Origin of the sequence: Microvirga lotononidis (genome assembly GCF_034627025.1) — a bacterium.
GTDB classification, from domain to species: domain Bacteria; phylum Pseudomonadota; class Alphaproteobacteria; order Rhizobiales; family Beijerinckiaceae; genus Microvirga; species Microvirga lotononidis.
Genome location: NZ_CP141048.1, coordinates 4,685,576 through 4,743,246, shown reverse-complemented (window position 1 = coordinate 4,743,246; position 57,671 = coordinate 4,685,576). Strand labels below are relative to the sequence as shown.

At 65.5% G+C, this 57,671-nt stretch carries 50 protein-coding genes and 3 pseudogenes (2 of these 53 running past the window's edge); 31 read left to right on the top strand and 22 right to left on the bottom strand.

Features of this window, described 5'->3' with window-relative positions:
• Positions 1–33: the end of a hypothetical protein gene (locus U0023_RS22325; protein ID WP_009493786.1), read on the top strand. 561 nt of this gene lie to the left of the window's left edge; the window shows 33 of its 594 coding nt (coding positions 562–594); its start codon lies off the left edge, out of view; the stop codon is at positions 31–33.
• A 145-nt stretch (positions 34–178) separates the two neighbouring features.
• Complete coding sequence (locus U0023_RS22320) at positions 179–499, top strand: DUF3302 domain-containing protein (protein ID WP_009493788.1); 321 nt, start codon at positions 179–181, stop codon at positions 497–499.
• Between the two features lie 229 nt (positions 500–728).
• Here U0023_RS22320 and U0023_RS22315 read toward each other — a convergent pair whose 3' ends face one another.
• The gene (locus U0023_RS22315; RefSeq protein WP_009493793.1) at positions 729–905 is read right to left on the bottom strand and encodes a hypothetical protein; all 177 of its coding nucleotides are present in this window, start codon (positions 903–905) and stop codon (positions 729–731) included.
• Between the two features lie 169 nt (positions 906–1,074).
• Between U0023_RS22315 and U0023_RS22310 the strand changes: the two genes are divergently transcribed.
• The 14 genes and pseudogenes from U0023_RS22310 (at position 1,075) to U0023_RS22245 (ending at position 17,896) form a co-directional block, all read left to right on the top strand.
• Entirely contained in the window at positions 1,075–3,540 is a 2,466-nt protein-coding gene (locus tag U0023_RS22310; RefSeq protein ID WP_085985178.1) for a PAS domain-containing sensor histidine kinase, read from the top strand.
• A 126-nt stretch (positions 3,541–3,666) separates the two neighbouring features.
• Positions 3,667–4,299: a response regulator gene (locus tag U0023_RS22305; RefSeq protein WP_009493798.1), complete on the top strand. Its 633-nt coding sequence runs from the start codon at positions 3,667–3,669 to the stop codon at positions 4,297–4,299.
• Positions 4,300–4,418: 119 nt separating this feature from the next.
• Entirely contained in the window at positions 4,419–4,838 is a 420-nt protein-coding gene (locus tag U0023_RS22300; RefSeq protein WP_009493800.1) for a hypothetical protein, read from the top strand.
• 22 nt (positions 4,839–4,860) lie between these two features.
• Entirely contained in the window at positions 4,861–5,649 is a 789-nt protein-coding gene (locus tag U0023_RS22295) for a hypothetical protein (RefSeq protein WP_009493802.1), read from the top strand.
• Between the two features lie 18 nt (positions 5,650–5,667).
• Positions 5,668–5,796 (top strand): hypothetical protein, encoded by a 129-nt coding sequence (locus U0023_RS22290; protein ID WP_280943228.1) that lies wholly within the window; start codon positions 5,668–5,670, stop codon positions 5,794–5,796.
• 110 nt (positions 5,797–5,906) lie between these two features.
• A complete protein-coding gene (locus U0023_RS22285; protein WP_009493805.1) occupies positions 5,907–7,550 on the top strand; it encodes an arylsulfatase in 1,644 nt (547 codons plus the stop codon).
• A gap of 63 nt (positions 7,551–7,613) precedes the next feature.
• A complete protein-coding gene (locus U0023_RS22280; protein ID WP_210161049.1) occupies positions 7,614–10,154 on the top strand; it encodes a fused MFS/spermidine synthase in 2,541 nt (846 codons plus the stop codon).
• A 56-nt stretch (positions 10,155–10,210) separates the two neighbouring features.
• Entirely contained in the window at positions 10,211–11,482 is a 1,272-nt protein-coding gene (locus tag U0023_RS22275; RefSeq protein ID WP_009493807.1) for a BatD family protein, read from the top strand.
• 1 nt (position 11,483) lies between these two features.
• Entirely contained in the window at positions 11,484–12,497 is a 1,014-nt protein-coding gene (locus U0023_RS22270; protein WP_009493808.1) for an HAD family hydrolase, read from the top strand.
• A 51-nt stretch (positions 12,498–12,548) separates the two neighbouring features.
• Positions 12,549–14,210: an arylsulfatase gene (locus tag U0023_RS22265; protein ID WP_009493809.1), complete on the top strand. Its 1,662-nt coding sequence runs from the start codon at positions 12,549–12,551 to the stop codon at positions 14,208–14,210.
• A gap of 140 nt (positions 14,211–14,350) precedes the next feature.
• Entirely contained in the window at positions 14,351–15,355 is a 1,005-nt protein-coding gene (locus U0023_RS22260; RefSeq protein ID WP_245273092.1) for a SphA family protein, read from the top strand.
• A gap of 94 nt (positions 15,356–15,449) precedes the next feature.
• Positions 15,450–15,689, top strand: coding sequence for a DUF3302 domain-containing protein (locus U0023_RS22255; RefSeq protein WP_009493812.1), 240 nt, complete (start codon positions 15,450–15,452; stop codon positions 15,687–15,689).
• The gene (locus U0023_RS22250) at positions 15,686–16,621 is read left to right on the top strand and encodes an HlyD family secretion protein (RefSeq protein ID WP_009493813.1); all 936 of its coding nucleotides are present in this window, start codon (positions 15,686–15,688) and stop codon (positions 16,619–16,621) included. Before U0023_RS22255 ends, U0023_RS22250 begins: the two co-directional genes overlap by 4 nt.
• A 210-nt stretch (positions 16,622–16,831) precedes the next feature.
• Positions 16,832–17,896, top strand: a pseudogene (locus tag U0023_RS22245) (zinc-binding dehydrogenase).
• A gap of 24 nt (positions 17,897–17,920) precedes the next feature.
• Here the strand turns inward: U0023_RS22245 and U0023_RS22240 are convergent.
• The 9 genes from U0023_RS22240 to U0023_RS22200 form a co-directional block, all read right to left on the bottom strand.
• Positions 17,921–18,880 (bottom strand): formylglycine-generating enzyme family protein, encoded by a 960-nt coding sequence (locus tag U0023_RS22240; protein ID WP_052600681.1) that lies wholly within the window; start codon positions 18,878–18,880, stop codon positions 17,921–17,923.
• On the bottom strand, positions 18,877–19,566 hold the full coding sequence (locus U0023_RS22235) for a tetratricopeptide repeat protein (protein ID WP_009493821.1): 690 nt from the start codon (positions 19,564–19,566) through the stop codon (positions 18,877–18,879). Before U0023_RS22235 ends, U0023_RS22240 begins: the two co-directional genes overlap by 4 nt.
• Positions 19,567–19,570: 4 nt before the next feature.
• Positions 19,571–20,509: a VWA domain-containing protein gene (locus U0023_RS22230; RefSeq protein WP_009493822.1), complete on the bottom strand. Its 939-nt coding sequence runs from the start codon at positions 20,507–20,509 to the stop codon at positions 19,571–19,573.
• Positions 20,506–21,513 (bottom strand): VWA domain-containing protein, encoded by a 1,008-nt coding sequence (locus tag U0023_RS22225; RefSeq protein ID WP_009493823.1) that lies wholly within the window; start codon positions 21,511–21,513, stop codon positions 20,506–20,508. Before U0023_RS22225 ends, U0023_RS22230 begins: the two co-directional genes overlap by 4 nt.
• A 1-nt stretch (position 21,514) precedes the next feature.
• Positions 21,515–21,979: a DUF4381 domain-containing protein gene (locus tag U0023_RS22220; RefSeq protein ID WP_009493824.1), complete on the bottom strand. Its 465-nt coding sequence runs from the start codon at positions 21,977–21,979 to the stop codon at positions 21,515–21,517.
• Entirely contained in the window at positions 21,976–22,971 is a 996-nt protein-coding gene (locus U0023_RS22215; protein ID WP_009493825.1) for a DUF58 domain-containing protein, read from the bottom strand. The genes U0023_RS22220 and U0023_RS22215 overlap by 4 nt, the downstream gene beginning before the upstream one ends.
• Before the next feature lie 18 nt (positions 22,972–22,989).
• On the bottom strand, positions 22,990–23,964 hold the full coding sequence (locus U0023_RS22210) for an AAA family ATPase (RefSeq protein ID WP_040639563.1): 975 nt from the start codon (positions 23,962–23,964) through the stop codon (positions 22,990–22,992).
• A 96-nt stretch (positions 23,965–24,060) separates the two neighbouring features.
• A complete protein-coding gene (gene aqpZ / locus U0023_RS22205; protein ID WP_009493827.1) occupies positions 24,061–24,813 on the bottom strand; it encodes an aquaporin Z in 753 nt (250 codons plus the stop codon).
• A gap of 201 nt (positions 24,814–25,014) precedes the next feature.
• Positions 25,015–25,245 carry a hypothetical protein gene (locus U0023_RS22200; RefSeq protein WP_009493828.1) on the bottom strand — a complete coding sequence of 77 codons (231 nt, stop codon included), beginning with the start codon at positions 25,243–25,245 and terminating at the stop codon, positions 25,015–25,017.
• Positions 25,246–25,523: 278 nt separating this feature from the next.
• Between U0023_RS22200 and U0023_RS22195 the strand changes: the two genes are divergently transcribed.
• Together U0023_RS22195 and U0023_RS22190 are read left to right on the top strand one after the other, a co-directional pair.
• On the top strand, positions 25,524–26,741 hold the full coding sequence (locus U0023_RS22195; RefSeq protein ID WP_245273094.1) for a CaiB/BaiF CoA transferase family protein: 1,218 nt from the start codon (positions 25,524–25,526) through the stop codon (positions 26,739–26,741).
• Positions 26,738–27,580 carry a citryl-CoA lyase gene (locus U0023_RS22190; protein WP_009493830.1) on the top strand — a complete coding sequence of 281 codons (843 nt, stop codon included), beginning with the start codon at positions 26,738–26,740 and terminating at the stop codon, positions 27,578–27,580. Before U0023_RS22195 ends, U0023_RS22190 begins: the two co-directional genes overlap by 4 nt.
• Positions 27,581–27,989: 409 nt before the next feature.
• On the opposite strand, the gene dctA is transcribed toward U0023_RS22190, so the two are convergent.
• From dctA to U0023_RS22145, 9 genes and pseudogenes are all read right to left on the bottom strand, one after another.
• Complete coding sequence (dctA, locus tag U0023_RS22185; protein WP_009493837.1) at positions 27,990–29,369, bottom strand: C4-dicarboxylate transporter DctA; 1,380 nt, start codon at positions 29,367–29,369, stop codon at positions 27,990–27,992.
• A 180-nt stretch (positions 29,370–29,549) separates the two neighbouring features.
• Positions 29,550–29,750, bottom strand: a pseudogene (locus tag U0023_RS22180) (acyl-CoA thioesterase); the annotation flags it as partial.
• 10 nt (positions 29,751–29,760) lie between these two features.
• The gene (locus U0023_RS22175; protein ID WP_154661269.1) at positions 29,761–29,913 is read right to left on the bottom strand and encodes a hypothetical protein; all 153 of its coding nucleotides are present in this window, start codon (positions 29,911–29,913) and stop codon (positions 29,761–29,763) included.
• A 78-nt stretch (positions 29,914–29,991) separates the two neighbouring features.
• Positions 29,992–32,694, bottom strand: coding sequence for a CoA-binding protein (locus tag U0023_RS22170; protein ID WP_009493845.1), 2,703 nt, complete (start codon positions 32,692–32,694; stop codon positions 29,992–29,994).
• A gap of 39 nt (positions 32,695–32,733) precedes the next feature.
• Positions 32,734–34,020 (bottom strand): ATP citrate lyase citrate-binding domain-containing protein, encoded by a 1,287-nt coding sequence (locus tag U0023_RS22165; protein WP_009493846.1) that lies wholly within the window; start codon positions 34,018–34,020, stop codon positions 32,734–32,736.
• A 56-nt stretch (positions 34,021–34,076) separates the two neighbouring features.
• Entirely contained in the window at positions 34,077–35,582 is a 1,506-nt protein-coding gene (locus tag U0023_RS22160) for a tripartite tricarboxylate transporter permease (RefSeq protein WP_009493847.1), read from the bottom strand.
• Complete coding sequence (locus tag U0023_RS22155) at positions 35,582–36,250, bottom strand: tripartite tricarboxylate transporter TctB family protein (RefSeq protein WP_009493848.1); 669 nt, start codon at positions 36,248–36,250, stop codon at positions 35,582–35,584. Before U0023_RS22155 ends, U0023_RS22160 begins: the two co-directional genes overlap by 1 nt.
• 502 nt (positions 36,251–36,752) lie before the next feature.
• Entirely contained in the window at positions 36,753–37,691 is a 939-nt protein-coding gene (locus U0023_RS22150; RefSeq protein WP_009493849.1) for a Bug family tripartite tricarboxylate transporter substrate binding protein, read from the bottom strand.
• Positions 37,672–38,871: a 4-oxalomesaconate tautomerase gene (locus tag U0023_RS22145; RefSeq protein WP_009493850.1), complete on the bottom strand. Its 1,200-nt coding sequence runs from the start codon at positions 38,869–38,871 to the stop codon at positions 37,672–37,674. The genes U0023_RS22150 and U0023_RS22145 overlap by 20 nt, the downstream gene beginning before the upstream one ends.
• 98 nt (positions 38,872–38,969) lie before the next feature.
• Here U0023_RS22145 and U0023_RS22140 point away from each other — a divergent pair, with 98 nt between their 5' ends.
• From U0023_RS22140 to U0023_RS22110, 7 genes and pseudogenes are all read left to right on the top strand, one after another.
• A complete protein-coding gene (locus U0023_RS22140) occupies positions 38,970–39,914 on the top strand; it encodes a LysR family transcriptional regulator (protein ID WP_009493851.1) in 945 nt (314 codons plus the stop codon).
• 129 nt (positions 39,915–40,043) lie between these two features.
• Positions 40,044–41,177 carry a serine hydrolase domain-containing protein gene (locus U0023_RS22135; RefSeq protein WP_009493852.1) on the top strand — a complete coding sequence of 378 codons (1,134 nt, stop codon included), beginning with the start codon at positions 40,044–40,046 and terminating at the stop codon, positions 41,175–41,177.
• A 169-nt stretch (positions 41,178–41,346) separates the two neighbouring features.
• A complete protein-coding gene (locus U0023_RS22130; RefSeq protein WP_245273096.1) occupies positions 41,347–42,882 on the top strand; it encodes a tannase/feruloyl esterase family alpha/beta hydrolase in 1,536 nt (511 codons plus the stop codon).
• 275 nt (positions 42,883–43,157) lie between these two features.
• Positions 43,158–43,391: pseudogene (locus U0023_RS22125) on the top strand (transposase); the annotation flags it as partial.
• Between the two features lie 313 nt (positions 43,392–43,704).
• Entirely contained in the window at positions 43,705–44,331 is a 627-nt protein-coding gene (gene nthA / locus U0023_RS22120) for a nitrile hydratase subunit alpha (RefSeq protein WP_009493854.1), read from the top strand.
• Positions 44,328–44,987 carry a nitrile hydratase subunit beta gene (nthB, locus tag U0023_RS22115; RefSeq protein ID WP_009493855.1) on the top strand — a complete coding sequence of 220 codons (660 nt, stop codon included), beginning with the start codon at positions 44,328–44,330 and terminating at the stop codon, positions 44,985–44,987. The genes nthA and nthB overlap by 4 nt, the downstream gene beginning before the upstream one ends.
• The gene (locus U0023_RS22110) at positions 44,974–45,357 is read left to right on the top strand and encodes a nitrile hydratase accessory protein (protein ID WP_009493856.1); all 384 of its coding nucleotides are present in this window, start codon (positions 44,974–44,976) and stop codon (positions 45,355–45,357) included. The genes nthB and U0023_RS22110 overlap by 14 nt, the downstream gene beginning before the upstream one ends.
• Before the next feature lie 235 nt (positions 45,358–45,592).
• Here U0023_RS22110 and U0023_RS22105 read toward each other — a convergent pair whose 3' ends face one another.
• Together U0023_RS22105 and U0023_RS22100 are read right to left on the bottom strand one after the other, a co-directional pair.
• Positions 45,593–46,267, bottom strand: coding sequence for an RraA family protein (locus U0023_RS22105; protein WP_009493857.1), 675 nt, complete (start codon positions 46,265–46,267; stop codon positions 45,593–45,595).
• Positions 46,268–46,352: 85 nt separating this feature from the next.
• Entirely contained in the window at positions 46,353–47,327 is a 975-nt protein-coding gene (locus U0023_RS22100) for a hydroxyacid dehydrogenase (RefSeq protein ID WP_009493858.1), read from the bottom strand.
• Between the two features lie 247 nt (positions 47,328–47,574).
• On the opposite strand from U0023_RS22100, the gene U0023_RS22095 reads away from it, so the two are divergent.
• The 6 genes from U0023_RS22095 (at position 47,575) to U0023_RS22070 (ending at position 54,101) form a co-directional block, all read left to right on the top strand.
• Positions 47,575–48,336 carry an IclR family transcriptional regulator gene (locus tag U0023_RS22095; RefSeq protein WP_009493859.1) on the top strand — a complete coding sequence of 254 codons (762 nt, stop codon included), beginning with the start codon at positions 47,575–47,577 and terminating at the stop codon, positions 48,334–48,336.
• A gap of 46 nt (positions 48,337–48,382) precedes the next feature.
• Positions 48,383–49,342 carry a tripartite tricarboxylate transporter substrate binding protein gene (locus U0023_RS22090; RefSeq protein WP_009493860.1) on the top strand — a complete coding sequence of 320 codons (960 nt, stop codon included), beginning with the start codon at positions 48,383–48,385 and terminating at the stop codon, positions 49,340–49,342.
• Entirely contained in the window at positions 49,342–49,806 is a 465-nt protein-coding gene (locus U0023_RS22085) for a tripartite tricarboxylate transporter TctB family protein (protein ID WP_009493861.1), read from the top strand. Before U0023_RS22090 ends, U0023_RS22085 begins: the two co-directional genes overlap by 1 nt.
• Entirely contained in the window at positions 49,806–51,314 is a 1,509-nt protein-coding gene (locus tag U0023_RS22080) for a tripartite tricarboxylate transporter permease (RefSeq protein WP_009493862.1), read from the top strand. The genes U0023_RS22085 and U0023_RS22080 overlap by 1 nt, the downstream gene beginning before the upstream one ends.
• 186 nt (positions 51,315–51,500) lie before the next feature.
• Complete coding sequence (locus U0023_RS22075; protein ID WP_009493863.1) at positions 51,501–52,727, top strand: MFS transporter; 1,227 nt, start codon at positions 51,501–51,503, stop codon at positions 52,725–52,727.
• Positions 52,728–52,823: 96 nt separating this feature from the next.
• Entirely contained in the window at positions 52,824–54,101 is a 1,278-nt protein-coding gene (locus tag U0023_RS22070) for an alpha-hydroxy acid oxidase (protein ID WP_009493864.1), read from the top strand.
• Positions 54,102–54,847: 746 nt separating this feature from the next.
• Here the strand turns inward: U0023_RS22070 and U0023_RS22065 are convergent.
• Positions 54,848–57,671: the 3' portion of a PAS domain-containing protein gene (locus U0023_RS22065; protein ID WP_009493866.1), read on the bottom strand. It continues 620 nt past the right edge of the window; 2,824 of the gene's 3,444 nt are visible here — the last part of the coding sequence; the start codon falls outside the window, past its right edge; its stop codon occupies positions 54,848–54,850.

Sequence of the window (57,671 nt, the reverse complement as noted above, 5' to 3'; positions counted from 1 at the left end):
GGCCGGGGGCGCGGCGGCGTCGTCGGTCCGTAGCCGCACCTTGCACGGATCGGCCTTTCCCGAACGCGACGGCACTTTCCGCCGGGGATCTGCGGGTTTCACCTGATTGGCAGCACCTCCACGGACGGGCGAGGATGCTGCCGGATGGCGACGGGCAAGCCCAACGGGAAAGCGGAGAATGGTCCTGGACTACGTGGCGCTCGGCATCCTGGTCTTCGTCGTCCTCACCCTGTTCTACGCGATCATCGCGATCCACGACATCCCGTACCAGATCGCGAAACGGCGCGATCACCCGCACCAGGACGCGATCAACGCGGCCGGTTGGGTCAGCCTGTTGACCCTGCACGCGCTCTGGCCGTTCCTGTGGATCTGGGCGATGGCCTACAGGCCCGAGCGCGGCTGGGGCTTCGGCGGATCGGTCGCTCGGCAGGAGATCGATGACATCAGGCAGCGCATCGACCGTATCGAGGCGTTGACCCGCGACAAGGGCTCTGCCTGATGGAGACCCTGCTCGTCCTGACCTATGCCGCAATCTGCTACGCGGCCTTCCGCATCTTCAGGGTCCCGGCCAACAAGTGGACGGTGCCCACTGCCTTCATCGGCGGCGTCATCCTCGTCGGGCTCATCCTGCTGGGGATGAATTACAATGTTGCGGATGCGGAGTTGGCAGAACTACGTGTTCCTGTAGGCCATGAGCCGTCTGCCGATGGGACGGGCGACAGCCTGACTTACTGCGGCTCTCCGACCCGCGGCGGGAGTGCAGCGCCGGGTAAGGTATCGTTGCCCTGGACGGGGGCGTCATAGACCTGTGACGCCACGTAATTCGGCTCGCGGACAATCGGATCGGCACCCGACATGCAGCCGGCGGCAGCCAGCGTCGCGACAAGGAGAACAAGCACTTTCATCGAAACCTCGCGGAGAACGACACGACTGCACCTTCCCACGCGGGCCGCCCCTCGGCCATCCGATGAAACCCCGAGCCGAAGCCGGGCAATTCCGGAGGCGTTCGGCCGGTATCATCCACGCCAGACGCTTCCGCTGCGTAACCTTGGGAGTTCATTCAAGGTTTAACCCATGTTAACCTCCCAGCCGAATGCGGCGCCGGATGGGGCGGAGCGTCCCATCGCCGCTTCGGCCGGGAGGCGTGTCATGCATGGCGTGAACCCCATCGGACGGCATGCCCAGGCCGAGCCCCGTCCACGGGGCCTTGCACGCTGGGTGGTCGGCGCGGTCGCGGGCACGGCGGTGCTGTCGTTCCTGGTTGCCGCCGCCGCCCTGTCCTGGCAGGCCCTGCACGAGCGGCACGACCTGCTCCACCGGGGACTGACGGCCTCGGCCATGGCCGTCGCGCTTATCGAGCGCGAGACGCAGGCCCTCGGCAACACCCTGCGGGGCCTGTCGCGGTCACCCCTGCTCGAGGCGGACGATCTCGCGGCCTTCCAGCGCCAGCTCATGGCGACGCCGCGCCCGGACGGCTCCCGCTTCATCCTCTGGACCTCCGGGGGACAGCTCCTCAACACCGGCGTTCCGTTCGGCGGGGCGCTGCCCCCGCTGCCGGCTGCGCCGGACCCGGCGGAACGCCTGGCGAAGTTCCCGCCTGCGGACGCGATCCTGTCGGAACGGCTCCGAAGCGCGTTCGACGGCCGGAATGTCGTAGCCGTGAGCCTGCGGCTCGACACCCAGGCGGGCCACGCCGAGCGGGCCCTCACAGTGGTTGTGCCCGAGGAGCATCTCGTCAGAGCCGCGCGGGATCCCGACCTGCCGGATGGTTGGACGACAGTGATCCTCGACCGCAGGCTCCAGCCGCTGGAGGGGCTCCTCCCGTCCCCCCAGCCCGCCCTTCGAACCGTGCCGCGGGACGTCATGGCCCGGCTGTCGGGGCCGGATCGCAATGGGCATCTCGTCGCTGACGGCCCGGATGGGCCCGTGCTTGCCGCGTTCAGCCGGGCCGATGCCTCCGGTTACGCCGCGGTCTCGCTCGCCCCGGTCGCCCTCGTGGGCGGTCCGATGCGGACAGCCCTTTTCCGGATCGCGCTGGCCGGGGCCGTGCTGCTCCTCGTCGGGGTCGCATCGGCCGCCGTGCTGATGCGGCGCGGCGGTCCGGTCGACGCCCTCAGGCTCGATGCGGAGACCAGCCGCGGCGAGCTCGTTGCCGCCAATGCCCGCCTGAACGCGATCCTCGGGAGCGTGAGCGACTGCTACTTCACCCTCGACCGGACATACCGGATCGGGGAAATCAATGCGGCGGCGATGCGCTGGTTCGACCTGCCGCGGATGGAGGTGATCGGCCGCTCCTACTTCGACCTCGTCGGGCACCATCCGGACTTCGACGGGGCCCTGGAGCAGGCCATCGTGCACCGGCGGGAGTTCCGGGCCGAACTGCGGTCGACCTACCATCCCGGCCGCTTCGTCGACTACCGCGTCTATCCGTCGGCGGAGGGCGCCAGTGTCTTCTTCGGCGACGTGACGGAGCGCCACGCCGCACACTTGGCGATCCGCGAGGAGCGCGAGCTCCTGCAATCCTCACTCGACGCGCTGGCCGCGCACGTCGCCTTCCTCGACGAGCGCGGCACGATCATCGCGGTCAACGCGGCCTGGCGGCGGTTCGCCCGGGACAACGGGTTCGCCGATCCGGCGCACGGGATCGGGTCGAGTTACCTCGCCGCCTGTGCCGCCGAGGAGCCGATCGTCCGGGGCATGGAAGCCCTCGTCGCCGGCACCGAGACGCAGTTCCGCACCGTCTACCGGTGCGATGCCCCGGATCGCCATCGCTGGTTCCAGCTCCGGGCAAACCGCTTCCTCGCGGGCGGCAAGGTCCGCATCATCGTGGCGCACGAGGACATCACCGACGTGATCGATGCGCGGGTGGCGATGGGTGAGATGTCGGAGCGGCTGATCACCCTCCAGGAGGAGGAGCGCCAGCGCATCGCGGCGGAGCTGCACGATTCCACGGCGCAGCACCTCGTGGCGGCGGGCCTTCACCTCATGCACGTCGACCGCTTCGTCGAGCGCTCGGCCGGCAAGCGGATCATCGACGAGATCGACCGTTCCCTGGAGACAGCCCTAAAGGAGCTTCGGGTTTTCACCTACCTGCTGCACCCGCGCGAGCTCGAGGCCGAGGGTCTCGCAGGCGCCGTGCGCTCGTTCGCGGCCGGCTTCTCCGACCGGACATCGCTCCCCGTCGCGGTGCGGGTCGCCGAGCGGACCGACGGACTTCCGCTCGATCTTCAGCGGACGCTGCTGCGCATCGCGCAGGAGGCCCTGACCAACGCGCACCGTCACGCCGGAGCCAGCCGGGTCGTCATCGCCCTGCGCAGGACATTCCGGGGCGTGATCCTGAGCATCGGCGACGACGGACGCGGCATGCGGCGGCCATCGCCCTCCGGCCATCAGACCCTCGGCGTCGGCATTCCCGGCATGCGCATCCGGCTGCACCAGTTCGGCGGCAGCCTGCGCATCCGGAGCGGTCGGCACGGTACGGTCGTGCGGGCCTTCATCCCGCATAACGGCCGGGGCACGGGCATGTGGGGCGGAACCTGAGCACTGGCCCGACATTCGGGACCTACGGGCCCTCCCGTGTTTTCCGGTCGCGTTTCAGGGTTTACCCCAAGTGCCAAGGCGGCCGTTTCGCGCTATTGAGACAGGCTTCAGGGAGGCAACGGGGCCATGGTGCGCATCCTGATCGCCGATGACCACGACGTGGTCCGTTCCGGGCTCCAGGCCATCCTGGGCAGCCAGCCGGGCTGGGAGGTCGTCGCCGAGGCCGAGAACGGACGCCAGGCCGTCGACCTCGCCGGGCAGACCCAGCCGGACGTGGCCATCCTCGACTACCAGCTTCCCCTGCTCAATGGCGTCGACGCCACCCGAGAGATCCGTGCCTTCCAGCCGCAGACCGAGGTGCTGATCTTCACCATGCACGAGAGCGAGCCCCTCGTGCGCGAACTGCTCGAGGCGGGCGCGCGCGGCTACCTGCTCAAGTCGGATGCGCGCAGGTTCCTCATCGCGGCCGTGGAATCGCTGTCGCACCACAAGCCGTTCTTCACGGGAAAGATCTCCGAGACCCTCCTGAATGCCTATCTCGCCCATGGCCATGCGAGTGACGGCACCCTGACGACACGGGAGCGGGGCGTGGTCCAGCTCATCGCCGAGGGCCACAGCAACAAGGAGGTTGCCCAGATTCTCGGCGTCAACCTGAAGACCGTGGAGAGCCACCGCGCCTCGGCCATGCGCAAGGTCAACGTCAACTCGACGGCCACCCTGGTGCGCTACGCGGTCCGCAACAAGCTCGTCGAGCCGTAATCAGCATTCCGAGGCGATCCTAGGGTTTCTTCCCAGGGAATTCAGGGTTTTCCCCAATTGCGGAAGCGCACCTGAGAAAAGAAGCTCAGGAAGTGCCAACAGCGATGGGAGACGGTCCGATGACGGCATCCACCAGGACGATGGGCTCCCTCCTGCTGGCGGCAGTGCTGCTCGGCGGCACGGGTAGCCCGGCCGGAGCCGCCTCGCTGTCCGAGCTCCAGGGCGCATGGGTCATCAACTCGGCGCAGTGCTCCGACGTGTTCACGAAGAGGAGCGGTCGTTTCGCATTCCGACCCGGCAAGAGGAATGCCGACACCAGCTTCATCATCAACGGCAGCCGCATCCAGGGGGCGCGGGCGACGTGCACGCTGGCCTCCGAGAAGCAGACGGCGGATGGATTGAAGGCCGTCCTCGACTGCTCGAGCCGGATGATGGTCGGCGCGCTCCCGGTCACGTTCCGCACTCCCGGCCCGAACACGATCGTCAAGTTCGATCCGGACTTCCCGGACCTGACCGCGACCTTCACCCGCTGCAACTGACAGGGTGAGGAAATCGGCCATCATGCGGCACCCGATGACCGCGGCACCAGCCCTAGCACTCGTGTCCTGCCTGTGCACGGCATCGGCAGGCGCGCAGGAGGGCAATGGCCAGAACGAGGCCAACAACCCGCTCACGCCGAAGACCACCATCAATCTCCAGGACTACTTCATCCCCTCGTTCAAGGGACTGCCCGGGCGCGATGCCAACCAGTTCCTGCTGCGCGGCCTGATCCCGCACAAGCTGTTCGGCGCGCCGCAACTCTTCCGGTTCACCCTGCCGATCGCCAACGCACCGACATTCCCGACAGGCAGCGACACCGGGCTCGGCGACCTGACGCTGATGGACCTGTTCGTGATCCCCGGCAAGGGCATCGAGTTCGGCATCGGGCCGATGCTGGTCGCGCCGACGGCCAGCTCCGATGCGCTCGGCGCCGGCAAGTGGCAGGCCGGTGCCGCCGGCATCGCGATCGCGCCGCAGCACTGGGGACTGATCGGCGGCCTCGCCACCTACCAGCAGTCGTTCGCGGGCGACGACGACCGCGAGGACGTCAAGCTCCTCACGTTCCAACCGCTCCTGCTCTACAACCTGCCCGAGGGCTTCTACCTGCGCTCGACGGCGACCTGGAGCTTCTCGTTCGAGAACCACGTCCACTACATCCCGGTCGGCTTCGGCGCCGGCAAGGTCTGGCAGCTCGGCAAGACCACGGTCAACGCCTTCCTTGAGCCGCAATACACCGTCTGGCGCCACGGCGATGGCGTGCCGCGGTGGCAGCTCTTCGGCGGGGGCAACCTCCAGTTCGCGCTCAACTGACAGCACCAGGGGGAGCAATTGCCGAAGCACTCATCGAAGCTTGGACAGGATGAAGACAAGGCCGAGGCCGATCGTGTGCTGGACGAGCAGCTCGACGACACGTTTCCGGCCAGCGATCCGCCCAAGGTCACGCATCCCGCGCCGTGACCGCATCACGGGGGACGAGGGAAGAAGAGGAGGACAAGCAAGGCCGTTGAGGCGGCCCGTTCACGTGCAACCGAGACAAGACCCAACGTTCAAGTCCAGGAGACCAGTGAATGTCCATATTGACCAGGTTCATGACCACGGCCGCGGCCGCCGTCGTGGGACTTGCCGTCGGGGGCGCCTTGCCCGCGGCGGCCCAAACTCCTACGCCGTCGCCGCAGACGTCGGCGCCCGCCCCGACGGGCGGTACGCAAGCGCGGCCCAACATCCTCGTCATCTTCGGCGACGATGTCGGCCAATCCAACATCAGCGCCTATACGCGCGGCCTGATGGGCTACAGGACACCGAACATCGACCGCATTGCCAACGAGGGCATGATCTTCACCGACTACTACGCCGAGAACAGTTGCACGGCGGGGCGGTCGACTTTCATCACGGGGCAGGCCTGCCTGCGGAGCGGGCTCTGCAAGGTCGGGATTCCGGGCGCTCCCGTCGGGATGCAGAAGACCGACATCACGATGGCCGAGGCCCTCAAGCCGCTCGGCTATGCCACGGGCCAGTTCGGCAAGAATCACCTCGGCGACCGCGACGAGTACCTGCCGACCGCGCACGGCTTCGACGAGTTCTTCGGCAACCTCTATCACCTCAATGCCGAAGAGGAGCCCGAGCGTCCATACTGGCCGAAGGATGATCCCGCCTTCCTCAAGGCCTACGCTCCCCGTGGCGTCCTCAAGACGTCGGTGGACGGCAAGATCGAGGACACCGGCCCGCTCACGAGGAAGCGGATGGAGACGATCGACGACGAGACGACCGGCGCGGCGATCGACTTCATGCAGCGCCAGACGAGGGCCAACAAGCCGTTCTACACATGGATGAACTTCACCCGCATGCACATCTTCACCCATGTGCGGCCGGAGTTCCGCGGCAAGAGCGGCATGCCCGGCAATGAATATGGCGATGGCATGTGGGAGATGGACCAGAACGTCGGCAAGCTGCTCAAGGCGCTCGACGACATGGGTGTCACCAATAACACCATCGTGGTCTTCACGACGGATAACGGCCCCAACGCGTTCACCTGGCCCGATGCGGCCACGACGCCGTTCCGCTCGGAGAAGGACACGAACTGGGAAGGCGCGTTCCGCGTACCCGCCATGGTCCGCTGGCCCGGCAGGATCAAGGCGGGCGAGGTCGCGAACGGGATCGTCTCCGGTCTCGACTGGTTCCCGACGCTGCTGGCGGCGGCCGGCGACCCGGACGTGAAGGAGAGGCTGCTCAAGGGCTGGCAGCCTGCGGGCAACCCGACGACGTTCCGCAATCACCTCGACGGTTACAACCAGCTCGACTACCTGACGGGCAGGACCGACAGGAGCGCGCGGAACGAGTACTTCTACTTCAACGACGACGGTGATCTCGTCGCGATGCGCATCGGCGACTGGAAGCACGTCTTCGAGAAGCAGGAGCAGCCCGGTCAATTCGATGTCTGGGCTCACCCCTTCACGCCATTGCGTGTGCCCAAGCTCTTCAACCTGCGCATGGACCCGTACGAGCACGCCGAGATCTCGGGCAGCATGTACGATCAGTGGCGGGTCGAGAACGCCTACCTTCTCGCCCAGGCGCAGATCAAGGCGGCCGAGTTCCTCGAGACCTTCGTGGAATATCCGCCCAGCCAGCGCATCGCGAGCTTCAGCATCGACCAGATCCGCCGGGGCGTGGACCGGAAGATCGACGAGTCGTTCAAGAAGCGCGGCCTCGAATGATCGTACCGCCGGCTGCCCCGCGGCAGCCGGCCCATGCCGCGACACGAGAGGGAAGACCGAACAGTGACCCAGGCACGCGCCAAGCCTGTCCCGCACCGCGCCAGCGGGCGTCAACGCCCCCGTCCGATCGGAGGATCGCAGGAGCGCGGGAGCCACTTGGTGCCCGCGCTCCTGCTCGTGTTCTCGGGCGCAGTCGCCCTCATCTTCCAGATCGTCTGGATCAAGCAGCTCACGCTGGTGATCGGCGTGGAGGTGCATGCCATTGCCATCGGGGTCGGCGCCTTCTTCGCGGGCCTCGGGCTCGGCAGTCTCGTCTGGGGCAGGATCGCCGACCGGACGCACCGTCCCTTGCGTCTCTACGGGTTGCTGGAATTCGGCGTATCGCTCTTCGGCACCGCCACGACCCTGCTTCTGTCCAACGCCGCGTCGACCTTCGCGCGTCTGGAGGACGTCAGCCTCCCCTTGGCGTGGGCGCTGCCGATCGCCGCAGTCGCGGTGCCTGCCGTCCTCATGGGTGGGACGTTGCCCGTCCTGATCCGATCCATTGTCCATGGCGGTGCCGATGCCGGGGGACGGCTGTATGCCGCCAATACCTGCGGGGCCGTCATCGGGGCACTCCTTCCTCCCTTTCTCCTCATTCCGATGCTCGGCGTTCGCGGTTCCGCCCTCGCGGCGGCGGCTGTCGGCGTTGCCGTGGGAGCCGTCGCGTTGTGGGTCGATCGGACGAGCCCTCGGACAGTCCCGGCAAGGGATGTGGCCCCGCCACCCGATGCCCGACGTGGCGCTGCCACCGCCCTTGCGCTCTACGGCATCGCGGGCGCGGTTGCCCTCGGATACGAGATCGCGTGGTCGCAGGCCATCGTTCCGTTCACGAGCACGCGAGCCTTTGCGTTTTCCGTCGTGCTCGCCACCTACCTACTCGGGATCGCGCTTGGGGCGGGCCTGTTCGCCAGGTTCGCCGCGCGGGCCGGAGACCCCTGGGGAATGTTCGGCCTCCTGATCGCGGCGGCGGGCGCGGCGGCCCTGCTCGGCATCGTGACGCCAGGGCCGTGGCTCGTCGTGGCCCAGACCGCCGCCGAGGCTGCCGTGCTGTCGGTGACAAACAACGACCTCGCGGGCATGTCCGCCCGCTTTGCGGTAGCGGCCATCGCCGTTGTCCTTCCGGCGACAATCCTGCTGGGTGCCGCCTTCCCGGCCGCCCTGCGCCTCGTCATGGAGGATCGACCCACCGGGAGGGGGATGGGGGCGGCGCTCGCCGTCAATACCATTGGTGGCATCGCGGGCACGGCCCTGACGGGGTTCGTTCTGGTGCCCGCCCTCGGCGTGGTGCGCACGCTTGGCCTGCTCGCGGCCGGCGCCGCTGCCATAGGCCTTGCCACGATCGCGGCGGGCGGCACCAGCCGACGGCTTAAGGGAGCGATCGTCGGCGTCGCCCTCGTTTCCGTGGCCGTTGTGGTCCTGGCCCCGGCTGACGGGCTGGCGAGGGTCTTCCCGGGACTGCGCGGAGGCTCGCTCGCCTTCTACGAGGAAGGACGGGGCGGGACCGTTGCCGTCGTCGAGCGTGGGACCGGCGCGAACCGCTTCCGGCGCCTCTACATCCAGGGTGTCTCGAACTCCGGCGACGCGATGCCGTCGCTGCGCTACATGCGGCTCCAAGCCCTGCTGCCGCTCATCGTCCACAACGGCGAACCGCGGTCGGCGCTCGTGATCGGCTACGGCACCGGGATCACGGCGGGAGCGATGCTGCGCCATCCCGGCCTCGAGCGCCGCGTAGTGGCGGAGTTGCTGCCGGCAGTCCTGAAGGCTGCTCCCCTATTCAAGGGTACCTTCGGTGCGTCATCCGATCCGCGGCTGGACATCCGCCTGAGGGACGGCCGGCGCGAGTTGCAGCGCTCCGATGAGACCTACGACCTCATCACGCTCGAGCCACCGCCGCCATCCGCTGCGGGCGTGGTCAACCTCTACTCGAGCGATTTCTACCGTCTCGCCGCATCGCGCCTGCGTCCGCAAGGCATCGTCGCGCAATGGCTGCCGTTGCCGACGCAGAACGAGGACGACACGCGCTCGCTCGTCCGAAGCTTCGTGGACGTGTTCCCGCATGCCATGCTGTGGACCACGGAGCTGCACGAGATGCTGCTGGTCGGTTCGATGGATCCGATGACGCTCGATCTCGGACGTATCCGGCAACGCATGGCCCTGCCTGACGTCGCCCCCGCCCTGGCCGAAGTGGGCGTGCGTTCGCCGGAAGTCCTGCTGGCGACCTATGTCATGGGGCGGGACGGCCTTGTCCGCTTTGCCAGGAACGCGCCCGCGGTCACCGACGACCGCCCGGGCATCGAGTATGCCACCTGGGTCCGCCGCGGCGATTTCGGGCTGGTCCTGCCCGAGCTGCTGAACCTGCGCGACGACGTTCCCGTCGGCGGGGCCGACGAGGCGGCGCTCGCGGCGGTCGCCTCCCGCCGGGAGGAACTGCTCACCTTCTACCGCGCGGGCACGAGCGCCCTCGCGGGCGACCGGATCGGATGGGCCCGCGACATGCGCAGCGTGCTGGCAGCCGATCCGGACAACCCCTACTACCGCTGGTTCGTGCGGGGCGAGCCATGATGCGGGCTTGCCGGACGCTGCCACGAGCACGGGGCCTAGGCGGAGGATCAGGGTCGATGCCGGCCCTGGCCCTCGGCCTGATCGTCGCCGCATCGCCGGCCTTGTCCCAGCCGTCAGGCGTCGCCGTGAGGACAGCGCTCGATCCTGCCGGCAGCGCCGTCGTCGGCCAACCCATCAGCCTCTACGTCGACGTCCTGTTCCCCGACGTCATGCCGCGGCCGCCGCGGGTCAGCGTCGCGGACGCACCGGGCACCCAGGTGATGCGGTTCGAGAGCCAGGGCCTGACCATCCGCGAGACCATCGGCCAGCAGTCCTACGTCGGCCAGCGCTTCACCTTCGCCGTCTTCCCGCGCCGCGGCGGCAGGCTCACGGTTCCGGCCCCGCAAGTCACCCTGCTCGACCCTGGCGGGGATGTCGCCGGAACGACCGCGGGCAGCCCGGTGGGTCTGGACGTCACCGTCCCGCCCGGCATCGATGCCTCGGGCCCCGTGATCGCCTCGAGCCGGGTGTCGGCGCGCCAGACGTGGTCCCCGGACGAGGCAACCCGCTTCGAGACCGGCGGCGCCCTTGTCCGGGCGATCACGCGGGAAGCCGCGGACGTGCCTGCGCTCGGCATGCCGGAGCTCTCGTTTGCTGTACCCGATGGCATCCGAATCTACCCTGATCCGCCCGTGAGCGAGGATCGCGTGGATCGAGGCTCGGTGACCGGACACCGCACCGACAAGGTGACGTATGTGTTCGAGCGGGCGGGCACGTTCGTGCTCCCGGCTCTCGTATTGCCGTGGTGGGATCTCCGGACGAAGTCGGCACAGGCCGCGAACCTCGAAGGCAGAAGCGTTACCGTCACGACCCCGGCCACGCCGGCTGCATCCCGCGCTGGCTTTCGGATCAGGTCCCGCACTTGGCTGCTGGCATCCGCAGGCCTTGCCGCCATCCTGGCAACCGTCGTCATCGCCGCCTGGTACGGTGCGCCGGGAGCGCGGCAAGCTTGGCTCGCGTGGCGGCAGCGGCGGGCCGCGTCGGAGAAATCCGCGCGGCGGACTCTGCGTCGGGTCGCTAGGGGCGGGGACGCCGCCGCGACCTATCGCGCGTTCGCGGAATGGAAGACGAGGCTGTCGCCATCCCAGATCGAGTGGGTCTCGCGGAATGAGGCATTGGGCACCGCCGCGGCGCAACTCGAACGCTCCCTGTTCGGCCCTGGCGGAGAGCCGTGGACCCCGGAACGGGGATGGCGACTCGCCGAGGCGGCCTGGTCCGTCCCGAATGCCCACGCCCGTGTCCGGCGACCATGCGCATTGCCACCGCTCAATCCCGTCGGGAGGTCATGAGATGCCCATCCCCAGCACCTTCTTGCCCACACGCCGTGCATTTCTCGCGCTCGCGGTGGTTGCCATGCTCACGCTCACGGCGCCGGACACGCGGGCCCAGACCGATCCCCTGCCGTCCTGGAACGACGGCGCGGCCAAGAGCAGGATCATCGACTTCGTGCAGCGGGTGACGCGTCAGGGTGGCCCCGACTTCGTGCCGGTCGAGGAGCGCATCGCCACCTTCGACAATGACGGCACGCTCTGGACCGAGCAGCCCATGTACGTGCAGGCCGCCTTCGTGGAGGAGCGCGCCAAGGAACTTGCCCGGACCAACCCGGAGCTGGCGAACAGACAGCCCTTCAAGGCGCTCCTTAACGGCGACAAGGCTGCATTGGCCGCGCTTGGAGAGCAGGGCATCGCGGACCTCATGATCGCCACCCACAGCGGGATTACGACGGCGGAGTTCGAGGCGACGGTCACGGACTGGCTTGCCAAGGCGCGACACCCGCGCTTCGACAGACCCTACACGTCGCTGACCTACCAGCCGATGGTCGAACTGCTCGCGTACCTGCGAGCGAACGGCTTCAAGACCTTCATTGTCTCGGGCGGCGGTGTCGAGTTCATGCGGCCCTGGACGGAAAAGGCCTACGGCATCCCGCCCGAGCAGGTCGTGGGGTCGAGCGGCAAGACCGCATACCGCCTCGAGGGGGATAGGCCCGTGATCGAGAAGCTGCCGACGGTGGAGTTCGTCGACGATGGGCCCGGCAAGCCGCTGGGGATCAACCGCTTCATCGGCCGCCGCCCCGTCTTCGCGGCCGGAAACTCGGACGGCGACCTCCAGATGCTGCAATGGACCACGCTGAACACGGGTCCGCGCTTCGCCCTGATCGTCCATCACACCGATGCGGAGCGCGAATACGCCTACGATCGCCAGTCGCACGTCGGCCGGCTCGACAAGGCCCTGGACGAGGCACCGACGCGAGGGTGGCTCGTGGTCGACATGAGGAGCGATTGGAGGACGATCTACAAGCCATAGCCTCGGAAGCGCTTTCGGCACGCCTTTTGGACCGATCCAGAGGAGTTGGACATGAGCGAGAAGAACCTGAGCAGGGAGCAACAAGACACGGGGGAGGAGCGGAGCGTCAACCGACGTGACATCCTCCTGTCGGGGACCGCAATGGCCCTGACATCGATGGCGGGTACCGGAGCATCGGCACAAGCCCAGCAGCCCCAGACCGCGCCAAGCGTGTCGCCCGCTTCCGGACAACGACCCAACATCCTCGTCATCTTCGGTGACGATATCGGGCAGACCAACATCAGCGCCTATTCCTTCGGGGTGATGGGCTACCTCACGCCCAACATCGACCGCATCGCCCGGGAAGGCATGATGTTCACCGACTACTATGCCGAGCAGAGCTGCACGGCGGGGCGCTCGACCTTCATCACGGGCCAGTGCACCCTGCGCACCGGCCTGTCGAAGGTCGGCATGCCAGGGGCGACAGTCGGGTTGCAAGCGAGGGATGCGACGCTCGCCGAACTGCTCAAGCCACTCGGCTACGCGACCGGCCAGTTCGGCAAGAACCACCTCGGCGACCGCGACGAATACCTGCCGACCGCGCATGGCTTCGACGAGTTCTTCGGCAACCTCTATCACCTCAATGCCGAAGAGGATCCGGAGAACCACTTCTACCCACAGGACCCCGAGTTCCGGAAGCGGTTCGGGCCGCGGGGCGTGCTGAAGACCTCCGTCGACGGCAGGATCGAGGATACCGGGCCGCTGACGAAGAAGCGCATGGAGACCATCGACGACGAGACCTCGGCGGCGGCCATCGACTTCATGCAGCGTCAGGCACGCGCGAACAAGCCGTTCTTCTGCTGGTTCAACTCGACCCGCATGCACTTCCGTACCCATGTGCGGCCGGAGCATCGCGACAAGCCTGGGCTGACGTCCCGGACCGAATATGCCGACGGCATGATCGAGCACGATGCGCATATCGGTCAGCTTCTCAAGGCCGTGGACGATCTCGGCATCGCCGGCAACACCATCGTGCTCTACACCACCGACAACGGACCGCACCAGAATTCCTGGCCGGATGCGGGCACGACGCCGTTCCGCAGCGAGAAGAACACCAACTGGGAAGGCGCCTTCCGCGTGCCTTGCATGATCCGCTGGCCGGGACGGATCAGACCGGGCTCCGTGTCGACCGAATTGATCAGCGGTCTCGACTGGGTGCCCACCCTGATGGCGGCTGCGGGCGATCCCGACATCAAGGACAAGCTGCTGAGAGGTCACCAGGCCGGAACGAAGACCTTCAAGGTCCATCTCGACGGCTACAACCAGCTTCCGTACCTGACAGGCCAGCAGGACAGGAGCGCGCGCAAGGAATTCGTCTATTTCGACGACGACGGCGATCTCGTCGCCCTGCGCTACGAGAACTGGAAGATCGTCTTCGACGAGCAGCGCGCCCAGGGGACGATGCGGATCTGGGCCGAGCCGTTCACGCGTCTACGGGTGCCGAAGGTCTTCAACCTGCGCTCGGATCCTTACGAGCGGGCGGACATCACCTCGAACACGTATTACGACTGGTTCATGTCGGACGCCGCGGGCGTGTTCCTGGCCGCGCCAACCGTCGTGGGTCAGTTCCTGGCCACCTTCAAGGAATACCCGCCTAGCCAACGCGCAGCGAGTTTCAGCATCGATCAACTCGTGGAGAAGATGCAGCGGAGCTTCGACGCGCCTGCGCAATGACGCGCGCATAGGCCGGCAGACGGCTCGACTGTAACCTTCTGCCGGCCCAATCAGGAAAGAGGGTTGTCATGAGTACTCAGGTATCGAACCGCAGGCGGAGGAGGGCGCGCGAACTCGGCCGGGTCCCGGGAAGATGCCGCGTGGGGCAGCGCCTTTCTGCAATGATCCTCGCGCTCGGATCATTCAGCAGCCTCCTGGCGGGCACCGCAGACGCCACGGAAGGTGGGGCCAGCCTGTACCTCCCGGGCTTCCACGGCCCAGGCGCTGCCCTCGTCCCGCCGCCCGGCGTCTACCTCGAGAACGACTTCTACATGTATTCCGGTGAGTTGAAGGGCGGGCGCCGCATCCAGATCGGTGGGGCCGTCTTGGCGGATGTGGAGGTCGAGGCCCGGGCCGACTTCCTGACGGCAACCTGGATCACGCCCCTGCAAATCCTCGGCGGGCAGGTGGGCTTCGGCGTCAGCGTGCCGTTCGGCGTGCCGCGGGTCAGCTCCGGCATCCTGATTGAGGCGCCGCCGCTCGGGCGCCCCTTCGCCTTCAGCCAGCGGGATGCCTCGTTCGTCCTCGGCGATCCCATCACGACAGCCCTGGTCGGCTGGCATGCGGGCAACTTCCACTGGTCGATCAGCGGCTCGGTCAACGTTCCGGCCGGCGGTTACCAGGAGGGGGAGCTGTCGAACCTGGCTTTCAACCGCTGGATCGGCGACGTCTCCGCCGCACTCACCTGGCTCGATCCGGAGCTCGGCCTCGACATCTCGGGTACGGTCGGCTTCGAGATCAACGGCGAGAACCCCGCGACCGATTATGCCAGCGGCAACGCCTTCCACGCCGATCTGGCCATCACCAAGAACATCACCAAGGAGTTCTCCGTCGGTCTTCAGGCCGGTTATTACGACCAGGTATCCGAGGACGGCGGCCGGGGCAACCGGATCGGGCCGTTCAAGGGACGGGTGGCGGCGGTCGGCGCCACGGCAGGCTACACGTTCACCGTCGCCGGCACGCCCGTGACGACCCGCATCAAGGTACTGCGCGAGGTCGACGTCGAGAACCGTCCGCAGGGCACCATCGGCCTGTTCACCGTGGCGTTCCCGCTCGGCGGACATGCGCATCCAACGCCACCCGCGGCCATCATGGCGAAATACTGAGTTCGCACGATGTCCTTCATCGCCGAACCTGGTCTCGCGCCTGGTGGTCCTGAGGCGGTGCCTTGAACCGAAGGCGGCACTTACGGAGAGATCAATGTCAGGCCTCGACATCTTCGCCTGGATCGTCCTCATCGTCCTCGTCGCGACGCTCATCGCGGTGTTCGTGGCGCTCGGGATGATGCCCGGGCACATCGCGCGCAAGCGCGGTCATCCCTGGCCGGAGGCAGTCACGGTCGGGAGCTGGGCCACCCTGATCTGCGGCTTCGTGTTCTGGCCGCTGGTGCTGATCTGGGCCTATGTCGATGTGCCGAAACGGCGGGAGGAGCCGAAATGATCGTCGTCCTGCTCAACTCCTACATTGCGCTGCTGGCTCTGTTCGTCTGGCTGCGGTTCATCCCGTTCAACCTGTTCTGGAAGCTGTCGCCTGTCCTCGTGCTGCTGCTCCTTCTGGTCGGCCTGTTCATCCCGATGGGATGGGGCGCGCCGTCCGGTCCGACAGCGGTGATCCGCAACTCCGTCCAGATCGTGCCCGAGGTCGCGGGAGAGGTCATCGACGTCCCCGTTGCCGCCAACACGCCGATCAAGGCAGGCGACGTCCTGTTCCGCATCGATCCGACCACGTACCAGGCACAGGTCCAGACCCTTGAAGCCCAACTCAGGTTCGCCGAGCTGCGCCTGGGCCAGTTCTCCGAGCTCCAGAGAAACGACGCAGGGCGCGCGTTCGACGTGCAGCAACGTGAGGCGGATGTGGAACAGTTGCGGGCCCAGCTCGAGGGCGCCAGGTGGAGCCTGGATAAGGCGACCGTGCGGGCGCCGGCCGATGGCTACGTGACCAACTTGGCGCTGCGCAAGGGAACACGGGTGACCGCACAGTCCCCCGTGATGGCGTTCATCGACACCTCAGAAACGATCCTCGGGGTCGAGGTCCCGCAGATCTACTCACGCTACGTCGAGGTCGGCCAGCCCGTGGAGGTCACGTTCAAGCGTTTCCCAGGGGAAGTATTTCCCGGACGTGTCGAAGCCGTGTTGCAGGCCATCGCGACGGGGCAGGCACAGGTGGGCGGCCTTGCGGTGGCGCCATCGGAACTCCAGGCGGCACCGTTCGTGGTCCGGATCTCGCTCGATGATCGGGCCGTTGCCGGACGGCTGCCGGCCGGGAGCACGGGGGTGGCGGCGATCTACACGGAGCGCGTGCAGGCGGCCCACGTCATCCGCAAGGTCGTGCTGCGGCAGACCGCGATCCTGAACTACGTCAATCCATTCTGAGGGGATGCTCCCACAATGCAGCGTTGTCGTGTCGGCACAACACACCGGACGGGAATGGCGTCCATCCCGGAAAGACCATCCCCCTCGGCCTTGATGGGGACCGCATCCTATGCCCCAATGCCAGCCCCTTCGCCGCTGACGAGGTTCCTAATGTCCAAGGCCGGGTTCCTGACTCGGCCGCTCGCGCTCGCATGAGAGAGGGAGGAAGGAATGGCAGCAACGATGAAGGCAGCGGTATTCGTCGAACCGGGGCGCATCCTCCTCGACGAGAAGCCGATCCCGGACGTGGGGCCGCTCGACGCCCTGATCCGCATCACGACCACAACCATCTGCGGCACCGACATCCATATCCTCAAGGGCGAGTATCCGGTGGCCCGCGGTCTCACCATCGGCCATGAGCCGGTCGGGATCATCGAGAGGCTGGGGTCGGCGGTGCAGGGATACGGGGAGGGGCAGCGCGTCATCGCCCGCGCGATCACGCCCAGCGGCCACAGCTCGGCCTGCCTGTGCGGATGCTGGTCCCAGGACGAGGCACGGCTTCAAGGCCTCCGGAGGCTGGCGGTTCGGGAACACCATCGATGGAGTGCAAACGGAACACCTCCTCGTCCCCGACGCCATGACGAACCTCGCTCCCGTTCCCGAGGGTCTGAGCGACGAGCAGGTGCACATGTGCCCCGATATCATGTCCACGGGCTTCTCCGGCGCGGAGCGGGGCGGCGTGAGGATCGGTGACACTGTAGCGGTCTTTGCCCAAGGACCCATCGGACTCTGCGCCACGGCGGGAGCCCGGCTCATGGGAGCGACGACCGTGATCGTGGTCGACGGCCTGCCGGAGCGGCTGGAGATGGCCGGCAGGATGGGGGCCGACCGCTGCATCGACATCCGCGAGTCAGATCCCGTGGCGGAGATCATGAGGGTCACGGACGGACGCGGCGTCGACGTGGCAATCGAGGCCTTGGGAGGCAAGGCATGTTCTCGAGCGCCTTGCGGGTCCTACGGCCGGGCCGGACACTGTCGTCGCTCGGCGTCTACGCCGCCGACCTCTGCATCCCGCTCGATGCCTTCGCGGCCGGACTTGGAGACCTGTCCATCGTTTCGACCCTGTGCCCGGGCGGCAAGGAGCGCATGCGGCGGCTCATGGATGTGATCGCGTCCGGGCGGGTCGATGCCACCGCGCTCGTGACCCACCGGTTCCCGCTCGACAGGATCGAGGAGGCCTACGATCTCTTCGCGCACCAGCGGGACGGTGTTCTCAAGGTAGCCATCACCCCTTGAGCCGATGGATGCCCGTCGACCGCATCATTCCCGGCGCACGCAGCGGAAGCCGATGTGGCTCGTGGAGGTGTCGACCGGATGCGGGTGCCGCGCTGCCGGACGATAGCGGCGGCAGTAGTTCGGCGCGCACAGGTGCGAGCCGCCCTTCACGACCTTGCGCGGAATCCTGATCTCCGGTTGCCTGGGATCGTAGCTCGAATCCTCGTGGCCGCCGCGCGGGTTCTCCGGGATGCAGCAGGCCTTCGGCGCGTCGTCGGGGTGCTTCGGCGTGTACCAGTCGTTCGTCCATTCCCAGACATTTCCGATCATGTCGACGAGGCCGTAGCCGTTGGCCGGATACGAGCCGACCGGGGAGGTGCGCTCGTAGCCATCGAGCATGGTGTTCTGGAATGGGAACTGTCCCTGCCAGGTATTCGCCATCTGCCGACCGTCGGGCGTGAGTTCGTCGCCCCAGGCGAATTCGGCGCCGTCGAGCCCGCCGCGGGCCGCGAACTCCCATTCCGCCTCGGTCGGCAGGTCCTTGCCGGCCCAGCGGGCATAGGCGAGGGCGTCCGTGTGGCTGACATGGACGACCGGGTGGTCCTCCAGCCCCTTGAGGTTGCTGTTGGGACCGTTCGGCCGTTTCCAGTTCACGCCGAAGGCGAAGGTCCACCATTGGCTCCAGTCGCGCAGGTCCACCGGATGGGACGGTGGCGTGAACAGCAGGGAGCCTGCCTTCAGCATCTCGCGTCGGGCTCCCGGATAATCCTTCGCATCAGGTATCGTCTCGGCGGTCGTGACATGGCCGGTAGCCTGGATGAAGGACTTGAACTGGCGGTTGGTGACCGGAGCCGCGTCCATCCAGAAGCCGTCGACGGTCACTCGGTGGACGGGGGCCTCCTCCGGATAGTGGTCGTTCGATCCCATGGCGAACGTGCCGCCGGGAATCCGGACCATGCCGTCTCCGGTTGTGGAGAGCTTCGAAGAGATCGGTGAGTGCTTCATGGGGCGCTTCCCGGGTTTGGAGGCGTGGATTGGGACTGGAGCTGATAGGCGAACTTCGCCCGCAGGAAGTCGGCGGGCTTGGTCTGGACGCCACGCAGCCACAGCGCTCGCACCGCCTCGTCTGACATGGGAGTGCCGCCCGCGACCTGATCGTCCTTGCCTTCGCTGCCCTTGGGCTTGTTCGGATCGAAGACGACCTCGTCGGGTCGGGAATCCGTATCGCCCATGTCGCCGCCCGTCGTCTTCAGGCGATCGGCCCGCAGCCGGGCCAGCGTCCGGTTGGCTTCGGCCTCCGCCCAGCCGGGCCGGAGCTGGAGGGCGCGGTCGTAGCGACCGACGGCGTTGTCGTACTGTCCGAGCATCACGAGGGCATTGCCCTGGTCGTAGGCGGCCTCGGCCGTGTCGAGGCCGGACAGGGCCTGGGCGGCTTCCTTGAACGCGCCCGCCCGGAACAGGGCCACGCCGCGTCGCATGGGGTCGACGAACGCATCGGCAGCCTCCTGGTAGCGGCCTTCGTGCATCGCCCAGGCGCCGCGCTGGTCGGGCGTGAGCAGGAGGTCGCGCCACCCTGAGGCCGCGCCGAGGATCCCCAAGCCGATCACGACTGCGCCGGCGATGCCCGCGTACGCATGCCGCGCCAGGAACGAGGACAGCCATTCTACCGTATCGCGGATCCTGTGCGCCATCGCCTCAGCTCCCCAGGACCCAGCCGCGCCGGAACCAGGCGAGGGCAAGCAACGCGAGCAGAGGCGTCAGCCAGTAGCCCGCCTCCTGCCATCGCTCGCCCTCGCCGGTGACGTCGCCGACGGCGGTGGCCCGGTCGAGCCGAGTGGCAATGGCGTCGACGTCGGAACGGTCGGGTGTCATGGCCTGGAGCGAGGCATCCAGCGCCGAAGCGCCAGTGTTCAGGTCCTGCGCGGCGTCAAGGTGCGACGGCGGAAGCGCGGCCCACAGGGTAGTCTCGAATGTCGGACCCGAACCGCCTTGGTTCTCCAGGAGGGACACTTGGTCCGGGGCAATCGTATCGGCCATGACGAGAACCGATCCTCCCTTGCCGCCGTCCCGCAGCACGGTGGAGGCCAGACGGACCGCCTCGGCCAGGCTGTCGCCCTCCTGGGGCATGATCTCGGGTGACAGGGCCTGCGCCATGGCGCCCATCACGTCCTTGTCCGGTGTCGGCGGCAGGACAAGGTGGACCGATCCAGCGTACGCGACAAGCCCCGTCGAAGCGCCCTCGCGCGCCGTCACGAGGTCCGAGAGCTTCTGGACGGCGCGGACAAGACGGTTCGGCGCCAGGTCCTCGGCCTTCATGGACGGCGTGACCTTCAGGACGACCATGACGGGTGGCCGGGCATCGGCGAACGGCGAGGGCTCGCGCCTCCAGGTCGGTCCCGCAACGGCCACGATGCCGACGATCCAGATGGCTACCAGGAGATCATCGGGCAGGAGACGGGATCGCCCTTTCACGCCAATGGCCAGCGCGCTCAGGATCGCCGGATCGATCACCGCCGCCCAGCGTGCGATCGCATCGTGCCCCGTGCGCAGGCGCCACCAGATCAACAAGGCGGGCACAAGCAACAGCAGCCACCATGGCCGCAGCAGATGAAGCGAGGCCAGCACCGCACTCATGCCGAAGCCTCCTCCCCCGTCGTCCCTTGAAGTTGACGTCGGCCCTTAATGGCGATCAGGGCGGCGGCTCCCATGCCCGTCAGCAGGGCCGCCGCCAGGGGAATCCAATAGAGATCGGTCTTCGGCCGGAAGGAGACGGTCTCGATGCGCCGGGTCTCGACCTCGTCCAGCCTGCGGTAGATCCCGGCGAGCTGCTCCCGGTCGAGTGCCCGGTAGAAGCCGCCACCCGTCCGCGCCGCCACGGCCTTGAGCGCGGTCTCGTCGAGCTTGTCCTCGCCTGCGGCGGTCGGATCGCCGATGGCGACGGTGTGGATGACGATGCTCCGATCCTTGGCGACGCCGGCCGCCTCGCCAGGCGGCATCTTGCTGGCCGTATCGTTGCCGTCGGTCAGGGCGATCATGGTCTTCGTCTTCACGGTCGACTTGTCGAACAGCGAGATGCCGAGACCGATAGCGTCGCCGAAGGCCGTCCGGGGTCCGGCCATGCCCACGGCGGTCTCCTGCACGAGCTGGCGGGCGAGCTTCAGGTCGGTCGTGAAGGGCACCAGCGCAAAGGGTGAATCGCCGAAGACCACCACGCCGACGCGATCGCCGTGGCGACGCGCGACGAACTCGTCGAGCACCTGCTTGAGCGCGGTCAGCCGATCGACCGTCCGCCCCTGCGCGTCTCTGAAGTCGTTCGTGTCCATCGAGGCGGAAAGGTCGACCAGCAGGAGCATGTCTCGGGTCGGGACATCGCGATGGAGGGGTGGCTCGATCCACTGGGGCCGCATGAGCGCGGCGAGCGCCAGGAGCCAGCAGAGGATGAGGACGGCCGTACGTCCGGCGCCGCGCCGCGCCATGACGGTGCCGCTGCCCGGCACCTGTCCGGTAAGGGCCACGAGGGTCCGGAAGAACGGCACCCTCACGCCGGCCCGATGCTCTGCACGCGGCGGCACCAACCAGGACACGAGCAGGGGCAGGGGAAGCAGGACGGCGAGCCAGGGATAGGCAAAGGTCAGCATGCTATCGTCCCCGCACCCGATGGGTTCGCAGCCAGCGCCTGGCATCGGCAACGGCCGTCGCGAATTCGTCCGGCGTCGGAGGCGGCCCGTGCTTGAAGGCGAGCCCGGGAAGGAGGCGGGCAGGCCCCGACGTGAAGTCGATCGTGCCACCGGTCCGGTCGAGGAAAGCGAGAAAGCCCGAGCCGCTCAGGGACGCAACCCGCTCGCGCCCGTAGGCGGCCATGGCGGCCCGCTTGAGGATCGGCATGACGGCGGTCACGTCCGACGTAGCATCGAGCTCGCGAAGGGCCTCGCGGCGGTAGGCGTTCGCCTGGTACCGTTTCCATCCCCGGATCGATGCGACGAGAGCGGCCGCGAACAGACCTGCGCTGATCACCCACCACCCATGGGCCGGGGGCCACCAGGGCGAAGCGGCAGGCAGGACGATGTCACGCAGGTTGGCGAGGTCGGCCGGATCGCTCGTCATGACCGGACCGCCTCCGGTGCCCGCCCGCGGATGGAATGCGTCACCCGGCGTCCCAGCAGGTCGCGGAGCTGGTCGATCGGGTCGAAATCCGCCCGGATCGGCAGCACCGGGATCGAGCGTTTGCGGGAGAACCGCTCGATCTGCCGGCGGCGGCGTGCGAAGTCCTGCGCGAACCGCGTTCTCAGGTCGGTGGACGACAGGTCGATCTCCATCTGGCGGTTCGCCTCGGCGACGACGACGGGGCCGATCGGAGGAAGGTCGGCCTCGAGGGGATCGTAGACGAAGACGCTCAGGACGTCGTTGTGGGCTGTGAGCGCCGTCACCCGCTCCACCGTTTCCTGATCGGCCCCCGCTGCGTCGGTGATCAGGCACAGGAGGCCGTCATGCTTCAGGAACGGCGCGGCACGGCGGAGAGCGTCGTTCAGCGCCCCAGGCGTCGCGTGCCCCGCGATGCGGCCGGGGAGGGCTCGGTTCAGTTCCGCAACCGCATTGATGACGGCCGTGGCCCCGGCGTCCCGAGCCTGCGGCTTGACCGTCACCGCCCCGTCGTCGGAGAACACCACCGCCCCGATCCGGTCGCCGAGCGAGGTGACCCGCCAAGCGGATGCGGCGGCAACCTCGGCGGCAGCCACGGACTTCGTGGCCCGGTGGCTGCCGAAGAACATCGATAGGCGCTGGTCGACGAGCAGCATGACGGCCCGGTCCCGCTCCTCGGTGTAGACGCGGATGAAGGGTTCGCGCAGGCGGGCGGTCGCGTTCCAGTCGATCGTGCGGGTGTCGTCGCCGGGATAGTAGGGACGCAGCTCCTCGAAGTTCAGGCCACGGCCGCGCAGGCGCGAGGCATGGGGCCCCGTGAGGATGCTGTGCACGGGCTGGCGCGGGAGGAAGCTGAAGCCCCGTGCCTTGTGCCGCAGCCGGAGCAGCTCGTCCACCGTGACGGAGGTCCGGCCATGGGAGGCTGGGGGGTGGTGCGATGATCCGCCCGAGGCCATCCGGCGCCTCCGTCCCGATCAGGCCGCGACCGCGACCTGACGGATGATCTCGTCGATCACGTCGTCGGGCTTCACGCCATCGGCCGTCGCCTCGTAGCTCAGGGATACGCGGTGGCGCAGGCAGTCATGGGCGATCGCCTGCACGTCCTCCGGCACGACGTAGTCGCGCCCCTGGAGCCAGGCGTAGACCCGTGACGTTTGGTCGAGCGCTAGGGAACCGCGCGGACTGGCGCCGATGGCGATCCATTGCTTGAGCCTGTCGCCGTACTCGGAAGGGCGGCGGGTCGCCGCGATCAACCCCACCATGTAGGTCTCGATGGCCTCCGCGGAGGTGATGGCGTCGATCTCGCGACGGACGTCGAAGATCGCCTGCTGCGGGATCTTCGGAGGGGAGGAGGATGCGCTCCCGCCGGCGTTCTCTTCCCGGACCAGACGCAGGACCTTCACCTCATCCGCGTCGCTCGGATAATCGATGCGCACATGCATCAGGAAGCGGTCCATCTGGGCCTCGGGCAGCGGATAGGTGCCCTCCTGCTCGATCGGGTTCTCGGTCGCGAGTACCATGAACAGGTCGGGCAGCCTGTAGCGCTTGCCCGCCACCGTAACCTGCCGCTCCTCCATCGCCTCGAGCAGGGCGGACTGGACCTTGGCCGGGGCACGGTTGATCTCGTCGGCCAGGATGAGGTTGCCGAATACCGGGCCCTGCCGAAACTCGAAGGTGCCGCCGCCCTGGCCGTCGCTGCGGTAGATCTCGCCCCCGGTCACGTCGGACGGCAGGAGGTCGGGGGTGAACTGGATGCGGCTGAAGGCGGCCTCGAGATTGCGCGCGAGGCTCTTGATGGCGCGGGTCTTGGCGAGCCCCGGCAATCCCTCGATCAGCACGTTGCCGTTGGCGAGAAGCGCGATGATGAGCCGTTCGACCACCCGCTCCTGGCCGATGATCGCCTGGTTCACCCGCGCCTGGAGGTCGAGGATGACGTCGCGGGCCGACAGCCTTACTCCGGCCTCCGGCCCGTCCAAGGCTTGCGTCGCTTCACCCACGTGTTCTCGATCCTGTGCGATTGACCCACTCCGTTCCTGGGGATGCCATCATTCCGCCGGCGCGGCCGGCGTGACACCTGTGACCTGGGCGGATGGTTCCTCGCTGAGCCAGCGGTAGAGGATCCCGCCCAAGGCGCCGCCGATCAGCGGCGCGACCCAGAACATCCAGAGCTGCGCCAGGGCCCAGCCGCCGGCGAACAGGGCCGGGCCGGTGCTGCGGGCCGGGTTGACCGAGGTATTGGTGATCGGGATGCCCACGAGATGTATCAGGGTGAGACCGAGGCCGATGGCGATGGGCGCGAAACCCACCGGGGCCTTGCCGTGGGTGGCGCCCATGATGATGAACAGGAACATCATGGTGAGCACCACCTCGGCGATGAAGCCGGAGATCATGCTGTACTGGCCGGGCGAATGGGTCCCGTAGCCGTTGGCGGCAAAACCCTTCGCAACGTCGAAGGTGGGGGAGCCAGTAGCGATGGCGTAGAGCGCCGCCGCGGCGACCACGGCCCCGATCACCTGCGCGACGACGTAGGGCAGGATGTCCTGTTTCGGGAAGCGGCCACCTGCTGCGAGGCCGACGGTCACCGCCGGGTTGAGATGGCAGCCGGAGATGTGCCCGATGGCGTAGGCCATGGTCAGCACCGACAGCCCGAAGGCGAACGAGACGCCGAGCAGGCCGATACCGACGTCGGGGAAGCCGGCGGCGATCACCGCGCTGCCGCAGCCGGCGAAGGTGAGCCAGAAGGTGCCGATGCCCTCGGCCACGCAGCGGTGGATGTTGTGGCTGTTGTGAAGGTCCATGTGATCCTCCGTCTCGTCGGCACGGACAGACATCTCGGAAGCCCGGGCTTGATGCAGGCTAGTGCGGCAGCTCCGGGCAAACCCGATTCCCCAGTCACAGCTTAGGAAGGCGGACGGGAAGCGATATTAGGGAAACACCTGAGAGACGGGCAGGAAAACACTTAGAATCGGTGGGTGATTCCTCGTTCCTGACGGATGGGTTCAGTGGAGACGATTCCAGGCGATCGGTCCCGACGCGGCAAGGTCCCGCTCATGGGCAAGGGCCACCCGCAGCAGCACACAGCGCTGCTCGGCCGCGGCGAGCGCCGCCGCCAGTCTCTCGCAGGCCGCCATTGCTGCCTCCTCCGCGCCGAAGAGATGCTCGAGGGGCGCGAAGGATTGGCGTTGCAGGGCCTCCTCGAGGGCCCCGTCGAGCGCCTCGCGTAGGGTCATGAGCCTGTTCCTCGCCCGCAGCAGGTCCAAGCGTGTCCTGTCGAGGTCGGCGGCGGCCGCGTCGAGGGCTGGCCGGCAGACAAGGGTCGCTATCGCCCCATGGGTTTTCTCTCCGTGGGTGACTGGAGAACGATTGGCTCCCGACGGAGCCTAGCACCCCGCGGCATGCTTCGGGATCGGGCATTCCCCTGAATTCGGCGGCGGGAATTCCGGATCGCCGAGCGCACGCCCCAGCGCGGAATGGCGAGACGGCTTCGCCCTGCAAGCGCCTTTTCGGAGTGACGGACGAGGATCCCACTCAAGCATCGGTCCGCGCCGACATGCGGCAGGATCACCGCGCCTCCGGCCAACCCAACCCCATCGCGATCCGCCGGGGAGATTGTTGCCCGGGGTGTCGCACGACACCAGGGCGCAATGGAGGTCGAGGCACCGAATGGTGGCGATCTCGCCCGCGAGCTCGGCGCCTCGCCCGACCTCAACAAGGCCGCCATGGCGCGTCGTTTCTGGCCCAGAATGCCGGCAAACGCTCCGTCGTCGTCGATCTCAAGAGCGAGGAGGGCAAGGCGCAGTTCCTGGACCTCGTCGCGACGGCCGACGCGCTCATCGAGAACTTCCGGCCCGGCGTCATGGACCGTCTCGGACTCGGCTACGCGCGGTTGCGCTCTGTCCGCGAGGATCTCGTCTACTGCGCGATCTCCGGGTTCGGCCAGACCGGGCCGATGCGGGACAATCCGGCCTACGACCAGATCATCCAGGGACTGTCCGGGGTCATGAGCATCACGGGCACGCCGGACACCGCACCGCTGCGGGTCGGCTATCCGGTCTGCGACACGCTCGGTGGCCTGTTCGGCGCTTTCGCCATCGTCTCCGCGCTCGTGCGCCGCTCGAGCACGGGCGAAGGCGCTTTCCTCGACGTCTCGATGCTCGAGTGCACGCTGAGCGCCTTGGGCTGGCCCGTATCGAACTACCTGACGGCCGGCGTTGAACCCCGGCCGATGGGCAACGAGAACATGACGGCGGCGCCCTCAGGAGCCTTCGAGACGGGCGACGGCTTGCTCAACATCGCGGCCAACAAGCAGGAGCAGTTCGTCACGCTGTGCGGCCTCATCGGGCGGCCCGAGTTGGCAACTGATCCGCGATTCAGTGAGCGCGAGACCCGCAAACTCAATCGGGCCGAGCTGAAGACCTTGATCGAGGAGGCGCTGGCCGCGGCATCCGCAGCGGAATGGGAGGTGAGGTTCAACCGGGCGGGCGTGCCGGCGGGACGGGTGCTGACAATTCCCCAGGTGCTCCAAGAGCCGCAGGTAGCGACGCGGGATATGACGACGCGCTTCGAGGCGGCGGCTGGCGACAAGCCGCTGGCGGTGATCCGCGGCGGCTTCCTGGTCGACGGCGAAGCGCCCCGGCCGCTTCAGCCGCCGCCGAAGCTCGGCGAGCACACAAACGAGATCCTGGCGAAGGCTCGTCGGCAACGGGATACGAGGAGGCAAGCATGACGGAGCGGACCCGCAAGGAAGGCCGCGAGCGCGGAGAGGAATGGTGGTCGACCGAGATCATCGAGATGCGGCCTGGCATGATCCGGCTGCGGGGCTATCCGATCGAGGACCTCATCGGCCGGGTGAGTTTCCCGGCCATGATCTGGCTCATGCTGCGGGGAGAACTGCCGACCGAGGCTCAAGCCAGCCTACTCGGCACGGCGCTGGGGGCGGCGGTGGATCATGGTCCGCAAGCGCCCTTGATCGCGATCGCCCGCATGGCTGCGACCTGCGGCGTCGGCATCAACAGCGCCATGGCCTCCGCCATCAACGTGCTTGGGGACGTGCATGGCGGAGCGGGTGAACAGGCGCTCGGCTTCTTCGGGGACATCGCCGCCGCAATGGATGCGGGTCAGTCCCTGGAGGATGCTGTGGCGGATCGCGTCGACCGTTTCTTTGCGCGGAGCGGCTATGTTCCGGGGCTCGGCCACCGCTTTCATCCGGTCGACCCTCGTGCACCGCGCCTGCTCGAGCTCGTGCGGGAGGCCGCCCGGCAGGGCACCGTGTCCGGACGCTTCGCCGACATCGCGGAGGCGGTCGAGGCCGCCGTCGAGCGACGCAAGGGCAAGCGGATCCCGCTCAACATCGATGGCGCCACGGCTGTCATTTACGGGGAACTGGGCTTCCCGCCGCCGCTGACGCGCGGCCTGTTCGTCCTCTCCCGCTCGGTCGGGATTCTCGCCCATGCCTGGGAGCAATCCCAGTATCCTGATCGCAACAAGGGGCCACTGCCGCGCGAATGGTTGTGGGCCTACGAGGGCACACCGGAGCGCAGGCTCCCGGAGGCATCAGAGCCATGATCAATTCCATGGGGCAGTCCTCAGAGTTCGGCCGATAACTGCCTCGGAGCACTGGCAGTATCGGACCGGCATAGGACGTGCGAGGCAGCCCACGGGACGGGCACCGGATGGATGTCCCGCACCGCAGCCTGCGTCAGCGATGCAGCCTCTGACCGCGCGCTCCCCAACAACCTTGCTGAGCCGACTTGGCAGCCCTGCTGCGCCTGAGTGCTGAGGACTTCGTAACGACGGCGGACAGAGGACGAACAGGCCGCTAAAGGCGGTTCGGGGTCGGCTATGAGGACGTCCACGAACGCTTCGGTTCGCATGGCCTTGAGGCACCCTTTCGTCGTTGCCGTCCAATGCCGGGTCAGCCGCTCCACCCCTCGACGTTCATGGCTGATCCTGTCTGCGAGGGGAGGCGCCACGCTCAGCGTGACGGCTGAGCCGGGGATTGGGGATGCAGCGGAAAGACCTCGATCTCACGCCCGTCCTCCAGATACCGCTCGGTGCCGGCGTAGTTCTGGTTCAACTCCCTTGCCAGGATCTCGCGATCGCAGGCGTTCTCCCAGATCGAGACGACAATGCTGACGACGCAATTGCTGATGATGCTGGTAAGAGCGCGGGCCTCGGACATGAAACGGTCGATGCCGACGATCAGAGCCACGCCCGCAACCGGAAGGTCCGGAATCACCGTCAGCGTGGCGACCAGGGCAACGAAGCCACTGCCTGTGACGCCCGCGGCACCTTTCGACGTCAGCAGCATGATGCCGAGCATGGTGAAGATCTGAGTGGCGGACAGGTGGATGTCGCACGCCTGCGCAATGAACATCGAGGCCAGTGTCAGATAGATCGCCGTCCCGTCGAGATTGAACGAATACCCCATGGGCAGCACGAGGCCGGAAACGCCCTTCTTGCAGCCCAATGCCTCCAGCTTCTGGAGGACGCGCGGCAGAACCGGCTCTGAGGACGAGGTGCCGAGCACGATCAGCAGTTCCTCGCGGAAGTAGCGCAGGACCTTCCACAGGCTGAAGCCATGGGCGCGCGCCAATCCACCGATGATGATCGCGAGGAAGAAGCCGCACGCGATATAGAAGGTCAGGAGGAGCAAGCCCAGCGAGCCGATCGAGCCGATGCCGTACTTGCCGACGGTAAAGGCCATCGAGCCGAAGGCGCCAAGCGGGGCCAGCTTCATGATGAATCCGAAAGCGGCGAACTGCACGTGAGAGAGGGAGTCGATGCCCCGCAGCACCGGTTCGCCGGCCTTGCCCGTCCGGGTCAGGGCGAAGCCTACGAGAATGGCGATGAGCAGCACCGGAAGCACTTCGCCGTCGGCGAATGCGCCGAAGAACGAGGTCGGGATGATATGCAACAGGAAGTCGGCTAACCCCACGGGGGCGGCTTCCTTGGCATAGCGTGTCACGACCGTCGGATCCAAGGATGCCGGCGAGACGTGCATGCCGAGGCCCGGTTGGATGACCATGACCGCCGCGAGGCCGACGAGCAGCGCCGCGATGGTTAGGGCGTAGAACAGGGCCATCGACTTGACCAGGGTCCGGCCGATCTCCCGCGTGTCGCTGAGGCTGGTGATCCCGCTGACGATGGTACAGAAGACCACCGGCGCGATCATCATCTTGACCAGCTTGACGAACCCGTCGCCCAGAGGCTTCAGCCCGGCGCCAAAGCCTGGCCAGAGATAGCCGACGACGATGCCGAGGATCAGGGCGACGACGACTTGGAAATAGAGCGCGTGATAGAATTTCTTCGTCGCGGTGGGCGTCGGATCTTGGCTTCCAGCTTCAAGGCGCATCGTGTTTCCTCCTCTAAGCCCTGTCGACGTAAACCGTTCTTCGATGACGGCTAAAATGCTGACATACGGAGTATCAGCGCGGAGACAAACTGTTAAATGCAATTATCGAGCCTATTCATTCGAGATAGGCATCAATTTGGCCCAGTTGCGGAACCGGTAGCCCTGAGTTCAATCCGGAGGCAGCGGGCGCGGGCGGGAGCCGCTGTCGACGGCGACGGTTGCGCAGCGCCCTCGGGCGCGTCGCGCGGCCGCGTTGCCTGCCGCCAAATCCATTTGCGCCATCAGCCAGTCACCGAGGATATCGCCGGCCGGGTTGGTGTCCGACGGCATTGCAATCGTCCTGATGACCGCCTCGCGCACCTCGATCCTGTCGGTTTCCATGGCTGCTCCCTCACGACATCGACGGCCAGACTTCCAACGCGCCACGGTAGATCATTTCGACGGCCACGTAGAGGACGACCGGATTCTCCTCGTATGGGCCCGCCGCCGCCAACCCGATCACGACGGCGTTGTCCCCGGCCAGCACCAGATCGATCCTGATCACCAGGAGAAAGGCCGATAGGGCACCGGTGGACAGAAGCTCGGCCCTTTCCGGTCCTTCCCGTCGTCCGATTGGCTGAACTCAGGACACGTACTGGCACTTGGATGCCGCCGTTCGCGTGTCCATGTTCCGGCCGCGGTTGAGGTGGTCGTCGATCTCGGCGGCGCAGCCGATCATGCGGGCGTAGAGGAAGATCGTGAACGCACTCATTTCCAGAGCCTCTTTGGCCAGATCATCCTCGCGGTACGGCTGCCACAGCAACTTGAGGAGCAAGGCCGCGATCACCGCATCGATGTTGACACAGTAGACGTTGCGCGACACTCCGGTCTCGTAGAGAGCCTTGACGAGTTCCCGATAGTACGCGTGGAAGACGTTGTACTCCTCGCGCCGTTCGAACAGCTCCCGTACGAACACCTCGCGCGGATCGTGGTTGACGGGCTTGTCCTTGAAGACGGGATGGTTCACGCCCGGGATCTTTCGGATGTCCACGCTGCCGGCGGTCTTCTTGCCCGCCTTGTAGGTGGCGTAATCGGCCGCGTGGCGGTGGGCCAGGGCCGGCAGGTCGATGCCATGATCCGGATTTCCTGGATCCGTCAGATCGACGTCCTGGAACTGGTCGATCAGGAAGGCGATGCCCTCGTAGCCGTTGCCGCCATGGGCATAGCCGCAATGAGTCAGGAAGCCGATCAGCGCCTTGTTGATCTGCACCCGCTCGGGTGTCTCGGGACCGTCGGCCGAGACGGCGCCCTTGGCTCCTTGAGCCGAGATGGTGCCAGGCCCGTTCGATAGCAGAAGGCCCACCAGGGTCTGGAAGGCGAACAAACCGTCCGGCGTGGGCTGGCTTCCCACCAGGGCCGCGAACGCGACTTCGGTGAGCGACCGCGTGCCGATGATCTCCTCGTTCGGAATCCTGCCGAAGGCATCCCCCTCATGCCGCCCGGCATCAGCCGACGCCCCGATCAGGACGCCGAACAATCGCAGCCACCAGGGCAGGGTCTCCGCCGTCAGCAGCGAGATGCGCTTACGCATCAGCGGCTCCCACGCCAGCGTCGCCGCTGCCGCGGCGAGAACGGCATCCGCGGTCGGGTGGCCATTGAGGGTGCGCAAGTAGCGCACGAACACCGATTTTGCGCCGCGGGCCTGCAAGCCCTTCACCAGGGCTTCGGCCTTCGCGTCGGGTTGATCGGAAACGAACAGGTCCGCCGCGCCGTCGAACCGTACTTGGCTCAGGTCGAAGCTCTCGTCGACAGCGCACCGCAATCCAGCTTCCGTGAAGCCCTCCACGAGCGCGCGTACGGCGCGCCGGGCCTGCTCCCCATGCCGAGGCCCAATGATGCTGCACGCCGCCGCCAGGATCGTGTTGGGGGCGTTGCCCGCTTCCCGCGCGGCCTGAGCGGCGGCCAGGGCAGGGGTGCCGAACAGGTTGATCTCTGCCCCCACGGCGGCATTGATCAACGCACGGTCGTTTTCGCTGCCCGGGTCCCGCAGCAGGGAGAGACAGATGTTCGACTCGACCGGAAACTGCGCCGCATCCAGCATCGACACGCCGTGAAGGGCCGTGATCTGGGTCTTCGAATCCATCTGCGAGGCGCCGGACGCATCCTTCATCGGCTGGCGCGGGAATACCGCCCCGATCTGCCGGTTCAGGTCCTCGATCTGCTTGTCATAAGGACTTGCCGCGGTGACCACCGGCAGGTCGAGTTCCGGGGGGAGCGCAATACCCTGGCTCGAGCCGAACCACGGCTTGAGAGCCAGGCTACCCTCGGGCGCGAAGTCGGGTCGAGCGGCATTCGCCTGCATCACCGCCGTCAGGGCTGCCGGAATGTGGGCGATGTTGGTGACGACCGCGCCTTTGGACGAGAAGACCGGATTCTCGGGCGTAAAGATGTCATCGACCCCGAACTTGGCCATGAACCATTGTTCCTTGGCCGCGGCATCGTCGTGGCCGCCCGCCATCGCGCCGGCATGGCCAACCGCCCGGGTGAGCTTCGACTTCCAGCGTCCGACCACACAGGCCACCACCGGCTTGGTGAAGGTGGCATCGAGCTCGTAGTAGCCGCCCGGCTCGGCGTAGAGAACGGCCGCCTTGGTGCGGGCGTCATTCGCCAGTGCGAACGCTAACTCGGGGGCAGCGTAGTGGATGTACACGTCCTTGCCGCTCGAGATCAGGGTGGTGGTGCCCCAGCCGGCCATGCGAAGGTAGGTGGCGATGGTGGTGGTGAAGTTGCCGGAGTTGGAGAAGATCGCAATCGAGCCCTTGCGCAGGGCCTCGGCCGGATTGTCGCCACCCAGCGCCCCGCCGATGCGGACCTGGTTCCAGGCGTCGGCTACGCCAAGGCTGTTGCCTCCGAAGATGTCGATGCCGTTCTGCTGGCCCATGGCGCGGATCTCGCGCGAGTCGTGCACGGACAGCTTCTCGGTGACGATGAAGATCTTCTTGAGTTCGGGATTGACCCGGATCAGCTCGGCGACACCGTCACGGGCGCCGGAGGGCGGCAGATAGACCACGCCGCAATTGAAGCGATGCCCGGCCTCAAGCCCCTCGCGGACGTTGTTGTAAACCGGCACATTCCCAACCGGCGTCTCCAGCACCTGGCCGCTGCGGCCGGGAGAGGTGCCGAACACCACGTTTCCACCTGAGTAGGCGTGGCCCACCGGGGTAACGTCGCTTGACTCACCGCCCAGGATGTTGAGCACGCAGACCCGGTCGTCATGGGTGGCGATCTGGTCGAGGGAGCTGATGCCCACGTGGTACTTGAAGCTGCCGACGCCCTGCTTGAACATGGTCTCCTCCAAATCTGCCTAGGGGTTCATGCGCTCGGCTCAGGCCGCGGCCGCCACAGGAATGCGCAGCTTCGCCGCGACCTCATCGCGCCCGCCTGCCTTCATCCAGGCATCCGCGGCGCGGGCGTAGTGGATAACCTCGCTCATGTCGGAATCGAAGCCGAACAGGCGATAGGGCACGCCGAGCGCCTCAACGGTATCGCGCAGGGCGCCCATGCCCCGCACCAGATTGGGGCCGCCGCGACCCGCCACGACATAGAGCGGTGTCGGACCGTGCTGGCCGAAGTGCTCGCGCAGGGCGTCGGCCATGGCCCGGAAGGTCTCGAAGATGTCGGTGTTGTTCGACTTGCCGCCGATGATGAACAGCACGTTCGACTGCTTGAGCCAGTGCTTGAAGCAGATCTGCGCGACTTTCTTCATTTTCTCATACGGAGGATTGCCGCCGAAGTCGGAGGAGATGATCGCATCGTCGCCCAGCATCTGGGTGACCAGCGAGTTAGCGCCGCCGCCGAAAGTCGGCGCCAGGATCGTGCCCTGCGGGTTGATGACGTAGACGTCGCTCTGGCCCTGGTAGGTGCGGAGCTGGTTGATCTCGAGTTCGAAGTCCGAGTAGTCGACGGCAAACAGGTGGTTGGGCAGGTTGAGCCGTTCCCAGCGCGGATCGTCGCGGTCGAAGCCGCATTTGAAGTCGCAGGCCACCGGGGTCAGGCGTCCGTTCCGGTCCGGCCGCATGCGGATCGGATTGAGCTCCAGGGTGGTCATGCCGAAGTTGTGGTAGAGCTCCCACAGCTTCGGCAATTGCTGCACGAGCGGTGAGATGATCTGCTTGGGCGCGTTCAGTTCGGACAGGGCGTTGGCGACCACGAAGGCCTTGAGCCCGGTCAGCGCATCGAAGGGGATCTGAGCGACAAGGCTCTTGTCGACCTCCTCGATGTCTATGCCGCCGTGGTGGGTGAGCGTCATGGTCGGGGCCCGGAAGCGAGTGGAATCCGAGATCGAAAAGTAGACCTCGTGCTCGGCCGGCACCGCACCCTCGAAGGTCACGCCGTTCGCCTTGGCCACGGTGGAGCCAACCCGATGCTCGACGAAATAGAGCCGCTCCTTTTCCTTCAGCGCCGTCTTCAGGTCGGAGGCTCGGCCGAGGAGGCCCGCTTTGCCCTTCTTGCCGACGCCGCCCTTGAACACCGGCTTGATGAACACGCTGCCATAGCGATCGATGAGCGCCCGGATCTCCTCCTCGCTGGCGTCGGGGCCGAGTACCTCCGAAGTCGGGAACCCAGCGAACTGAAGCAGCTTGGCTCCATGGAGCATGCCTGTGATCTGCATTGTAAATCTCCAATTGCTATGGGGTTGACGCAAATACCGGATGCTTGCCCACGATTTCAGTCCTCGACGAACACCTCGTCGCGGCCTTTGCGGATGGAAGGCAGCAGGGCGATCACAAGAAGGATGGCCGCGACGGCGAGCAGGCCGGCGCTGATCGGATGATTGACGAAGGTTTCCAGCGACCCGCGCGAGATGATGAGCGCGCGCCGCAAGTTCTCCTCCATCAGCTTGCCGAGCACGAAGCCCAGCAGCATCGGGGCCGGCTCGAAGCCGAGCTTGATCAGCACGTAGCCCACGAACCCGAACAGCCCGATGAACATCACGTCGGTGGGCAGCGAGTTGATCGAGTAGATGCCGATGGCGCAGAACATCAGGATCGCCGGGAACATCAGCCGGTACGGCACCTTCAACAAGCGCACCCACATCCCCACCATCGGCAGGTTGATCACCAGCAGCATCAGGTTGCCCACCCACATCGACGCGATCATGCCCCAGAACAGGTTCGGGTTCTTGGTCATCACCTGCGGGCCCGGGATGATGCCGTGGATCGTCATCGCGCCGACCATCAGGGCCATCACGGCATTCGGCGGAATGCCGAGCGTCAGCAGCGGGATGAACGAGGTCTGCGCGCCGGCGTTGTTGGCGCTCTCCGGCCCGGCCACGCCCTCGATGGCGCCGCGCCCGAAGCGGCGCGGATCCTTGGCGAGCTTCTTCTCCAGGGTGTAGGAGGCGAACGGCCCGAGCACCGCGCCGTTGCCGGGCAGGATGCCCAGGATCGCGCCGAGGATGGTGCCGCGCACCACCGGCTTGTAGGATTGCCGGAAGTCGTCGCGGTTCGGCAGCAGCCGGCCGATGGCCTGGCGCACCACGTCGCGGTGCTCGGTGTGGTCGAGGTTGCGCATGATCTCGGCGATGCCGAAGATGCCCATGGCCAGCACGGCGAAGTCGATGCCGTCGGACAGGAACGGCAGCCCGAAGGTCATGCGCTCCTCGCCGGTCTCGAGATCGGTGCCGACGGTGGACAGCAGCACCCCGACCAGGATCATGGCGATGGCCTTCAGGATCGAGCCCCGCGCCAGCACCACGGCGAAGACCAGGCCCATGACCATGAGCGAGAAGTACTCGGTCGGGCCGAACACCAGGGCGAGGCCGGTGAGCGGCGCGCCGAGCGCGGCGATGACCAGCGTCGCCACCGTGCCGGCGAAGAACGACCCGATGGCCGCGATGCCGAGCGCCACGCCGGCGCGGCCCTGCTTGGCCATCTCGTGACCGTCGAGCGCGGTGACCACGGAGGTGGCCTCGCCGGGGATGTTGACCAGGATCGCCGTGGTCGAGCCGCCGTACTGGGCGCCGTAATAGATGCCGGCCAGCATGATCAGCGCCCCGGTGGGATCGAGCCCGAAGGTGATCGGCAGCAGCATGGCGATGGTGGCGATCGGCCCGACGCCGGGCAGCACGCCGATCAGGGTGCCGACGAGGCAGCCGAGGAAGGCGAGCCCGAGGTTCTGCAGGCTGAGCGCGACGCCGAAGCCGAGGCTCAGGTTGGCGAAGAAGTCCCCCATCAGATCCTCCCGGAGTGGTCGGCCACGTCCACGGGGCCTGGGTGTCGGTTGCGCGTGGCGAGGAAGATCACGATGGCGCCGGCCGTCATGAGCGCCGCGCAGGCGCGCAGCACCGCCTTCTGCGACCAGTCGGCGGGAAAGAGGCTGGTCAGGGCCTGCGGGAAGACCGGGATCGGCAGGTTGAGCAGGTCGCCGAACAGCACCATGCAGAACGGCGTCAGGCTGAGCGCCAGGATGACGAGCTCGCGCAGGCGCGCCTCGGGGGTGGCATAGCCGCCGAGGATGATGCCGAGCGGCCCGGCCACCAGCAGGCCGAGGCCCGGAAGGGCGAAGGCCCCGAAGGAATAGCCGCGGATGGTCAGGGCGAAGGCGAGGATCGAGCCGATCACGAAGACCGGCCCGCGCAGGCTCCACCGCTCCAGAAAATCGCCGTCCGTCGTAAAGCTGGTCCCGACCAAGACAAGCCCGCACAGGCCAACCGCGATGGCCAGCCAACGTGGCAGGAGCGCGGGCCCCATGGACTGCAACGTGCCCTGATCGAGGTCACTGATCAGCCAGAGCGACAAGGCCGCGAGCGCAACGAGCGTCAGCCCGGCAACGAGGCTCTGCGGGGAACGGACGGGTCCGGCACGCGCCGGGCACAGGTCTCCTGAGACGGTTTCAGACATGTTTCATCTCCCTCGGCACACCGCTTGGTGTGCTGGTTTTTCATCGTGGTTGTTTGAGCGCCTGCTTTTGCAGGTCTTGTGCATCGCGTTCCACATGAAGCCTTCGCGGCTCGCGGGGAACGTATGGCTAGGAGCCTTGCTTCCGGGGGCCGTCATCTCACCGCTCGGCGAGCAATCGCTGTGAAGGGCCATCCGTGCCGGACGGCATCCGGTCCGAACATTCCCAGGCTGCCGGATCGTCGAACCGCCCCGGAGGCTCGTGAGCGAGCCAAGCATCGCGTCTCGGGTCGGCTCTGCTTTCGTCCAGGACCTTTGCGGTCATGTTGATCGAGATGCGGGCGGAAACCGGGTCTGCCGCGCGTGTCAGCCGAGGACGCGGTCTCTCCCGCTGTCAACGGCGATGGTTGTCGGCATGGGTACCGTCTTCCGTCCGTCTCCCAGCTCCCACCTCCGGCGCTTCGGACCCAAGCCGCCGGGGATGGTGCTGCTCTCGCGCCTTCGATCAGTCGATGGAGATGTTTGCCTTCTTGACGATCTCGGCCCAGCGGGCGGACTCCGCCTTCATCATGGTGGCGAACTCCTCGGGACTGTTGCCGATCGGCTCCGCGCCCTCGGCCTCGAGCCGCTCCCGCACGACACCCTTCGTGATTGTCTCGACCGTTGCATTCCGGATCTTGTCGGCGATGTCCTTCGGCGTTCCCTTCGGGACGACGAACCCGTACCAGGCGGTGGCCTCGTAGGCCGGCCATCCGCTTTCCGCCACTGTGGGCACCTCCTGGAACTTTTTGGCCCGCGTCTTGGATGTAACCGCAAGGACCTTCACGTCACCGCTCTCGATGAGGCCGAGGATGGACGGCACGGTGGTCACCATGAAGTCCATGCGGCCGCCGAGGAGGTCGTTCACGGCCGGCCCGGCGCCGCGGTAGGGCACGTGGGTCGCCTGGAAGTTCGCCTCCTGGGCGAGGAGGACGGTGGCCAGATGGCTTGCCGAACCGTTGCCCGCCGAACCATAGGTCAGCTTGCCGGGGTTCTTTTGCGCATAATCGATCAAGTCCTTGACCGTCGCGTGCGTCGAGGCCTTCGGCACCACGACCACCAATGGCGCCGCCGTGATGAGCGTAAGGGGATCGAAGGCCGTCAGAGGGTCGATCTTGACGTTCTTGAACAGGTGGGGATTGACCACCATCGGTCCCTGGTTGGCCATCAGGACTGTGTAGCCGTCGGGATCCGCCTTCGCCGCCTGCTGGGTGGCGATGTTACCCCCAGCGGAGCCGTTGTTCTCGACGACCAGGCTATGTCCGAGCTTCTCGCCGACGCCCTGTGCCACGAGGCGTGCGATCGCGTCGGTCCCGCCGCCGGCGGCGTACGGCACCACGAGCTTCATCGGCCGGATCGGGAAGCTGTCCTGTGCAATCGCCGCGCTAAAGGGTGCGGCGATCATCGTTGATGCCGCTAGAATTGCGCAACAGAGCAGTCGGCGTGTGATGGTCCTGGGCATGGGTTCCTCCTTGTTGCATCCCTTCCAGAGGCGCCGCAACGGCGCTTGCGGGGACGATGACGTTACCCTCGAAGATTCTGCGGGCTGTGCGGACAAGGCTTGCCCGCAAGACCTGACCGGAAGCGTCGAAGCTCAGGTCGATCTCGGTCCGGCCGCTTGGGTGCTCGAGGTTCACCAATGACGTGAGGCTGGGAGTGGCGAGGTCATGCGCGACGCTGCCGGGCAGGCGGCATGCGGCTGCGATGCACAGGGCACCCGTGACTGCATGGCCCTTGTGGCAACGGTGCGCGTTCATGAAGTAGCGGGACGTGATCGTCCCGCCGTGACGGGCCGCGGACAGGATCGCGAGCTTCGGCACGACGCTGCCTGACACGTCGCCGAGCCCCATGCGCAGTCCCGCCTCCAGCCGGATGGCCTCCAGGCGCTCCAGGAGGGGCAGGTTGGCTTCGAGCTCGTCGGGAGGCTCGTCGCCGGAGAGGCCCAAGTCGGACGCCCGTAGCAGCACCATCGGCATGGCGTAGTCGACGAGCGTGACCGGGGTGTTCTCAATGAATTCGTGGACGTGCCCGGTGGGCAGAAACGCGCCGGTCTTGGAGCCCAGCGCATCGAGAAAGGTCAGCTTGATCGGCGCCGCCGTTCCGGGCACCCCATCGATTGCGGTCTCGCCCTCGTATTCCACGACGCCGGCCGGGGTCTGGACCACGGCTTCCACCGTAGTCGAGGTGTTGCGATTGAAGATCCGCACGGTCGTCTCGCCGATCTCGGCCGGCACCAGTCCGGCCTCGATCGCGAAGGGGCCCACGGCGGACAGCATGTTGCCGCAGTTCGGACTGACGTCGACGAAGGCTCTGTCGGTCGCGACCTGAGCAAAGAGGTAGTCGACATCCGCTCCGGGCTGAGACGATCGGCTGACGATCGCAACCTTGCTGGTCATCGGGTTGCCGCCGCCGATGCCGTTGACCTGGAGCACGTGGGGGGAGCCCATAGCCGCGATCAGGAAACGGTCTCTCTCGTTGGGATCGCCGGGAAGGTCCGTCTCCAGGAAGAACGGCCCCCGCGACGTCCCGCCGCGCATGAGCACGCAGGGGACCCGCAGGGCGTTCTTGTTCGAGGGGGCGAGCATGGTGTGCACGGCGGCAGATCCATCATTTGTATTGCCTGCGGACCATCTCAAATCTTGAAACTGCTTTGAAATGCAAAGATCGGTGTTATTAATTCGTTATGAGCATCAATTTCGAATCGCTTGATCTGCGTGCCTTTGTTGCAGTGGTGGACCTTGAGGGGTTTCACCGCGCGGCCGAGGCCCTGAACTTATCGCAGCCGGCTCTCAGCCGCCGCATCCAGAGACTGGAGGCGGCCGTGGGAGCGGCGCTGCTGGAACGCACAACCCGGCGGGTGGCGCTGACGACCGTCGGTCGTGAGTTCCTGCCTCTCGTGCGGCGCATGCTCGACGAATTCGACTCTTCGCTGTTCGCGATGCGGGACATCGGCCGGGAAAGGCGAGGTCTAATTTCGCTGGCCTGCGTCCCGACGGCTGCCTTCTACTTCCTGCCTTCCGTCATTGCCCGTTTCAACGAGCAGTACCCGAACATCCGCTTCAGGATCCTCGACCTGTCGGCGAACGAAGGTCTCGAGAGCGTGGCGCGGGGCGAGGTCGAGTTCGGCATCAACCTTCTCGGGGCGTCCGATCCGGAGCTGGTCTTTGAACCCCTGATCGAGGATCCCTTTGTCCTGGCGTGCCGACGGGACCACCCGCTGGCGCAGCGAGACGTTCTCGCGTGGTCGGATCTCGAAGGACAGCCGCTCGTCGCCGTGAGCCGAACAAGCGGCAATCGCATCCTGCTGGATGCAGCGCTCGTACACGCCGGGGTAAGCCTGAGTTGGTCGTACGAGGTGACACACCTTTCGACATCCCTTGGGTTGGTCGAAGCGGGGCTCGGCATCTCGGTCCTGCCCAAACTCGCGACCCCGCAGGCTGAACACCCCATCATCGTGACGCGGTCGATCGGCAGTCCGGAAGTATCGAGAACGATCGGCGTTGTCAGGCGGCGCGGCGGTCGTCTTGCCCCCGCAGCGGAACGGTTTCTCGAGATGCTTCTTGGAACTTGGAAGATCTCGGCCGAGATAGAGCGCAGATCGGCACGCCTATCTGCGGGAAGCGACTGACGGCGACGTCACCTAATGCATGTTCTGCATTAATCGGACCAATCTTTGCATTTATCTATGAGCATTCTCATTCATAGGCTGAGGGTGGCGAAAATACCGCCTCAGCCGTGAATAAGGGAAACGCTCATAATGACCGATAAAATCGTGCTAACACGTCGGGCTATTGCACGAGGGCTCGCACTCGGACTGCCGGCTTTCAGCGTCTTGGCCGATGCCACAACGGCCCAGGCTCAGTCACAGCCGGCAACATCTCCCGCATCTCCAGGCAAGGATTGGGAAAACGTATCACCGGAGACAGGGGGCTTCACGCGCGAAGGGCTCGCCGCAGTAGAACGCAGCCTTTATGCGCTGCCGACGACTTCGCTCATGGTCGTGACCTCGGGCAAGGTGGCGTACCGCTACGGTTTCACCGAGCAGGTGAGCTATCTGGCCTCTGCACGGAAGAGCATTCTGTCCATGCTCTACGGGAAGTACGTGGCGAACGGCACGATCGACCTCGACCACACGATCGCGGATCTCGGGATTGAAGAGGACCAGGGTCTTCTCCCGATCGAAAAGACGGCGCGCGTTCGCGACCTCCTGATCAGCAGTTCCGGCGTCTATCACCCGGCCGGAAGTCCCGGTGGCGACGAGTCGACACCACCGCGCGGTTCAAAGCAGCCCGGCACCTACTTTCATTACAACAACTGGGACTTCAACGTCCTCGGCGCCATCTTCGAGAAGCTCACCGGTAAGACCGTCTTCCAGGCTTTCGGCGAGGATCTCGCTGCGCCGCTCCAGATGCAGGACTACGATCCGTCCCGCCAGCGCATGATGGGCTATCAGAACCAGTCACGCTACCTGGCCTATCACCTCTTCCTGTCGGGCCGGGACATGGCGCGCCTCGGTGTCCTCATGGCCAATAAAGGCCAGTGGAACGGGCAACAACTCATCCCTGCCGAATGGGTCGCCGAGAGCACGAAGCTTCGCGTCAAAGCGAGAGACATGGCCGACAAAGGTCCGCTCGGCTACAGTTACCTTTGGTGGATCCCCGAAAGCCGCACGGCTCTGGAATGGGCCGGCTCGTTCCTCGCTAACGGGAACTTCGGCCAGTTCATCCTGGTCCTTCCCGCGATTGATACCGTCATCGTCCACAGACGTGCCGTGGCGGACGAATTCTCGATCGCCCGCAATCTCGGCGAGACGAAGTTCGAGCCGCCGAAGGTGTCGGCCAGCGAGTTCCTCAAGATCGCGGACCTCGTCGTCGCGGCACGCGGGAAATGAGCTGAAGCCGATCACGGCCATAAGGAAACTCAGGAGGAACAACGTGCCGACCAAGACCGTCATACGATGGAGATCTGTTGCTGCTCTTGGGGCAGCGTTCATTTGCAGCAATGCGGGAACGGGTCCCGTGTTCGCCGCGACATCCGGGGCCAGGGAGAGCTGCGAACGCTTGGCTGGCCTCAAGATCGAGGCTGGGGCTATCAGCCTTCCGACATCAGGAGCGGAGGTCACGGACGCGACCTTCATGGAGGCTGGGCGCGCCGACAATTCGAATGGCGAGTTCTGCCAGGTGAGGGGAGCCATCAATCCCGTTGACGAGAAGGCGCCGAAGATCCTGTGGCAAGTGAACCTTCCGACGCACTGGAACAGGAAGGCTCTGCAAATGGGAGGCGGAGGCTACAACGGCAGCATTCCCGAGACCCTCACGAAGCCAACGCTCGGCTTGGACAATGTTCCGACACCGCTTGCTCAAGGCTACATCACCTTCGCCAGCGACTCGGGACATCAGGCGCCGAATGCCGACGACGCTTCGTTCGGCATGAACGACGAGGCCATGCTGAACTATGGCTTCATGCATATCAAGAAGACGCTGGATGTGGCCCAGTATCTTTCGCAATCGCGGTACGGGTCCACGCCTCGGCGTGTGTACTTTTCCGGCGGGTCGACCGGCGGTCGGGAAGGCCTCACGGCGGCAATGCGTTGGCCCGAGGCCTATGACGGGATCCTCACCAACTATCCCACGGCCAGTTTCGTGGGCCTCAGGCTGTGGGGAGCCGCGTTGGCTCGCGCGGTCTATGACGACAATTCGGCCGGGTGGATACCGCCGGGCCTCGTCAACCGGATTGCCGCGGATGCCATTACGGCCTGCGACGCGCTCGATGGGGCCGCCGACGGGCTGGTCAGCAATCCGGAAGCCTGCCGCGGCCGGGCCGATGCTTTCATCGAAGGCTTAAGGTGCAAGAACGGCGAGACGGGCCATCCCGAGCATTGTCTCACCACGGCCCAGATCGAGCGGACGATCAACGTCTACCACAACGGCTACTCCCTGCCGTACAAGCTCGCCGACGGCATCAACGATTATCAAGGCTACAACAGTCTCGAGGGGATCACGATGCAACTCGGCTCGCAGGCGGCCTACCGCGAGCCGCCTGTGTCTGGTCCGAACGCGCACCATTCCAGCCGGGCCTACGAGTTCATGCAGAGCTTCGTCGCTCGCAGGGGCGACTTCAGCCTGCTGAATTTCGACATCAGGAACCCTGGAGCGCTCAAGGACAGGATCGTACACCTGTCCGAGCAGATCGGGGCCACGAAATCGGACTGGGAAGCGTTCCGCGCACGGGGCGGGAAGATCATCTGGGTTCAAGGGAATGACGATCCCAGCGTGAGCCCCTATGTGAACGCGAACCTCTACAAGAGTGTTGTCGCGAAGATGGGCGAGGAGAAAGTGGATGGGTTCATGAGGTTCTATCTCGTTCCCGGCCTCGCTCATGGCGGAGGCAAGTTTTCGCCGACCTGGGACAACCTGACCGCGCTGGACAACTGGGTCGAGAACGGCGTTCCTCCGGCTGCTCCTATCGTCGTCGATGCGACGAAGACGGCGACGAAGGGGCGGACGCGCCCACTCTGTGAGTATCCCACTTGGCCCAAGTACAAGGGCTCCGGCGACATCAACAGCGCATCCAGCTTTTCCTGCGCCTCGGAGTAAGAGCGACATCGCAGGCAAATAACGTCGGATCGTGAACAGAGATCGCAGCTCCGGGCTCGGGCTAAGCACCTGAACCCGGAGGGGCTCCGTTTGGAGGGCGGAAGTGCACAGAACTTCTGCACAGGCGCGCCGAGCTGACCTTCATTGGGGCCGCCAAAAGTTACACATTGCCCCGAGCGGACATTGCCTTGTCGCGCACCCGCGAGACTCTGCGGAATCTTAGGATCCCCTTTGGCGTCAGGGCGTGATTCAAGACTGCTTTTGGGAAGGCGATCTTGGGTGTGTCGGATCGTCTGGTGCTGAGCGATGCTCGGTGGGAGTGGATTGCGCCGCTGATCATCGGGCGGCCGGATCAGAAGGGATCGACGGGCCGGGACAATCGGATGTTTGTCGAGAGCGTGCTGTGGATCGTGCGAACGGGCTCGCCCTGGCGCGACTGACCGGACGCGTTTGGAAACCGGAACAGTGTCTTTCGCCGCCTCGGTCGCTGGAGCGCCAACGGGGTCTACGCCTAAGGCTCGTTTTTGAGCAGGCGATACGGAGGGTGCGAAGGCTTTTGAGTTGGCCCGATCAGTTATGCACGGGCCGGACCACACCCTCTTAATCAGAAGGTTCCTTGATGCAAGCCATAGCGTGTTGCCCAATAAAATCAAAGGGTTACCCGAACCCGCCCATTGAGCCGTTGTCTCCCAGGCGCCAGACGATCTCTGCAACTGCTCGACGTCCGATCGTCTGAGGCCGATCCGAACGCCTATGGCTGGCTTCACCCCCATTACAGGTCTAGCATATCCCCGACTCATTCAAAGAGGCGAGGGCGGACGCATGGGGCATGACCATCACTACGATCATGACGATCACAGCCACCTCTCCGAGATCGAGCTGCGGGTACGCGCACTCGAGTCCATTCTGGTCGAGAAAGGTTATGTCGATCCGGCCGCCATCGATGCGCTGGTCGAGACCTACGAGGTCAAGGTGGGTCCCCGCAACGGGGCCAAGGTGGTCGCTAAGGCCTGGTCCGATCCAGCCTATCGGGACTGGCTCCGGACGGACGCGACGGCCGCCATTGCCTCTCTCGGCTTCATTGGCCGCCAGGGGGAGCACATGGTGGCCGTCGAGAACACTCCGGATGAGCACAACATGGTCGTCTGCACCCTGTGCTCCTGCTACCCGTGGCCTGTGCTCGGCCTTCCCCCAGTCTGGTACAAGTCCGCTCCTTACCGCTCCCGGGCTGTGCTCGACCCTCGTGGGGTTCTGGCCGAGTTCGGTGTGCACCTGCCGGAGACCACCCGCATCCGGGTCTGGGACTCGACCGCCGAAGTCAGGTACCTCGTGATCCCGATGCGCCCCGAGGGGACAGAGGGAATGGGCGAGGAGCAATTGGCCGAACTCGTCACCCGCGATTCCATGATTGGCACGGGTCTCGCCCGGCAACCGGAGGCGATGCGATGAACGGCGCTCAGGACCTTGGCGGCATGATGGGCTTCGGCCCGATCTCCATTGAGCACGACGAGCCCTGGTTCCATGCCGAGTGGGAGCGACGGGCCTTCGGTCTGACCCTGGCCATGGGAGCGACCGGCAGCTGGAACATCGACATGAGCCGGCACGCCCGCGAGTCCTTGCCGCCCGGTGAGTACCTCACCTCGAGCTATTATGAGATCTGGACCAAGGGTGTCGAAAAGCTGGTCGTTGCGGCGGGGCTCGTCTCGAGGGAGGAGCTGACCAGCGGCCAGTCTCTTGCAGAGCCAGCGCCCATCAAGCGCGTAGTGAAGGCTGAGGACGTGCCGGCCGTGCTGGCCCGCGGTGGTCCGGCCGAGCGTTCAATCGAGCAGCCGGCGCGCTTTGCGGTTGGCGGCCGGGTCCGCACCCGCAATATGCATCCCCAAGGCCACACCCGCCTGCCGCGCTACGCTCGCGGTAAGACGGGCGTTGTCGAGCTGGTGCACGGCGCCCACGTCTTTCCGGACGCGAACGCTGATGGACAAGGTGAGCAGCCACAATGGCTCTACACGATCTGCTTCTCGGGCCGAGAGCTCTGGGGAGAGCAGGCGGATCCAACCATCACTGTCTCGATCGATGCCTGGGAGAGCTACCTTGAGCCGGCATGAAGACATCGTCCGTGTGGCCGCGCAGGTTGCGCCGATCCCTCGCGGGGACGATGGTGCGCCCGTTTTCCGCGAGCCGTGGGAGGCTCAGGCCTTCGCCATGACGCTGGCTCTGTACGAGCAGGGGCTGTTTGCCTGGACGGAGTGGGCTGCGGCGCTCTCGGCGGTCATCAAACAGGCTCAAGCGTCTGGCGACTGTGATGATGGCTCGACCTACTATCAGCACTGGCTCACTGCAATCGAACGGTTGGTCAGGGACAAGGGTATTGCGAGCGAGCAGGCTCTGGCGGAACGGCGAAATGCGTGGGATCGCGCGGCACATGCCACACCGCATGGTCAGCCGATCCTGCTCGCGAACGATCCACTCCGATAGTTGGTGAGCCAGACCGCGCAGGGCAGTGCCGCTTTTGCATCGTGGGATGATTTCAACCTGTGAGGGATGTGCTCACTCCTAAGGAGTGTCGACACATGAAAAACGACCGGCTGCTGCAGCCGGTCGTTCGGACATCGGAACCGTCGAGCATTTTTCGGCGAAGTTGATCCCGTTCGCCGTCAAAAAATGCGGCTCCGCAAAGAAGAGAGATGATTCCACGCCAGTGGAACCAGTTCTAGACGCCTTCACATCCAAGGCGCTTCAGGGCTTCGTCGACCCATGGTCTCGAAACATTGCCCTCCTGGGTCGCTGCCATGGTCTTGGCTTCGGCCGCCTGCTTTGCCTTGGCATCGGCGTAGATCGTCGCTGTGTCGCCGAAGGGGACGCAGAGCAGGCCATCGTCGTCCCCGATCATCAGGTCGCCGGGTTCAACGACCATTCCGTCGATGGCGATCGGCACGTTGATCTCGCCCGGGCCGTCCTTGTAGGGACCACGATGCGTCACCCCCGCTGCGAAAACGGGAAAATGGTGGGAGCGGATGTAGCCATAGTCGCGCACCGCGCCGTTGATCACGATTCCCGCGAGACCGATCTTCTCGGCATGGGCGAGCATGAGCTCACCGATGATGGCGTTGGTCAGGTCGCCTCCGGCATCGACGACGATGACGTCACCCGGCGCCGCGATCTGGAGAGCCTTATGGACTATGAGATTGTCGCCAGGGCGGGTCTTCACGGTCAGCGCAGGGCCTGCGAGAATGCCGCCGGCATGCAGCGGACGGAGCCGAGAGCCACCAGCGGTCATGCGCGACATGACATCGCTTACGTTGGCGACGGGCAATTCCCGAAACTGTTGGACAACGTCCGCATCGACCTTCCGCTGGCGGGGTAGAACTCTGAATCCAATTGTCACTTTGGGTGTTTCCTTTTCACGATATTGAATGGGTCCGGACGTGACGCAGGGATCGGCGTGACCGAGCCGCGTCGTATCGGATCGGTCAGCGCGCAGCGGGGGGCGCGGTCTGGAATGCCGGGTTCGCAACGCTTCTGATGTCGGGTCCGTCGCCATCCAACACGCTGATGACGTGGCGTGCGGCTGTTTCCGCCATGGCCCGCATGGCGCCTTTCGCCGCTCCGCCCGTATGCGGGGTCACGATGATGTTCGGCAGTGACCAGAGCGCGCTGCCCTTCGGCGGCGGCTCCTCTGCGAAGCTGTCGAGGCCAGCTCCCGCGATGATGCCGTTCCGCAACGCCTCCACCAGTGCCGCCTCGTCGATGATGCCTCCGCGTGCCGTATTCACAACGAAGGATGTCGGCTTCATTCGTGCGAGACGTTCCGCATCGATGAGGTGATGGGTTTCCTTCGTCAGAGGGCAGTGCAGGCTGACGATATCCGACGTCGCCAGAAGCGTATCAAGATCGGTTTCTCGGCTGACGTCCTGCGGAAGTTCGCTCGTATACGGATCAAAGACCGTGACGGGCATCCCGAGCCCACGTGCCAGCGTAGCGACCTCCTGTCCAATGGCGCCGAAGCCCACCAGTCCCAGCTTGGTGCCGGCAATGTCACGTCCGACGTAGCTGGCCTTGGGCCACTCGCCACTCTTGACAGCGCGGTCCAGCGGCATGAGGTCCTTGAGCAAGGCGATCGACAGGGCAATGGCGTGCTCGGCCACCGACCGCGCATTCGCACCAAGCGCTCGAAGAACCGGAATGCCGAGCCGAGCGGCGGCCTCAAGATCAATGTTGTTCACGCCCGTGCCGTGCTTCGCGATGACCTTCAGGCGGGGCGAGGCCGAGATGACGTTCTCATCGATCTGCCCTTGCCGGACGATCAATCCCTCGATCTGGAGGTCCGACGCGAGCTGCGCGATGTCCTCTGCCGACGCATAGGGCTTGCAGTAATGGGCCTCTAAGCCGTGCGCCGCCAAATTGGCGACGGCCTCTCCGGCGAGGGTTGCGCCTGTGACGAGCACGGCCCGGCCTCGGTATGTTGGCTGCGAATCTGACGCTTCTTCCTTTGGCTGACTTCCCAGCACTTTCCTCTCCCGTTTCAGGGCCTGCCTCCCGCCCGTCCTGCGACGTGGGATCCGGTCCCTGACAAGCTGATCGACTAAAGGATGCCGTCTCACGAAATTTTCTTGCTTGACGGTGTGCTTTGACAGAAGCACATTTCCGAAGTATTTCATAGTAAGAAATGTCGTTACGCAGAGTGAAACGATTATGCTGAGGCAGGCCCTGGACGTCGAAGCGCGGGAAGAAGGCGGGGTGATCGCTGTCGAGCGGGCCCTGGCCGTTCTCGACGCCTTCACGGCCGATGACCGGTCTCTCAGCTTGGCGGAGCTTGCGCGCCGCGTTGGCTTGTCGAAGCCGACAGTCCTGCGTTTCACCAAGTCACTCGCCCGGTCCGGTTATCTCGTCCGCAACGAGGACGCGAGCTTCCGCCTCGGGCCGAAGCTGGCCCGCCTGGGAACCCTGTACCAAGCCAGCTTCCGGATCGAGGATTACGTCCAACCGGCACTGCGCCGGCTCGCTCATGAGACGGGGGAAAGTGCCGCGTTCTATGTTCGTGAGGGCGACAAGCGCCTCTGCCTGTTCCGCGTGGATTCACCGCAATCGATTGGGCATCACGCCCGAACGGGCGATCTGCTTCCACTCGATCGTGGTGCGCCAGGACGCGTGATTCTCGCCTTCGGTGGTGAACCCGGTGAATTCTACGATCGGATCCGTCACGACCATTATTACGCAACATGCGGTGAACGCGATCCGCAGGTCGGTAGCGTCGCGTATCCCGTGTTCAGGATAGGTCAACAGCTCGCTGGGGTTCTCGCCGTGACCGGCCCGAAGAGCCGGTTCGACGCCGAGGCCATAGCCCGCCATCTGGAGCCGCTGCGATTCATCGCGAACGAACTCACGCGACAGCTCGGCGGAAAGACCGAGGACCACAATTCGCCTCTCAGGCCCCGCGCATCCACCCGCGCCTGAGGCGGATAAAGCCGACCACCAGTGATCATCATAAGGAGAGGAAACTGTGCTGAAGACGCTTAAAACACTTTGTATTGGTGCTCTCGCCATAAGCGCCACCGCGACAGCCGCTTATGCCGAGTGGCCAAAGGACCGTCCGATCGAGATCGTCGTGGCGTTCGCGCCAGGCGGAAGCACCGACGTCATGGCTCGTGCGATGCAGCCTTTCCTGGAGAAGGAACTCGGTGCGAAGACCGTAATCGTCAACAAGCCCGGCGCCTCGGGAGAGATTGCCTACACCTATCTCTCCCAGGCCAAGCCGGACGGCTACACCTTCTCGTTCATCAACACGCCTGGCTATCTGTCGATGCAGGTGCAGCGCAAGCTGCGGTACGACCCGAAGAGCATCCAGGCCGTGGCCCGCATCGTCGACGATCCGACGGCTTACGTCGTGAAAAGCGACTCCCCGATCAAATCGGTCAAGGATCTCATCGCCCAGGCCAAGGCAAAACCAGGGTCGGTGTCGGTCGGCACCTCCGGCGTCGGCACCGATGATCACCTCGCCATGATCCTGCTGGAGCAGGCGGCCGGCGTGACCCTGACCCACGTGCCGTTTCCCGGAGCCGGCGAGACCCGTACGGCCCTTCTCGGCGGACACATCACAACAGGCGGCCTGAACGTCAGCGAGTTTGCCGGCGGAGACCTGACCACCATTCGTCCTCTGGTGACGTTCGGCGACAAGCGGTCTCCCGAGGCACCGGATGTCCCGACAGCCCAAGAGCAGGGCATCGAGGTGTTCATGAGCTCGGAGCGTGGTCTGGCCTCGCGCCGTGACGTGCCCGCCGATATCCGCGCCAAGTTCTCGGAGGCGGTGAAGAAGGTCGTCGACAATCCCGAGTTCAAAGCGGAAGCCAAGAAGCTTGCTCTTCCGCTCGCCTATCTGTCAGGTGAGGAGTGGGAACAGCAGATGCCAAAGCGCCTGCAATCGTTCCAGGACATCTGGAACAAGACACCCTGGGTACAATAATGACCAGCCGCTCGAAAATTGGGCGGACCGGTAACCATCCTGACCTTCTTGCTGGTCTGATTTTCATCGTTGTGGGAGCGCTCGGCCTTTGGGGCGGGCGCGACCTACGGATGGGAAGTGCTGCCATGATGGGTCCGGGTTACCTTCCGCTGATCGTCTCGGGTCTGATCGTCCTGATCGGCCTCGGAGTGACAATCATGGGACTTCTGCGCTCCAACGAGCCTCTGGAGGTCGTTAGGCTGCGTCCGCTCCTGATCATTCTCCTCGCGATCGCGGGCTTTGCTTATGCAGCGGGATCCTTAGGCTTCATCATCGCGGTCGCTTGGCTCATCGGTGTCGGCAGCCTGGCCGATCCGGAAACGCGACTTCGTGAGGTCGCCGCCTCCATCGTGGTGCTGACGATTTTTGGCATCCTCGTTTTCATCCTTGGACTGGGCGTCCAGATGCAGTTGGGGCCTTTCTGATGGAATTTCTCGATTCGCTTATTCTTGGCTTCAGCACGGCTGCCACCCCCACCAATCTTTTGTTCTGTCTCATTGGTGCCCTGTTGGGCACCCTCATTGGCGTGTTGCCAGGGATCGGCCCGACCGCAACCCTGGCGATTCTCCTGCCGATCACGTTCTTTCTGCCACCGCTGGCGGCGCTTATCATGCTCGCGGGAATCTTCTATGGCGCGCAGTATGGAGGATCGACGACCGCGATCCTGGTGAACCTGCCAGGTGAGGCATCGTCGGTGGTGACGGCACTGGATGGCTACCAGATGGCCAAGCAGGGCCGCGCCGGAGCGGCCTTGGCCATCGCGGCACTGGGATCTTTCTTCGCTGGCACCGTGTCGACGATCGGGCTGGCGGTTGCAGGACCAACCCTCGCGAGCTTCGCACTCGACTTCGGCCCGGCCGAATACTTTTCGCTCACGGTCTTCGGATTGCTCTGCGCCACGATCCTCGCCAGCGGCTCGGTAATCAAGGCCATCGGCATGATCGGCATCGGCCTTCTTCTCGGCTGGGTCGGCACGGACGTGAACAGCGGGTCGGAGCGCCTCACCTTCGGCGCAGTGGAACTCTTCGACGGCATCGAGTTCGTCGTCATCGCCGTCGGTCTCTTCGGCATCGCCGAGATCATCACCAACCTTGAAAGCCCGGAAACCCGTGGCCTGATCGCAACCAAGATCACGCGCCTCTGGCCAACCCGCGAAGACTTCCGCAAGGCGTGGCCTGCGGTTCTTCGTGGAACAGGTCTCGGAACGTTTCTCGGTATCCTTCCCGGCGGTGGAGCTACGCTCAGCGCGTTCAGTGCCTACACTCTGGAGAAGAAGGTGTCCCGCCGGCCGCAGGAGTTCGGCAGAGGCGCTATCCAGGGCGTGGCAGGTCCGGAGGCGGCCAACAACGCAGGAGCCCAATCGTCATTCATTCCGTTGCTGACCCTCGGAATTCCCTCGAATGCGGTCATGGCGATGCTGCTGGGCGCCATGACGATTCATGGCATTACGCCTGGACCGTCCGTCATGCACAACCAACCGGATCTCTTCTGGGGTCTGATTGCCAGCATGTGGATCGGCAACCTCATGCTCCTGGTCATCAATCTTCCGTTGATCGGGCTGTGGGTCAAACTCCTGACGGTGCCGTACCGCCTTCTCTATCCGGCGATCCTGCTGTTCTGTTGCGTCGGCGTCTACAGCGTTAGCAACCGGGCTTTCGATGTCGCTCTCGCGGTCGGCTTCGGTTTCTTAGGATATCTTTTCCGCAAAGCGAAATGCGAGCCCGGCCCGCTCTTGCTCGGTTTCGTTCTCGGCCCTCTGCTGGAGACGAATCTGCGGCGTGCGATGCTCATCTCGCAGGGAAGTCCGACCGTCTTCATCGAGCGGCCGATCAGCTTGGTCCTCCTCCTTGCGTCCTTGGCCCTGTTCATCCTGCTCCTGGTGCCGGCGATCCGCAAAACCCGTGAGGATGCCTTCGTTGAAGAGGAAGCCTAAAACACTCAGACGTCGGTGTTTGGTTTGAGACTTGGTCCCGGCAAGGCATTCCGCGGTTGGATCTGCAGCCTTGCCGGGCCTTTCGTTCGACATCAGAGGATTGGACCTATGGTCCGTCCCGGCTCGTGTGAAAGCATTCCGCGTACCGTGTGCCTTTGAGGTCTCCGCAATGGGGCGACTAAAACGATGCGAAACGGATGGCATGGCGTCCGCGCGGCGTTGTCCGAGGCCAACTATCTCAACTTCACCATCGGAAATGTTGTCTCGCTCATCGGTACATGGGTGCAGCGCGTCGCACTCGGCTGGCTCATTTGGGAGCTGACGGGCTCCGGAGCATGGCTTGGTGCCGTTGCCTTTGCCGATTTGTTTCCAATGGTCGTTGTCACGCCCTTGGCCGGCGCCCTGGCGGACCGATCCGATCGGCTCCGGGTCACGAGGATCAGCCAGGCCCTGCTCATGGTTCATGCGGGTCTGCTCACAATCTTCAGCGCCCTTGGCCTGCTGTCGCCGTGGCTGATCCTGTTGCTGGCGCTGATTGCCGGAGTCGTCACGGCGTTCAACCAGCCGTTCCGCATGGCGCTCCTTCCTGGGCTCGTTGCACGCGAGAATCTGATCAGCGCCGTTGCGGTCAATTCTATCGTGTTCAATATCGCCCGTTTCATTGGCCCCGCCATCGCGGGACTCGTCATCGCGAAGGGCAGCCTCACCCTGGCGTTCGTGATCAACTTCGGAACGTTCGCGGTCTTTTCATGGACGCTCGCCCGTATTCGCCTCGTTAGCCCTGACCAATCTCCATCGACCAGCCGCAGCCTGCTGACTTCCGTTGTCGAAGGGTGGCGCTACGCGGTTGCGCATACCGGGCTGGGTGTCATGCTCCTGATGCTGACGGTCGTCTCGCTGTGCGTCCGGCCCATTCTCGAACTCCTGCCAAGCTATGCAGCCATGTTCGGGTCCGACGCGACAGGGTTCGCCCTGATGACGTCCGTGCTTGGCCTCGGGTCGCTGGTCGGTGCGACTTGGCTCAGCCGACAAGCCGATCCGAGGGCCATGGCGACGATGGCATTGTCCAACGGAGTGTTGATGGGTGCGGCACTGCTCGTTGCCGCCCTCGCACATCACAAGTGGTTGGGGCTTCTCGCCCTGTTCATCCTGGGCTTCGGCATGGTCGTGAGCGGAATTGCCAATCAGACCGTGATCCAGCTTGCCGTGCCTGATCATCTGCGGGGCAGGCTCCTCGCGCTCCACAGTATGATCTTTCGTGGGGGACCAGCCCTTGGTGCCTTGGCCATCGGTGTGCTGTCCGATCTGACGGGGCCGCGCGGACCATTGGCGGTTGGAGCGGCCCTGACCCTTGTCTTCAGCGGGATCGTCCATGTTCGGCGCAAGGTGATCCTGAGGAGCCTCGATCTATGAGAGCGACATCGGAATGTCTGGTACCCGCGGTGCCACGGTCGGTCACCGAAGCATCGTGCCGTTCCTCATTCAACAGCGATTGGAGAGAAGACTTTCATGGGAACTTCTGACACGCCGCGTGGCGTGGAGCGCTCCACGACAGACCTGGAATCCACGCCGGTGAAGGGTATCGTGCGGACGCCTCCCACGGCTCTACCGAGGCGCCTTCGCCGGATTCTTGCGCTCGATGATTTCGAGATTGCAGCACAACGCCACCTGCCGCGTCCGATTTTCGGCTACGTCTCAGGGGCTGCCGAAACCAACACCTCTCTTCGCGACAACCGCTCGGCCTTCAGGGAATTCGGTTTCGTTCCGCGGGTGCTCGTCGACGTGTCCAAGCGTACGCAGAAGGTCGAGCTGCTCGGGCATACATACGCCGCCCCCTTCGGAATTGCCCCGATGGGAATCAGTGCTCTGTCCGCCTACCGCGGCGACCTGGTCCTCGCGCGCGCGGCCAGGCGGGCGAACATCCCCATGGTGATGAGCGGGTCCTCCCTCATCCGGCTGGAGGAAGTCGCCAAGGCGAATCCTGCGGCCTGGTTCCAGGCCTACCTGCCGGGCGAGCCCGACCGAATCCTCGGATTGCTGGAGCGGGTGGAACGGGCCGGGTTCGAGACACTCGTGCTGACCGTCGATACGGCGGTACTAGCCAATCGTGAGAACAATGTCCGAAGCGGCTTCTCCACGCCTCTTCGGCCGAGCCTTCGTCTGGCCTGGGATGGGATGATACGACCGAACTGGACGCTGAACACGTTCCTCCGGACGTTGCTGAAACACGGCATGCCCCATTTCGAGAATTCCTACGCGACCCGCGGAGCGCCGATCCTGGCCAAGAGCGTGATGCGAGACTTCGGGGCGAAGGATCACCTGAACTGGCGTCATCTCGAGCTGATCCGGGAACGGTGGAACGGACGCCTGGTCGTGAAGGGCATCATGGCCAAGGAGGATGCCTGCATTGCACGGGACAGTGGCGTCGATGGTATCGTCGTCTCCAACCACGGCGGACGGCAGCTCGATGGAACGGTGTCGCCCCTGCGCGTCCTGCCGGCCATCGCGGATGCGGTGGGCGCTTCGATTCCCGTCATGATGGACGGCGGTATCCGGCGAGGTTCCGACGTACTGAAGGCCATCGCCCTTGGCGCCTCATTCGTCTTCGTCGGCCGCCCGTTCGTTTATGCGGCGGCCATCGGAGGCGAGGCCGGCGTCAGTCATGCCGTCAACATCCTTTCATCGGAGATCAGCCGGAACATGGGGCTTCTCGGGATCAGCGCGCTGGGTGAAATGCGCCCAGATCGGCTGCTCAAACTGAATGGCGTGAGCGAGGATCAGACCTAAGAGAGATGTCAGAAGGTCATCGAGTCGGGACGGTCCAATATCGCCCTTCTCGGAAGAAACCCTCTGGTCTGCTCATGGCGCGGTGAGCGGACGCTGGCTGTTCCACTATAGTTCGCGTTCGCCACGGTTTCGGAACATTCCGGTGCCGCAAATCTGCGGCCTCGCTTGGACTTCCGCCCTGAGGGCCCTATGTCCGTGTCATCACCAGCCGACCCGAACCCGTAGGCACTGGTGGCTGAGAGAGAGGTGCGCTCCCGCCTGCGAAGCAGAGGAGCGCCCTATGGCCAAGGTCGCACGCCCCGTGACGCCTGCCGACTACGACAAGCAGATGAAGGCAGCATCGATGGAAACGATCAGACGGTCGCGCGACCTGTTGGATCGGACCGAACCCCTCGTGACTGCCACGGTGGGAGGGTCCGTGATCGGATCTCGCCCTTTTGACACAGGTCAATGTGAGCCTTGCGAAATGAAGCACTGATCTCCTGACGGAGACATCCCGATGGATGATCGTGCGCTCGCCGCCTGTTACGAAGCTTGCGTCGAGGCCAGCCGCAGTGCCGGTCTGCAGCAGGCCGCCCATCAGGATTGCATGCGGCGCTGCATGGAGCTGTTGACCCGGTCGCGAAAACTTCTGGCGCAGCCCATTCATCCCTACGACCACGTGCCGCCGCATGATCCGTTCGATTTCAGGGGATTGACGACCGGGAAGGAGACTGCGGCGAGAATTGCCGGCCGGATGCAGAAGGTCACTCTGCTGCATCCAGCTTCGATTTCGCGATGGCGGAAGCCAGGGCCTGCGCCAGGTCGTCCCCGGAATAAGGCTTCACCAGAAGAACGGCGCTTCTCAGATCCGGCTCGGCCGATACGGCCTCATCTCCGGTGGCGAAAACGACGCCCAGGCGCGGTCTGATCCTCATGGCACGCCGTGCCAGCTCGGCTCCCGAGAGATCGGGGAGCCCGACGTCGGCGACCAGGAGGTCGATGGAACTGGCTTCGAGCAGAGTCAGGGCCGATGCCGCATCCCCGGCCTCCAGCACTCTATGGCCGAGTTCCGCGAGCATTTCGGCCGTGCTGCTCCGAATGAGGTCGTCGTCCTCGACCAGCAGCACCGTCCAATGCGCGATGTTCGCGACCTTCTTCGCCGCCTCCTCCGCGTGGGCGGCAGGCGCGGATGCGGCGCGGTTGCGCTGCTGCTGGTTGGCCAGAACATGACGGATCTTGCGGGCGAGGTCTTCGCGTGAATAGGGCTTCGGCAGGAGCTCCACGCCGGGATCGAGGCGCCCCCCATGCACGATGGCGTTTTCCGTGTAGCCCGAGGTGAACAGCACCGCCATGTGCGGCAGGCGGGCCTTTGCCTTGCGGGCAAGCTCAGGGCTGCGCAGCGGCCCAGGCATGACCACGTCGGTGAACAGGAGGTCGATCTCCAGCCCGCTTTCGACGATGCTCAAAGCGCTCGTCGCGTCGCGGGCCTTGAGCACGCGATAGCCGAGGTCCGACAGGAGGGCGACTGCCGTCTCGCGGACCTCGTCGTCGTCCTCCACCACAAGGACGGTCTCTGTCCCGCCCCGCACTGGCGCGGCGCGAAGATCGGTCAGCACATCCTCCTGCTCGTGCACGCGCGGCAGGTAGATCTTCACCGTCGTGCCTTGGCCGACCTCGCTGTAGATCTTGATGTGCCCGCCGGACTGCTTGACGAAGCCGAACACCATCGACAGGCCGAGGCCTGTGCCCTTGCCTTCCGGCTTGGTGCTGAAGAAGGGTTCGAACACCCGTTCCAGCACGTCCGGCGGGATGCCGCTGCCGGTGTCGGTCACGGCCAGCATGACGTACTGGCCGGCCGTTACGTCGTGCTGGCGGGCATAGCGATCGTCGAGCAGGGCATTGCCCGCCTCGATGGTCAGGCGGCCCTGTCCGTTCATCGCATCACGGGCGTTGATGGCCAGGTTCAGGATCGCGTTCTCGATCTGGCCCGGATCGACCTGGGTGTTCCAGAGACCGCCGGAGATGACGGTTTCCACCTCGATCTCCTCGCCGAGCGCCCGACGGAGCATGTCGTCCATGCCCTTGATGAAGCGGCCGACATTCACAACCTTCGGCTCCAGCGGCTGACGCCGACCGAAGGCCAGGAGCTGAGAGGCCAGCTTGGAGCCGCGCGTGACGCCCGCGAGAGCGTTCTGTACTCGCGCCTCGGCGCGCTCGTTCCCCGCGATGTCCTTTGTGAGTAGTTGCAGGTTGCCGCTGATCACCTGGAGCAGGTTGTTGAAGTCGTGGGCGACGCCGCCGGTGAGCTGGCCCAGCGCCTCCATCTTCTGCGAGCTGCGCAGGTGCTCCTCGAACTGCTTGCGCTCGGTGACATCCCGGCCCGCGGCGTAGAACTGATCGCCTTCCGGAACGCAGTACCAACTGTACCAACGGTAGGAGCCGTCCTTGGACCGCATCCGCATGTCGAAATCGCGGACGACCTGGCCTGCCGTCAGCCGTTCGAATTGCGCTCGCGTCGCGGCAAGGTCGTCCGGATGGGCCAGGGCATCGAAGGGCGTGCCGACGAGTTCCGCAGGCTGGTAGCCGAGGACCTCCGACCATGCCGGATTCAGGCTGCGATAGATCCCGTCGAGACCGCAGAGCACGAACAGGTCCTGGCTCATGCGCCAGACGGCATCGCGCTCGAAGGTGCGCTCCCTGACCTGCTGCTCCAGCGTCTCGTTCAACTGGCGCAGGGCCTTCTCGGCCCGCATCTGGTGGGTGACATCGTGGCCTTCGGCGAAGATGCCGGAAACGGACCCGTCCGCCTCGACGATCGGCTGGTAGACCAGATTGAGAAAGCGCCTTTCCAAAGGCCCGCCGGGCTCGCGCTGGATGTCGGCCGGCATGTTGCGGCCGACGAAGGGCTGGCCCGTCCGGTAGACCTCGTCGAGGAGTTCGAAGAAACCCTGGCCCGCGATCTCCGGCAACGCCTGCCGGACCGGGAGGCCGGTGAGATCGCGATGCCCGACTAGTTGCTGGTAGGCCTCGTTCATGAACTCGAACACCAGGTCAGGCCCTTGCAGGACGCACATGAAGCCCGGGGCGCGCTGGAAGAGCGCGCGAAGACGGTCGCGCTCGGCCGTCCGCAGCTCCACCTCGGACGCGAGCCGCGCATTGAGATCCTCCAGGGCCTTGGCGGCCTGCTGGCGCATCTCCAGGGCTTCCGCCAGGGCGGCGGCCCGCCGGTATTCCGCCTCATAGGCATCGGCGCTGGCGAGGCTCGACGACACCTGGCCGGCGAGGAGCTTCAGGAAGCCCAGATAGTCGGCATCGAACGGACGATAGGGGTTGAGGCCGACCACCATGGCCCCGATGGGGGCCTCCTTGCCTTGGCCGATCAGCGGTACGACGACCGCCTGGGACGGGGCACGGCCCCAGGCCCCCATGGGCAGGTCCGCAAAGCCGGACAGGTCAACCAGGGCGTCCGCCGTGTTGAGCGACCACGGGCCCGATGCGGAGCGATCCAGGGCTTGGAGCGCGGCGGCATGGGTGCCGGAGAAGCCGGTGGTGAAGGCGAGACGGGCCGAGCCGTCGTCCTCGAACAGG

Coding starts and splice junctions, on each gene's coding strand:
- U0023_RS22320 (WP_009493788.1), top strand. CDS start 179: ATGGTCCTGGACTACGTGGCGCTCGGCATCCTGGTCTTCGTCGTCCTC.
- U0023_RS22315 (WP_009493793.1), bottom strand. CDS start 905: ATGAAAGTGCTTGTTCTCCTTGTCGCGACGCTGGCTGCCGCCGGCTGC.
- U0023_RS22310 (WP_085985178.1), top strand. CDS start 1,075: ATGTTAACCTCCCAGCCGAATGCGGCGCCGGATGGGGCGGAGCGTCCC.
- U0023_RS22305 (WP_009493798.1), top strand. CDS start 3,667: ATGGTGCGCATCCTGATCGCCGATGACCACGACGTGGTCCGTTCCGGG.
- U0023_RS22300 (WP_009493800.1), top strand. CDS start 4,419: ATGACGGCATCCACCAGGACGATGGGCTCCCTCCTGCTGGCGGCAGTG.
- U0023_RS22295 (WP_009493802.1), top strand. CDS start 4,861: ATGCGGCACCCGATGACCGCGGCACCAGCCCTAGCACTCGTGTCCTGC.
- U0023_RS22285 (WP_009493805.1), top strand. CDS start 5,907: ATGTCCATATTGACCAGGTTCATGACCACGGCCGCGGCCGCCGTCGTG.
- U0023_RS22275 (WP_009493807.1), top strand. CDS start 10,211: ATGCCGGCCCTGGCCCTCGGCCTGATCGTCGCCGCATCGCCGGCCTTG.
- U0023_RS22270 (WP_009493808.1), top strand. CDS start 11,484: ATGCCCATCCCCAGCACCTTCTTGCCCACACGCCGTGCATTTCTCGCG.
- U0023_RS22265 (WP_009493809.1), top strand. CDS start 12,549: ATGAGCGAGAAGAACCTGAGCAGGGAGCAACAAGACACGGGGGAGGAG.
- U0023_RS22255 (WP_009493812.1), top strand. CDS start 15,450: ATGTCAGGCCTCGACATCTTCGCCTGGATCGTCCTCATCGTCCTCGTC.
- U0023_RS22250 (WP_009493813.1), top strand. CDS start 15,686: ATGATCGTCGTCCTGCTCAACTCCTACATTGCGCTGCTGGCTCTGTTC.
- U0023_RS22240 (WP_052600681.1), bottom strand. CDS start 18,880: ATGAAGCACTCACCGATCTCTTCGAAGCTCTCCACAACCGGAGACGGC.
- U0023_RS22235 (WP_009493821.1), bottom strand. CDS start 19,566: ATGGCGCACAGGATCCGCGATACGGTAGAATGGCTGTCCTCGTTCCTG.
- U0023_RS22230 (WP_009493822.1), bottom strand. CDS start 20,509: ATGAGTGCGGTGCTGGCCTCGCTTCATCTGCTGCGGCCATGGTGGCTG.
- U0023_RS22225 (WP_009493823.1), bottom strand. CDS start 21,513: ATGCTGACCTTTGCCTATCCCTGGCTCGCCGTCCTGCTTCCCCTGCCC.
- U0023_RS22220 (WP_009493824.1), bottom strand. CDS start 21,979: ATGACGAGCGATCCGGCCGACCTCGCCAACCTGCGTGACATCGTCCTG.
- U0023_RS22215 (WP_009493825.1), bottom strand. CDS start 22,971: ATGGCCTCGGGCGGATCATCGCACCACCCCCCAGCCTCCCATGGCCGG.
- aqpZ (WP_009493827.1), bottom strand. CDS start 24,813: ATGGACCTTCACAACAGCCACAACATCCACCGCTGCGTGGCCGAGGGC.
- U0023_RS22200 (WP_009493828.1), bottom strand. CDS start 25,245: ATGACCCTACGCGAGGCGCTCGACGGGGCCCTCGAGGAGGCCCTGCAA.
- U0023_RS22190 (WP_009493830.1), top strand. CDS start 26,738: ATGACGGAGCGGACCCGCAAGGAAGGCCGCGAGCGCGGAGAGGAATGG.
- dctA (WP_009493837.1), bottom strand. CDS start 29,369: ATGCGCCTTGAAGCTGGAAGCCAAGATCCGACGCCCACCGCGACGAAG.
- U0023_RS22170 (WP_009493845.1), bottom strand. CDS start 32,694: ATGTTCAAGCAGGGCGTCGGCAGCTTCAAGTACCACGTGGGCATCAGC.
- U0023_RS22165 (WP_009493846.1), bottom strand. CDS start 34,020: ATGCAGATCACAGGCATGCTCCATGGAGCCAAGCTGCTTCAGTTCGCT.
- U0023_RS22160 (WP_009493847.1), bottom strand. CDS start 35,582: ATGGGGGACTTCTTCGCCAACCTGAGCCTCGGCTTCGGCGTCGCGCTC.
- U0023_RS22155 (WP_009493848.1), bottom strand. CDS start 36,250: ATGTCTGAAACCGTCTCAGGAGACCTGTGCCCGGCGCGTGCCGGACCC.
- U0023_RS22150 (WP_009493849.1), bottom strand. CDS start 37,691: ATGATCGCCGCACCCTTTAGCGCGGCGATTGCACAGGACAGCTTCCCG.
- U0023_RS22145 (WP_009493850.1), bottom strand. CDS start 38,871: ATGCTCGCCCCCTCGAACAAGAACGCCCTGCGGGTCCCCTGCGTGCTC.
- U0023_RS22140 (WP_009493851.1), top strand. CDS start 38,970: ATGAGCATCAATTTCGAATCGCTTGATCTGCGTGCCTTTGTTGCAGTG.
- U0023_RS22135 (WP_009493852.1), top strand. CDS start 40,044: ATGACCGATAAAATCGTGCTAACACGTCGGGCTATTGCACGAGGGCTC.
- nthA (WP_009493854.1), top strand. CDS start 43,705: ATGGGGCATGACCATCACTACGATCATGACGATCACAGCCACCTCTCC.
- nthB (WP_009493855.1), top strand. CDS start 44,328: ATGAACGGCGCTCAGGACCTTGGCGGCATGATGGGCTTCGGCCCGATC.
- U0023_RS22095 (WP_009493859.1), top strand. CDS start 47,575: ATGCTGAGGCAGGCCCTGGACGTCGAAGCGCGGGAAGAAGGCGGGGTG.
- U0023_RS22085 (WP_009493861.1), top strand. CDS start 49,342: ATGACCAGCCGCTCGAAAATTGGGCGGACCGGTAACCATCCTGACCTT.
- U0023_RS22080 (WP_009493862.1), top strand. CDS start 49,806: ATGGAATTTCTCGATTCGCTTATTCTTGGCTTCAGCACGGCTGCCACC.
- U0023_RS22075 (WP_009493863.1), top strand. CDS start 51,501: ATGCGAAACGGATGGCATGGCGTCCGCGCGGCGTTGTCCGAGGCCAAC.
- U0023_RS22070 (WP_009493864.1), top strand. CDS start 52,824: ATGGGAACTTCTGACACGCCGCGTGGCGTGGAGCGCTCCACGACAGAC.